This is a genomic window from Stenotrophomonas beteli, from assembly GCF_001431665.1.
Lineage (GTDB): Bacteria > Pseudomonadota > Gammaproteobacteria > Xanthomonadales > Xanthomonadaceae > Stenotrophomonas > Stenotrophomonas beteli.
This window is the reverse complement of record NZ_LLXV01000077.1, coordinates 1-57,671: the sequence shown is the minus strand read 5'-3', so window position 1 is coordinate 57,671 and position 57,671 is coordinate 1. Positions and strand designations below refer to the sequence as shown.

At 67.0% G+C, this 57,671-nt stretch carries 49 protein-coding genes and 1 riboswitch; of the genes, 18 read left to right on the top strand and 31 right to left on the bottom strand.

The annotated features are described in order from the left end of the window. Positions 1–30 precede the first annotated feature (30 nt). Positions 31–849 carry a 16S rRNA (cytidine(1402)-2'-O)-methyltransferase gene (gene rsmI / locus ARC23_RS18080; RefSeq protein WP_057498476.1) on the bottom strand — a complete coding sequence of 273 codons (819 nt, stop codon included), beginning with the start codon at positions 847–849 and terminating at the stop codon, positions 31–33. A gap of 81 nt (positions 850–930) precedes the next feature. Between rsmI and ARC23_RS18075 the strand changes: the two genes are divergently transcribed. From ARC23_RS18075 to ARC23_RS18060, 4 genes are all read left to right on the top strand, one after another. Beyond that, positions 931–2,652 carry a penicillin-binding protein activator gene (locus ARC23_RS18075; protein ID WP_057498527.1) on the top strand — a complete coding sequence of 574 codons (1,722 nt, stop codon included), beginning with the start codon at positions 931–933 and terminating at the stop codon, positions 2,650–2,652. Further along, complete coding sequence (locus ARC23_RS18070) at positions 2,642–3,010, top strand: YraN family protein (RefSeq protein WP_203226377.1); 369 nt, start codon at positions 2,642–2,644, stop codon at positions 3,008–3,010. The genes ARC23_RS18075 and ARC23_RS18070 overlap by 11 nt, the downstream gene beginning before the upstream one ends. 113 nt (positions 3,011–3,123) lie before the next feature. After that, a complete protein-coding gene (locus ARC23_RS18065) occupies positions 3,124–3,705 on the top strand; it encodes a metal-dependent hydrolase (RefSeq protein ID WP_057498474.1) in 582 nt (193 codons plus the stop codon). After that, positions 3,702–5,087, top strand: coding sequence for an FAD-binding oxidoreductase (locus ARC23_RS18060; RefSeq protein ID WP_057498473.1), 1,386 nt, complete (start codon positions 3,702–3,704; stop codon positions 5,085–5,087). The genes ARC23_RS18065 and ARC23_RS18060 overlap by 4 nt, the downstream gene beginning before the upstream one ends. Before the next feature lie 100 nt (positions 5,088–5,187). On the opposite strand, the gene ARC23_RS18055 is transcribed toward ARC23_RS18060, so the two are convergent. Continuing rightward, a complete protein-coding gene (locus tag ARC23_RS18055; RefSeq protein WP_057498472.1) occupies positions 5,188–7,209 on the bottom strand; it encodes an acyltransferase family protein in 2,022 nt (673 codons plus the stop codon). 182 nt (positions 7,210–7,391) lie between these two features. Then, complete coding sequence (locus ARC23_RS18050) at positions 7,392–10,634, bottom strand: autotransporter family protein (RefSeq protein ID WP_057498471.1); 3,243 nt, start codon at positions 10,632–10,634, stop codon at positions 7,392–7,394. 349 nt (positions 10,635–10,983) lie between these two features. On the opposite strand from ARC23_RS18050, the gene ARC23_RS18045 reads away from it, so the two are divergent. The 4 genes from ARC23_RS18045 to ARC23_RS18030 all read left to right on the top strand — a co-directional run bounded on the left by ARC23_RS18045 (position 10,984) and on the right by ARC23_RS18030 (position 15,788). Next, positions 10,984–13,359: an autotransporter family protein gene (locus tag ARC23_RS18045; RefSeq protein ID WP_057498470.1), complete on the top strand. Its 2,376-nt coding sequence runs from the start codon at positions 10,984–10,986 to the stop codon at positions 13,357–13,359. Positions 13,360–14,229: 870 nt separating this feature from the next. Then, positions 14,230–14,643 carry a hypothetical protein gene (locus ARC23_RS20910; protein WP_160321669.1) on the top strand — a complete coding sequence of 138 codons (414 nt, stop codon included), beginning with the start codon at positions 14,230–14,232 and terminating at the stop codon, positions 14,641–14,643. A gap of 63 nt (positions 14,644–14,706) precedes the next feature. Beyond that, positions 14,707–15,153, top strand: coding sequence for a DUF805 domain-containing protein (locus tag ARC23_RS21385; RefSeq protein ID WP_080393110.1), 447 nt, complete (start codon positions 14,707–14,709; stop codon positions 15,151–15,153). Positions 15,154–15,416: 263 nt separating this feature from the next. After that, positions 15,417–15,788, top strand: a complete 372-nt coding sequence (locus tag ARC23_RS18030) for a DUF805 domain-containing protein (protein ID WP_057498467.1) — start codon at positions 15,417–15,419, stop codon at positions 15,786–15,788. A gap of 194 nt (positions 15,789–15,982) precedes the next feature. On the opposite strand, the gene thiL is transcribed toward ARC23_RS18030, so the two are convergent. From thiL to ARC23_RS18005, 5 genes are all read right to left on the bottom strand, one after another. Further along, positions 15,983–16,945, bottom strand: coding sequence for a thiamine-phosphate kinase (gene thiL, locus ARC23_RS18025; protein WP_057498466.1), 963 nt, complete (start codon positions 16,943–16,945; stop codon positions 15,983–15,985). A gap of 125 nt (positions 16,946–17,070) precedes the next feature. Beyond that, the gene (nusB, locus tag ARC23_RS18020) at positions 17,071–17,550 is read right to left on the bottom strand and encodes a transcription antitermination factor NusB (protein ID WP_057498465.1); all 480 of its coding nucleotides are present in this window, start codon (positions 17,548–17,550) and stop codon (positions 17,071–17,073) included. After that, positions 17,547–18,014, bottom strand: coding sequence for a 6,7-dimethyl-8-ribityllumazine synthase (ribH, locus tag ARC23_RS18015; protein ID WP_005415267.1), 468 nt, complete (start codon positions 18,012–18,014; stop codon positions 17,547–17,549). The genes nusB and ribH overlap by 4 nt, the downstream gene beginning before the upstream one ends. A 200-nt stretch (positions 18,015–18,214) precedes the next feature. Further along, positions 18,215–19,315 (bottom strand): 3,4-dihydroxy-2-butanone-4-phosphate synthase, encoded by a 1,101-nt coding sequence (gene ribB, locus ARC23_RS18010; protein WP_057498464.1) that lies wholly within the window; start codon positions 19,313–19,315, stop codon positions 18,215–18,217. After that, positions 19,312–19,938 (bottom strand): riboflavin synthase, encoded by a 627-nt coding sequence (locus ARC23_RS18005; protein ID WP_057498463.1) that lies wholly within the window; start codon positions 19,936–19,938, stop codon positions 19,312–19,314. Before ARC23_RS18005 ends, ribB begins: the two co-directional genes overlap by 4 nt. Positions 19,939–20,015: 77 nt before the next feature. Beyond that, positions 20,016–20,160: riboswitch (FMN riboswitch) on the bottom strand. A 187-nt stretch (positions 20,161–20,347) separates the two neighbouring features. On the opposite strand from ARC23_RS18005, the gene ARC23_RS18000 reads away from it, so the two are divergent. After that, positions 20,348–20,968, top strand: a complete 621-nt coding sequence (locus ARC23_RS18000; RefSeq protein WP_057498462.1) for a hypothetical protein — start codon at positions 20,348–20,350, stop codon at positions 20,966–20,968. A gap of 151 nt (positions 20,969–21,119) precedes the next feature. Then, positions 21,120–22,004: a hypothetical protein gene (locus tag ARC23_RS17995; protein ID WP_057498461.1), complete on the top strand. Its 885-nt coding sequence runs from the start codon at positions 21,120–21,122 to the stop codon at positions 22,002–22,004. Positions 22,005–22,052: 48 nt separating this feature from the next. Here ARC23_RS17995 and ARC23_RS17990 read toward each other — a convergent pair whose 3' ends face one another. Continuing rightward, positions 22,053–23,249 carry a hypothetical protein gene (locus ARC23_RS17990; protein ID WP_238985268.1) on the bottom strand — a complete coding sequence of 399 codons (1,197 nt, stop codon included), beginning with the start codon at positions 23,247–23,249 and terminating at the stop codon, positions 22,053–22,055. Between the two features lie 91 nt (positions 23,250–23,340). Here ARC23_RS17990 and ARC23_RS17985 point away from each other — a divergent pair, with 91 nt between their 5' ends. The 5 genes from ARC23_RS17985 to ARC23_RS21255 all read left to right on the top strand — a co-directional run bounded on the left by ARC23_RS17985 (position 23,341) and on the right by ARC23_RS21255 (position 26,242). Then, on the top strand, positions 23,341–23,988 hold the full coding sequence (locus ARC23_RS17985; RefSeq protein ID WP_057498460.1) for a hypothetical protein: 648 nt from the start codon (positions 23,341–23,343) through the stop codon (positions 23,986–23,988). Between the two features lie 12 nt (positions 23,989–24,000). Continuing rightward, positions 24,001–24,963 carry a hypothetical protein gene (locus ARC23_RS17980; RefSeq protein WP_057498459.1) on the top strand — a complete coding sequence of 321 codons (963 nt, stop codon included), beginning with the start codon at positions 24,001–24,003 and terminating at the stop codon, positions 24,961–24,963. Positions 24,964–25,073: 110 nt separating this feature from the next. Further along, a complete protein-coding gene (locus tag ARC23_RS17975) occupies positions 25,074–25,478 on the top strand; it encodes a hypothetical protein (RefSeq protein ID WP_160321667.1) in 405 nt (134 codons plus the stop codon). After that, positions 25,457–25,747, top strand: a complete 291-nt coding sequence (locus ARC23_RS17970) for a hypothetical protein (RefSeq protein ID WP_057498457.1) — start codon at positions 25,457–25,459, stop codon at positions 25,745–25,747. The genes ARC23_RS17975 and ARC23_RS17970 overlap by 22 nt, the downstream gene beginning before the upstream one ends. A gap of 264 nt (positions 25,748–26,011) precedes the next feature. After that, positions 26,012–26,242, top strand: a complete 231-nt coding sequence (locus tag ARC23_RS21255; RefSeq protein ID WP_238985267.1) for a hypothetical protein — start codon at positions 26,012–26,014, stop codon at positions 26,240–26,242. A 35-nt stretch (positions 26,243–26,277) separates the two neighbouring features. Here ARC23_RS21255 and ribD read toward each other — a convergent pair whose 3' ends face one another. The 6 genes from ribD to ARC23_RS17935 all read right to left on the bottom strand — a co-directional run bounded on the left by ribD (position 26,278) and on the right by ARC23_RS17935 (position 31,048). Then, the gene (ribD, locus tag ARC23_RS17960; protein ID WP_057498524.1) at positions 26,278–27,363 is read right to left on the bottom strand and encodes a bifunctional diaminohydroxyphosphoribosylaminopyrimidine deaminase/5-amino-6-(5-phosphoribosylamino)uracil reductase RibD; all 1,086 of its coding nucleotides are present in this window, start codon (positions 27,361–27,363) and stop codon (positions 26,278–26,280) included. A gap of 78 nt (positions 27,364–27,441) precedes the next feature. Continuing rightward, positions 27,442–27,963: a transcriptional regulator NrdR gene (gene nrdR, locus ARC23_RS17955; RefSeq protein ID WP_057498456.1), complete on the bottom strand. Its 522-nt coding sequence runs from the start codon at positions 27,961–27,963 to the stop codon at positions 27,442–27,444. Between the two features lie 135 nt (positions 27,964–28,098). Continuing rightward, entirely contained in the window at positions 28,099–28,554 is a 456-nt protein-coding gene (locus ARC23_RS17950) for a hypothetical protein (protein WP_057498455.1), read from the bottom strand. 27 nt (positions 28,555–28,581) lie between these two features. Then, positions 28,582–29,001, bottom strand: a complete 420-nt coding sequence (locus ARC23_RS17945) for a hypothetical protein (protein ID WP_057498454.1) — start codon at positions 28,999–29,001, stop codon at positions 28,582–28,584. A 125-nt stretch (positions 29,002–29,126) separates the two neighbouring features. Beyond that, positions 29,127–30,380, bottom strand: coding sequence for a serine hydroxymethyltransferase (gene glyA / locus ARC23_RS17940; RefSeq protein WP_057498453.1), 1,254 nt, complete (start codon positions 30,378–30,380; stop codon positions 29,127–29,129). A gap of 188 nt (positions 30,381–30,568) precedes the next feature. Next, positions 30,569–31,048 (bottom strand): RcnB family protein, encoded by a 480-nt coding sequence (locus ARC23_RS17935; protein WP_057498452.1) that lies wholly within the window; start codon positions 31,046–31,048, stop codon positions 30,569–30,571. 254 nt (positions 31,049–31,302) lie between these two features. Here ARC23_RS17935 and ettA point away from each other — a divergent pair, with 254 nt between their 5' ends. Both ettA and ARC23_RS17925 read left to right on the top strand, forming a co-directional pair. Beyond that, positions 31,303–32,967, top strand: a complete 1,665-nt coding sequence (gene ettA / locus ARC23_RS17930; protein WP_005408049.1) for an energy-dependent translational throttle protein EttA — start codon at positions 31,303–31,305, stop codon at positions 32,965–32,967. An 83-nt stretch (positions 32,968–33,050) separates the two neighbouring features. Beyond that, positions 33,051–34,367, top strand: coding sequence for an NCS2 family permease (locus tag ARC23_RS17925; RefSeq protein WP_057498451.1), 1,317 nt, complete (start codon positions 33,051–33,053; stop codon positions 34,365–34,367). Between the two features lie 61 nt (positions 34,368–34,428). On the opposite strand, the gene bcsZ is transcribed toward ARC23_RS17925, so the two are convergent. From bcsZ to ARC23_RS17860, 13 genes are all read right to left on the bottom strand, one after another. Continuing rightward, complete coding sequence (bcsZ, locus tag ARC23_RS17920; RefSeq protein WP_057498450.1) at positions 34,429–35,568, bottom strand: cellulose synthase complex periplasmic endoglucanase BcsZ; 1,140 nt, start codon at positions 35,566–35,568, stop codon at positions 34,429–34,431. Then, complete coding sequence (gene bcsC / locus ARC23_RS17915) at positions 35,552–39,133, bottom strand: cellulose synthase complex outer membrane protein BcsC (protein ID WP_057498449.1); 3,582 nt, start codon at positions 39,131–39,133, stop codon at positions 35,552–35,554. Before bcsC ends, bcsZ begins: the two co-directional genes overlap by 17 nt. After that, positions 39,133–41,514, bottom strand: coding sequence for a cellulose biosynthesis cyclic di-GMP-binding regulatory protein BcsB (gene bcsB, locus ARC23_RS17910; protein ID WP_057498448.1), 2,382 nt, complete (start codon positions 41,512–41,514; stop codon positions 39,133–39,135). Before bcsB ends, bcsC begins: the two co-directional genes overlap by 1 nt. Further along, positions 41,511–44,135, bottom strand: coding sequence for a UDP-forming cellulose synthase catalytic subunit (gene bcsA / locus ARC23_RS17905; RefSeq protein WP_057498447.1), 2,625 nt, complete (start codon positions 44,133–44,135; stop codon positions 41,511–41,513). The genes bcsB and bcsA overlap by 4 nt, the downstream gene beginning before the upstream one ends. Continuing rightward, complete coding sequence (gene bcsQ / locus ARC23_RS17900) at positions 44,135–44,890, bottom strand: cellulose biosynthesis protein BcsQ (RefSeq protein WP_057498446.1); 756 nt, start codon at positions 44,888–44,890, stop codon at positions 44,135–44,137. Before bcsQ ends, bcsA begins: the two co-directional genes overlap by 1 nt. Continuing rightward, the gene (gene bcsR, locus ARC23_RS17895; protein WP_057498445.1) at positions 44,887–45,066 is read right to left on the bottom strand and encodes a cellulose biosynthesis protein BcsR; all 180 of its coding nucleotides are present in this window, start codon (positions 45,064–45,066) and stop codon (positions 44,887–44,889) included. Before bcsR ends, bcsQ begins: the two co-directional genes overlap by 4 nt. Continuing rightward, entirely contained in the window at positions 45,066–46,694 is a 1,629-nt protein-coding gene (gene bcsG / locus ARC23_RS17890) for a cellulose biosynthesis protein BcsG (protein WP_057498444.1), read from the bottom strand. Before bcsG ends, bcsR begins: the two co-directional genes overlap by 1 nt. After that, positions 46,691–46,870, bottom strand: coding sequence for a cellulose biosynthesis protein BcsF (gene bcsF / locus ARC23_RS17885; protein ID WP_057498443.1), 180 nt, complete (start codon positions 46,868–46,870; stop codon positions 46,691–46,693). Before bcsF ends, bcsG begins: the two co-directional genes overlap by 4 nt. Next, on the bottom strand, positions 46,867–48,405 hold the full coding sequence (gene bcsE, locus ARC23_RS17880; RefSeq protein WP_152985296.1) for a cellulose biosynthesis protein BcsE: 1,539 nt from the start codon (positions 48,403–48,405) through the stop codon (positions 46,867–46,869). Before bcsE ends, bcsF begins: the two co-directional genes overlap by 4 nt. 221 nt (positions 48,406–48,626) lie before the next feature. Further along, the gene (locus tag ARC23_RS17875) at positions 48,627–49,661 is read right to left on the bottom strand and encodes a fimbrial protein (protein WP_057498441.1); all 1,035 of its coding nucleotides are present in this window, start codon (positions 49,659–49,661) and stop codon (positions 48,627–48,629) included. Then, positions 49,652–52,216 (bottom strand): fimbria/pilus outer membrane usher protein, encoded by a 2,565-nt coding sequence (locus ARC23_RS17870; protein WP_057498440.1) that lies wholly within the window; start codon positions 52,214–52,216, stop codon positions 49,652–49,654. The genes ARC23_RS17875 and ARC23_RS17870 overlap by 10 nt, the downstream gene beginning before the upstream one ends. A 92-nt stretch (positions 52,217–52,308) precedes the next feature. Further along, entirely contained in the window at positions 52,309–53,037 is a 729-nt protein-coding gene (locus ARC23_RS17865) for a fimbrial biogenesis chaperone (protein WP_057498439.1), read from the bottom strand. An 85-nt stretch (positions 53,038–53,122) separates the two neighbouring features. Further along, complete coding sequence (locus ARC23_RS17860) at positions 53,123–53,662, bottom strand: fimbrial protein (protein ID WP_005415238.1); 540 nt, start codon at positions 53,660–53,662, stop codon at positions 53,123–53,125. 457 nt (positions 53,663–54,119) lie between these two features. On the opposite strand from ARC23_RS17860, the gene ARC23_RS17855 reads away from it, so the two are divergent. After that, entirely contained in the window at positions 54,120–54,485 is a 366-nt protein-coding gene (locus ARC23_RS17855; RefSeq protein WP_057498438.1) for a hypothetical protein, read from the top strand. A gap of 18 nt (positions 54,486–54,503) precedes the next feature. Here the strand turns inward: ARC23_RS17855 and pncB are convergent, their stop codons facing one another. The 3 genes from pncB to ARC23_RS17840 form a co-directional block, all read right to left on the bottom strand. Then, positions 54,504–55,685 (bottom strand): nicotinate phosphoribosyltransferase, encoded by a 1,182-nt coding sequence (pncB, locus tag ARC23_RS17850; RefSeq protein WP_057498523.1) that lies wholly within the window; start codon positions 55,683–55,685, stop codon positions 54,504–54,506. 106 nt (positions 55,686–55,791) lie between these two features. Continuing rightward, the gene (locus ARC23_RS17845) at positions 55,792–56,631 is read right to left on the bottom strand and encodes a glycosyltransferase family 2 protein (RefSeq protein ID WP_057498437.1); all 840 of its coding nucleotides are present in this window, start codon (positions 56,629–56,631) and stop codon (positions 55,792–55,794) included. Continuing rightward, entirely contained in the window at positions 56,628–57,479 is an 852-nt protein-coding gene (locus ARC23_RS17840) for a glycosyltransferase family 2 protein (RefSeq protein ID WP_057498436.1), read from the bottom strand. The genes ARC23_RS17845 and ARC23_RS17840 overlap by 4 nt, the downstream gene beginning before the upstream one ends. Between the last annotated feature and the right edge of the window lie 192 nt (positions 57,480–57,671).

Genomic DNA, 57,671 nt, shown 5'->3' with positions numbered 1-57,671 from the left:
GTGGGTGCGGACCTTGGTCCGCACGATCCATCAACTACCGTACAACGCCTTGCGCGGCGCACCGGTCAGTTCCGCGGCCAGCTTGGCGGCGGTTGACGGCGGCAGGTGCTCGCTCAGCTTCGCGTAGACGCGGCGGCCGTGTGCCAGCTGCGCTTCCTCATCGTCACCCGCCCCCTGCACCATCACCACGAACTCGCCCTTGCGCTGGTTCTCGTCGGCCTCGACCCTGGCCAGCAGGCCGGCCAGGTCGCCATCAAGGACGGTCTCGAACAGCTTGGTCAGCTCGCGGGCCAGCACCGCCGGGCGTTCGCCGCCGAAGATCGCCGCCATGTCGGCCAGCGACTCGGCGATGCGGTGCGAGGATTCGTAGAACACCATCGTGCGCACTTCACCGGCCAGCGCCTGCAGGCGGTCGCGGCGGCCGCTGGCCTTGGCCGGCAGGAAGCCCTCGAAACTGAAACGATCGCTGGGCAGGCCGGCCACGCTCAGCGCGGCGATGGCGGCGCAGGCACCGGGAACCGGGCTGACCTTGATGCCCGCCGCGCGGGCCGCGCGCACCAGGCGGAACCCGGGATCGCTGACCAGCGGGGTGCCGGCATCGCTGACCAGCGCCAGCGACTCGCCGGCCTGCAGGCGCGACACCAGGCGCTGCGACAGCGCTTCCTCGTTGTGCTCGTGCAGGGCCACCAGCGGCTGCTGGATGCCGAAGTGGGACAGCAGCTGGCCGCTGCGGCGGGTGTCCTCGGCACAGATGGCGGCCACCGAACGCAGCACCTCCTGTGCGCGCGGGCTCAGATCGGCCAGGTTGCCGATCGGGGTGGCGACGACGTACAGGGTTGGGACACTCATTTCAGCGGTACTCACGGGGCAAGGGTAGAATCGTAGCGTGTACCCGGCCAAGGCCGCTGCCCTCATCGCATGGACCTGATCATGAACAAGCCCGCCGCACGGATCTCCGCCCTGTCGTTGTCGCTGATGCTGCTGGCCGGTTGTGCCACCACCAGCCTGACCAGCACCCCCGATTCGCCGGCCCAGAGCCAGGCGCTGGCGCTGATCGAACAGGGCAAGCCGCGCGACGCCGCACTGCAATTGGAAGGCCTGGCCGCCACGCTGCGCGGCGGTGCCCGCAGCAACGCACTGGCCGACGCCGCCTGGGCCTGGAACCTGGCCGGCGACAGCGCCCGCGCACGCAGCCTGCTGGGCCAGCTCAGCGCCCGCCAGCTGTCCGGTGCCAGCCTGCAGCGCTACCAGCTGACCGGTGCCGAGCTGGCGCTGGCCGACAAGCAGCCGGCGCAGGCGCTGGCGCTGTTGAAGGACAGCGGCGACAACGTGCTGCCGGCGCTGCGCACGCGCTGGTACCTGGCCCGCGCCAATGCCCTGCAGGCCACCGGTGATGCCTTTGGTGCAGCTACCGAGCGCGCCCGTGCCCATGCCGGCCTGACCGGCAGCGCCCGCAACGACAACCAGTCCGCCATCGCCGGCCTGCTCGGCACCTTGGACGACGCCACCCTGCGCAGCCGTGCCGCGGCCCTGCCGGCCAACGATCCGCTGTACAACTTCGCCGGCCGCGCACTGATCGCGCGGGGCCTGCCGCTGCCGCGTCCGTTCGACCGCGATGGTGCCGCCCAGTTCGACACCAGCAAGCGCCCGCCGGCACTGAGCGACGGCTACCGGCCGCCGGCCAAGCTGGCGGTGCTGCTGCCGCTCAGCGGCCGCCTGGCCACCGCCGCGCAGCCGGTGCGTGATGGCCTGCTGGCCGCCTACTACGGCGAGACCCGGCGCCGCCCGGACATCAACTTCATCGACACCGCCGGGACCCCGGCCGGCGCACTGGCCGCCTACGACAAGGCCGTCGCCTCCGGGGCCGACTTCGTGGTCGGCCCGCTGGGCCGCGACGAAGTGGACGCGGTGTATGGCCGCCAGCAACTGAAAGTGCCGGTGCTGGCGCTGAACCGCGGCAAGGATGCCCCGCCGGCCGGCAGCGCCGGCTTCTCGCTGGCGCCGGAAGACGACGGCATCGTGGCCGCCGAATACCTGCGCGGCCGCGAACGCAGCAAGGCGCTGGTGATCAACAGCGCCGACGACACCGGCCGCCGTGCCGCTGCCGCCTTCGCCCAGCGCTTCGCCCAGCGCGGTGGCCAGGTGGTGGCCACTGTCGGCGTCAGCGATGCCGTCGGCGATGTCGGCGCGCAGGTGCGCAACGCGGGCCAGGTCGATGCCGTGTTCCTGGCCGTGCGTGCACCGCAGGCGCGCCTGCTGGCGCCGCAGCTGGCGCTGGCCGGTGCCGGTGGCGCGACCCGCGTCGGCACCTCGCAGCTGACCGTCGGCAGCGGCAAGGTGGAAGAAGACGTGGCGCTGGACGGCATTGTCTACCCGAACGAAGCCTGGAACGTGCGCAGCGTGTCCGGCCTGCCATCGGCCAGCCAGGTGGCCAGCACCCTGCCGAGCGCACGCGGTGCGGCCGGCCGCCTGTTCGCCTTCGGCGCCGACGCCTGGAAGATCACCGCCTACCTGGACAAGCTGTCCAATGAGGGCGGCCTGGACGGTGCCACCGGCACCCTGTTCCTGGACAGCAACGGCAACATCCTGCGCCAGCCGGCATGGTCGACCTTCAATGGCGGCCGGCCGATGCCGATCGTCGGTGGTCGCTGAGCGCAGCCAACGGGGCTCGGCGGTGGAAGCGGCCGCCGAGCAGCACCTGCAACAGGCCGGGCTGCGGCCGCGTGCACGCAACGTGCGCTATCGCTGCGGTGAACTGGACCTGGTGATGGACGATGCCGGCACCGTGGTGTTCGTGGAAGTGCGCTACCGCGCGCGATCGGATTTCGGTGGCGGCGCCGCTTCGGTGGATGCGCGCAAATGCCGGCGCCTGGCCCATGCCGCGCAGCTGTACCTGCAGGACCACCCGGCACTGGCCAATGCGCCGTGCCGCTTCGATGTGGTGGACGCCACGGGCGAGCCGCCGCAGCTGCGGTGGCTGCGTGATGCGTTCCGATTGGATGATTGCTGATGGGTACCGTTTGCTTTGGTAGAAGCCGACCCTGGTCGGCGCTTTCTGTGCCAACCAAGGTTGGCACCTACCAGAGCGCACAGTCTGGCCGGCACGACCAGGGTGCGTGACTGATGCCTTCGATCATCACTCATGCCGCCGTGCCACTGGCGCTGTGGTGCGCCGCTGACCGTGGCCGCATCCCACCGCGCCTGCTGGTTGCGGGCGTGGTCGCAGCGATGCTGCCCGATGCCGATGTGCTGGCCTTTGCACTGCACATTCCGTATGCCGATGCCTTCGGCCATCGCGGCGCCAGCCATTCGCTGCTGTTTGCCTGCGTGCTGGCGGCATTGGCTGCGGTGTTGGCGCTCTTGGGTAGTCGCCGACCTTGGTCGGCCGGTGTGCGCCAACCAAGGTTGGCATCTACCGTTCAAGCGGCGGTATTCGTCTTCATCTGCGCCGCCAGCCATCCACTGCTCGATGCAATGACTTCAGGTGGCCTCGGCGTCGCGCTGGCCTGGCCGTGGAATGAACACCGCTTCTTCGCGCCGTGGCGACCGATCCGGGTGTCACCGTTCGCGCCACAGTTCTTCAGCGCGCGCGGCCTGGCCACCCTGCTCTCCGAACTGCGCTGGGTGTGGCTGCCGCTGGCTGGCGCCGTTGTCGCCTGGAAACTGATCCAACCTGCACCTGCCGCCACCCGAGACCTGTCATGAGTCCTGCCCTGCCTGCTGCCCTGGTTGCCGAACTGTCCGCCCTGCTGGGCTCGGAGGGCTGGCGCATGGATGACAGCGCGCTGGAGGCCAACGCGCAGGACAACTCATGGCGCCGCCAGCGCCCGGCAGCCGTGGCGCTGCCAGCCGACATCGAACAGGTTCAAGCTCTGGTGCGCGCCTGCCGCGCGCATGGCGTGGCCTTGGTCGCACGTGGCGCCGGTACCGGCACCACCGGCGCAGCCGTCCCGCAGCCGGGCAGCATCGTACTGTCGTTCACCCGCATGGACCGCATCGTCGAGATCCGCGCCGGTGACCGTTGCGCGGTCGTGCAGCCAGGCGTGCTCAATGGCACCCTGCAGCAGGCACTGGCCCCGCATGGCCTGTTCTGGGCACCGGATCCTTCCAGCGCCGAGATCTGCAGTATCGGCGGCAACCTGGCCTGCAACGCGGGCGGTCCGCGCGCAGTGAAGTACGGCACCAGCCGCGACAACGTGCTGGGCCTGGTGGCGGTGACCGGAACCGGCGAGGTGATCCGATGCGGTGGCGCCTACACCAAGGACGCCACCGGCTACGACCTCACCCATCTGCTGGTGGGCAGCGAAGGCACGCTGGCACTGATCGTGGAAGCCACGCTGAAGCTGACCCCGTTGCCGGTCAGCCAGGCCGGGCTGCGCGTGCTGTACCGCGATGCCGATGCCGCCGCCGCCGCGGTATCGCGATTGATGTCGCAGCCGGTGGTGCCCACCCGCCTGGAGTTCATGGACGCGCGCAGCCTGGAGCTACTGCGGCTCAATGGCGCCGATGTTCCGGAGGCTGGTGCGATGCTGCTGGTGGAAGCCGATGGTGACCACGACACCCTGCCCTATCTGCTGCAGGCACTGGCCAGCGCCGCTGAAGGCGACGGCATGATCCAACTGGACGTGGCGATGGAAGGCCGTGCACGCGACCAGCTGTGGGCCGCACGCAAGGCGCTGTCGCCCGCGCTGCGCAGTGTTGCGCCGGGCAAGATCAATGAAGACGTGGTGGTGCCGGTGTCGCGCATTCCGGAACTGGTGGCCGGCGTGCAGGCCCTGGCACGCGACTACACGCTCACCATCGTCACCTTCGGCCATGCCGGCAACGGCAACCTGCATGTCAACATCCTCTACCACCCGGACGATGCCGACGAGAACGCACGCGCGCATGCCGCGCTGCCGCAGATCTTCGAGTTGACGCTGGCACTGGGTGGCACGCTGTCCGGCGAGCACGGCATTGGCCTGGCCAAGCGCGATTTCATGGCGCAGGCGTTCACCCCGGCGACGCTGGCGACGATGCGCGCAATCAAGGCCGCGCTGGACCCGGATGGCATCCTCAACCCGGGCAAGGTGCTGCCACCGGCATAAACCGCGCGCGCTCCTGTGGAGCCGAGCCATGCTCGGTTCACCGCGCGCAGCGCGGGCTTCCCGCCTGTGGAACGCAGAGCAGCCGAGCGAGGGCTCGGCTCTACACCGGCTTGTCGCTCGCAATATCGATCAGCGTCTGCCGGAAGCTGGGCAACAGCACACGGTTGCCATGCCCGCTCAGATGATCGTTATCGAAGAACAACGGCTCCCCGTCTTCCACCGCCGAGCAGGTCTTCGGCCCGCACAGCAGCGGCAGCGGATCCCACACCGTGAGCGATGGATAGCGCGCTGCCAGCTCGGCCAGCAACGCCATCTGTGGTGCACGCAGCCTCTCCAGATCACCGCGCGGCATGCTCAGGCCTCCCGCGCAGGCCGGATTGTGGCGGTTGAACCAGTCCGAGCAGCGATAGGCCCCGGCCTTGAACAACGGCAGCGGCGCATCCACAACCACGTGCACGCCCAGCTTCTGCAGACGCCCAAGAACACGATCCGCCTCATCACGCGCAGCCTGTGCATGGGCCGGGGTGCGCTCGTCCAGCAGCTGTTGATAGATCTGCTGCGCATCCTGGCGCTGCCAGTCAAACCCACGCAGCTCCGGCATACGCAGGGCCGCCAGCAACACGATGTCGCCCGGACGCGCCTCGTGCTCGATGTTCGTCAGCGCGTCTTCAATGAAGCCTTGGCAATCGGCCGGGCTGGCCCGCAGCAGATTGACGAAGCTGCAGCCGCCACGATCATCCTGGCGCACCTCCATACCGGTCTGGCGCGCGACCATGCTGGTCATCGTGCGGTAGGCCGCCGCATGCGAATCGCCGGCCACGAACAGGCGCCGCCCTTCAAGCGCGGGTGCATCTACCGGCTCCAGCGGGCGCCACGCCGGGTAGCGGCGCGCCTGCCATGCGTAGCCGTCGCGGGTGACGCTAAGCGAGACCTGCTCGTGGTATTCCACGGTAGCCCAGGCACCCGCGCCACACAGCACGACCACCGGCAATGCCATCGCCAGCACCTTGGCCGGTGCCAGCCGCAGCAGCGGCGCCGCACTGCGCAACGGGCGCTCAATGAAGTGATACGACACGGCGGATACCGCCAGCAGCAGCACCGGATACAGCCACAGCGCGGCACCGTGCAGGCCATACGTCCAGCGCAGCAGTACCAGCAGGGGCCAATGCCACAGGTACAGCGAATAGGACAGCCGGCCCAGGTAGGCCAACGGTGCGCAGCCCAGCGCGCGGGCCATGCGCGATGTTCCCGATGCCGACACGCCTGCCAACAGCATCAACGTACCGCCGACGGTGGCCAGCACGCCCGGCACCGGCATCGCCAGCTGAGGGGCGATCACCACGCCTGTACCAAGCAGTGCCAGACCGACCGCTGCAACCGTGCCACCGCTCTGGCCCGGCACGCGCTCACGCATCCACTGGTACAGCAGCGCGCCCGCAGCCAGCTCCCAGAACCGTGCAGGCAGCAGATAGAACGCTGCCGCCGGTGCCGTCTGCGCCTGCCAGCCTGCCCACGCCAGCGACAGCACGGTGAGCACCGGCAACAGCCAGCGCGCCCACGGCCAGCGTTCGCGCCCGCGCAGCCACACGAAGAACAGCAGCGGGAACACCAGGTAGAACTGCTCCTCCACACCCAGCGTCCATGTATGCAGGAAGGGATTGAGTTCCGCGCCGGGTGAGAAGTAATCGTCCTGCTGGCCGGCCAGCACGATGTTGCTGAAGCCGACCAGCGCGGCCCAGCCGGTCTGATCGAACTGTTCATTGCGCCACGCGCGGGGAATGAACAACGCCGACAGCACGAAGGTGGCCATCAACATCACCAGCAGCGCCGGCAGCAGGCGCAGCACGCGGCGCCGGTAGAAGTCGAGCAGCAATGCGCCCAGTGACGCATCGGCACGCGAGGCCAGCGACTGGCTGATCACGAAGCCGGACACCACGAAGAACAGGTCCACGCCGGTGAAGCCGCCGGGCAGCCACGTCGCATTGGTGTGGAAGACCACGACGGCCAGCACCGCCAATGCACGCAGGCCATCGATGGCAGCGTTGTGGGAACGTTCGGGAGATGACATGCGGGCAACCAGCAGAAGACAGGGCGGCAGCATCGCCACCGTTTGCGCAGTCATTCAATGGACAATCGCGACAGACATGGACATGGTTCAGGTCCGGCCCCTTCTCGACGCGGTTGTAGAGCCAAGCCATGCTCGACTGCGATTGGTGCAGACCGCCGGTGCGATCAGTCGAGCATGGCTGGACTCTACAAGAAAGCGCCGGGCATGACCCGGCGCGTCCGCATCTCCATCGCCTCTTACCAGGCCATGCGCAGTCCCAGCTGGCCGCCCACATTGCGGTAGCCGTAATCACCGCGCTGCACGCTCACGCCAGCCCACGCGCCCCAGCGCTGGCCCATCTTCAGCTCGGCACCGGCCTGCACCTCATAGCGGTTGCGCGGCGCGTCCGCGCCCAGCGCGTCACCGTTGAACTGCAACGTGCTGTTGCCGCTGCCACGCAGCCAGTTCACACCCAGGTACGGCTGCACGGTGTTGCCGGCTGCAGTGCCGTGGCCGAACACGCGCACGCCCAGGCGCCCGCTCAGGCCACCGGCATCGGCGTGATCGATCACCGTGCCATTGCTCTCCACGTGGCGATCGGCGCGGAAATCGACATGGCTCAGCTGCAGCTGCGGCTGCACGTACAGCGCGCTGGCGGCACCCTGCCACACATTGAAGGTGTAGCCGGTCTCCAGCGACGCACTGGCCATGCGCGAATCGTAGTGCTCCGGCGCCAGGCCAATACCCTGCACCCGGTTATCGAAACGGCCGTACTGCAGGTTCGCATCCATGTACGCACCCTGCGTGCCGTCAGCCGCCTGCAACCAGGTGCCGTACACACCCATGGCACTGCCACGCACCCGCCCCTTGGCGCTGTAGCCGGTCAGATCGGACACTGCGCTGCTGTCGGCACGACCCGTGCCCATCATCACACCGAACGCTGCATTGCCTCGGCGAATCAGGTCAGTGCCAATCTGCAGCACCGAGGTGTTGCCATCAATCGACAGCTGACCACCGACCGCGCTGAAGTCCGCCTGCTGCCGGCCCACGCGCGCCCACGCGGCACGGCCTTCATCCCGCGAGACGGCACCGATGCGGTCGTTCAGGCGATGGGAAAACATGTTGACGGCAGCCGACTGGTTGGCCAGGTACGCACCGGCTTCCGGGCGCAGTACCGGCGGCGGCAGGATCGGATCGATCGGATCCACCGGATCGACGGGATCCGTCGGGTCGATCGGATCCGGACCCGGATCGACCACGCATCCCGGCGCAGCCGGATTGTCCTTGCAGACATCGAACCATTGCGAACGCAGGTACCAGTTACCATCGGCAGGATCCGCCAGGCCGCCCTGGAACAGGAAGTATTCGTACGATCCGCCCACCGCGCGGCCGCTCAGTGCGTAGCTCGCCAGTGATGCACCGTCGATCTCGATCAGTTGGATGCCATCGACCGTCGGCGCGCCCACGCCACCGATGTTCTTGACTGCAATCAGCGCGTCGCCGGAGGTGTCGCCGCGCACGTGCAGGCGGTCAATCGCGCTGTCATCGCCGGCCAGCGCGCCCTGGAACAGGAATGTCGCGCCCTCGCTGTGCAGGTCGCCATCCACGGTGAGCGTATTGAAGCGGCCGCTTCCGTCGGACAATGCCACGCCACTGTTGAGCACTTGCAGCTCGCCCACCGTGGCATCACCGGTCAGTGTCCACTGGCTGCCGCCTTCAATCGCCATCGTCTGCACCAGACCCGACGATCCCTGCCACAACGATCCATCCGCCAGGCGCACATGCACTTCGGATTGCGGCACCAGACCCGCATCCTCATCCTCCGGGGTGATGACGATGTCGCCCTCCATCTGCGAGCCGCCCTCCAGCACCACGTCGAAGCGTCCAGCCACGGCCGCATCCAGTGCCAAGGCGATGCCATTGCCGCCCGATACCAACGCGCCATTGGATAGGGTCAGGCCTGGGTCTCGGCTGCTGCGCACCCACACACCGCCATGCTGGGCGCTTACCAGCGAACCACCGTCGATGCGCATCCGACCGTTGTCATTGATCACCGCCGCCCACGCGCCCTCGCCCTCGGTGCGTACATGGGTCCCGGCCAGGTCCAGGGTGCCACTGCCGCCGGCCAGTACCCCGTGTGCGCCCTCACCGGTGGTCAGCACCTGGCTCTGTGCAAGCGAGAGCGAGCCTCCTGCACGCGTCAGGGCGCCGAAGGCACTGGCACCGGATGTCTCGATGCGCGACAGCGTCGCGTTGATCTGCGGGCGGCTGCCAAAGCCTCGAAATTCGGAGTAAAGGCCGTGGCTTGACGCACCGTGGGTCAGGATGTCGACCTCCTGCAGCGTCACGGTTCCAGCCCGGTTGTCGATGCCCACCGAGCGATCACCATCGGTGCGGATCACGCTTCCGCGCATGTCCAGGGTGGACGCCTGATAAACCTGTACTGCGGCGGCGTTATCGCCCGTGCTGTGCAGGCTGGAGCCCTGCACGTTGGCAACGTTGCCCATGCCATTGATGTCCAACGCGACCCCGCTGGATGTCACCGTGCTTCCGACCAGATCCAGCAGGCTCCGCTCGTGCAGGAGGATGCCGTTGGTTCCCTGCACCTGCACGTTCTCCACGCGCGCCTGTCCCTCGTTGAGGCTCACTGCCGTGCTGGCCACACCCAGCGCAGTGATCGATCCACCGGTCATGACAATCTCACCACCGCCGGACAGGCCGAATGACGTACCGCCCTGCATCTGGATGTGCACATCCTCCAGCGTGGCCTTGCTTCCGGCTTGGGCGACCACACCAAAGCCATTGCTTTCATGGACCACGTGGCTGTCGCGCAGCTCCAGCGCCCCGCCCAGCGTTGCCAGCGCGGTGGTCGTACCGGCGGCGCGGCTGGTCAGGGTTGTTGACTCCATATGCACTACGCTGCCGGCACCACTGGCCAGGGCGGCATGTGCATTAGCCCCTTCGGCGATAACGCTTCCTCCCAGGAAGTTGATGAAGCCGCCAGCACTGGCGACCAGTCCATGCGCGCCCCGACCACGGGTGGTGATCTCGCCCACACTCACGCCCGCCGAGGCAGCGTTGGCCTCGATGCCATGGCTGTTCACCCCTTGCGTGTCGATGCGCACATTCTCGGCACGCAGTTGCGCGCGATCCTGCGCGGACATACCGGCAGCCCCGTCGCCCAGCGTTATGATCTCGGCAACTTCCATCAGATCGATGGTTGTGCCGCTCCCCTCCAGCCGGACAGCGGCGGCGCCCGCGCCCTCGGAGCGCAATACAATCGCGTCCGTCGTTTCGATGCGACCATTATTGAGCGCGTAGAACACGTAGCCCGCCGGGTCTCCGGGCAGCACCGGCTCGGTGGTGCGGTACTCGCCCGCAGGAGGTTCTTGGAGAGTACCGTCGGCCACGACCTGCTGGGCGCGGGCGGAGGGAGCAAGAACAAGTGCAGCAGCCAGGGCAGCGGCCAAAGGGTGGCGAAGAGGGAGCGCAATAGGCATGGGGTATCTCCAGACGGGCGCACAGCCTGCCGTCATGCCCCCTGCGCCTCCATCGAAATGATTGCAATGCGGGCTGCGCCAGAATGTCGCACCTGGCCGCAATGCCGGCGCAGCTGCCTTAACGTCACCCGTCCCTGGCGGATATGGCAAGCCGCCTTTGCAACAAATTGCATGGGAACGATGGCGATGCGATCGGACACTGGCAGCCGTTCCCGACACGCTTGTTCGCATCTTCCGGATTGCCTCACAGAATTTTCACAAGTCGCAGTCGTATACGTCACCCCGCTGAACAGGGGTTTCCGGTTGTCGTGCAGTGTCCCGCTCGCTTCTCCATGCAAAGGACAACACCATGAACCTTCATCCCGTCCATCTCCTGTCGCTTCGGCCGCTTGCACGCGGCCTGCTGCTGGCACTCTCGGCGGTGTCCACCGGCGCCGCATTGGCAGGCGACCTGGATGACCAGACCGCAGAGGTTGTTGCGGGCGATGCAGTGGAAGCCTGGACCTTGAAGAATGGCTCGACGCTGACCGTTACCGGTGCGCAGACCGATTCGATCACCAGCACCGACTCCACCGTCTCCCTCACCAACGCAACCATTGCGTCGGCCACTACCGGTGGTCGTGCGCTGGTGCGGATGGAGGGAAACTCGGCGTTGAACATGACCGGATCGACCGTCCGCGACGGTACGGTCAGCGTCTACGACACGGCCTCCGCCCATATCGTGGGCAGCCGGATCAACAGCTCAAGCTTCATTGGCATCGATCTGACCCACGGCACTGTCATCAACGGCACCACCGCCTCGGCCATCGTCGATTCCAGCTTCGTCCGTGCCGAATTGCCCGCTGGTGCCACCGAACTGAACAATGGTCATGGCGTACGCATGTTCTTCGGCGACATGACCATTCAGAACGGGTCCCGCGTCGAGGGTGGCAACACGGCAGCCTACCTTGCAGGTCGAAGCGATCTGCCCGGTTTCACCGGCGGTCTTTCGCTGCGGGTCGACAACTCGGTGCTGAAGTCCGATACCGGTGCCGCCATTCGCGTGGCTCCGTTCTCGCTGACTCCCAACGCGCAGTACGACATCATCGTAGCCAACGGCTCGCAGCTGATCGCCGGTGATGGCAACCTGCTGCTGCTCCGCACCCGCAATCCTGCAGCAGGTGCCGGCGAAGGCACGGTCAACTTCACCGTGGATGACGCGCGGTTGATCGGCAACGTCAACTTCGATACCGCCACCACGCTCGGGGCACTGAACGTGTCTCTGCGCAACAAGGCACAGATCGATGGCCGCTTCATCAATGTCACCTCGGCCAGCATCGACAGCGACAGCACCTGGCTGATGACCGGCGACAGCAACATCGGCCACCTGGCGCTGGGCAGCACCGGCACTGTGGCGCTGGGCAATGGCAGCACCTTCAACACGCTCAGCGTGGATACCTTCGATGGCGCCGGGGGCACCCTGCTGTTCAACACCCAGCTGGGTGACGACAGCTCGGCCACCGACAAGTTGATCATCAAGGGCGACTCGAATGGCCAGGCCAATGTGCGCGTGCTCAATGCCGGCGGTGCAGGCGCCAAGACCGACAAGGGCATCGAGCTGATCCGCGTGGGCGGTGCCTCCAATGCGCAGTTCGATCTGCAGGGCCGCGCAGTGGGCGGGCAGTACGAGTACTTCCTGTTCAAGGACGCGACCAACGGTGGCTGGTACCTGCGCTCGGAGCTGGCCGGCACGCCGGACCCGTGCGTGGTGGATCCCACGCTGCCGGAGTGCACGCCGATCGATCCGGTGGACCCGGTCGACCCCACGCCGGTGCTGCGCCCGGAGGCCGGCGCCTACCTGGCCAACCAGTTCGCGATGGACCAGCTGCTGCGCCACGGCTGGCGCGACCGCCAGGGCGGCAGCACCTCCGCCGTTGATGGCGTGCGCGGCTGGGCCCGCGTGGATGCCACCCAGAGCACGCTGTCGGCGGTGGAAGACCAGCTGGACCTGCGCGTGGACCGCTCGCGCCTGCAGCTGGGTGCGGACATCGGCGTGTTCGACAACGGCCAGGGACGCGTGGGCGTGATGGGCACGCTGGCCAGGTCCGACGCCAGCTCGCGTTCGCAGCTGACCGGCTACAGCGCACGCGGCAAGGTCAACGGCGGCGCGCTGGGCGTGTACGGCAACTGGAGCAACGATGCGTTGTATGTGGATGCCAGCGTGCAGCGGGGCCAGTTCCGCAACCGCGTGCAGGGCGAAGGCCTGGCCGAGGAACGCTACGACTCGGACATCTGGCAGTCGTCGCTGGAAGCGGGTTACCGCATTGGTATCGGCCAGATCGGCCGCACCGCGCTGAGCCTGCAGCCGGAACTGCAGCTGGTCTACACCGACGGCAACACCGACCGCCACGAGGAAACCAACGGCACGGTGGTGCGCAGCCTGGGCGACAGTGGCCTGTCCGGCCGCGCGGGCCTGCGCCTGCAGGGCGAGGGCCGCAGCGCAGCCGGCGCGTCGGTCAGCCCGTATGTGGCGGCCAACTGGTACCGCGACGGGGCCAGCAACGGCATGGCGTTCGACGATGAGGCGCTGAAGGCCAGCGTGCCGCGCAACCGCTACGAGCTGAATGCCGGTGCGCGCGTGGACTTCCGTTCCGGGCTGAGCGCCTGGGGTGGCTTCGGCGTGATGCGTGGTGATCATGGGTACCGCGAAGCCACCGCCAATCTGAGCATGTCGTACAAGTGGTGAGGGAGAACTGAAACGGCGCCGGGGCAATCCGGCGCCGTTCTGCTTTCTGCTTTCTGTAGAGTCGAGCCATGCTCGACTGGCTCTTCTCGACCGCGGCCAAAAACAGTCGAGCATGGCTCGACTGCAGGGAACCATCAATGTCGGCGCGGCTGGGGCGTACATCATGCATTCTTCTGGCAATCACGCGTGGCAAGTCGCCTTCAACGAACGACCTCGCATGTCGTTCGAGCCAGTCCGTCGTCTGAGATCGTGAGCTCATCGACCAGATCCGGGCGCAGAAACGCGTGAGTGGTGCGGCCACCATCGATGCACACATCCTGGACGCTCCCGACAGACCCTGCCACTCGCAAGCGCGGGCCATCGACCTGACCACGCGTCGTCAGAATGACAAGCTGCATGCGCTCAAGCGGCCACTGGTAAGACCCGACGACAGTCTCGCAGGTTGCCCGCCCATGACGATGGCATCGCTCGCGGGTCGCCGACTACCGCACGCACCTCGTAGCGAGCTTGCCTGATCAATGAAGGAGGCCATAACTGCTGGATCACTGCCAAGGAATACCTACGACTTAACCGCTACAACACCCCGTGGTCGCTTTTGACCTTGAGCGTCGTACATCCATGCTCCTAGACTCACGGACCACTGGATGCCCGATCTCCGGGTCGAGCATCGCAGCACCTTGTGGTCCACCTGACCACGACAGGCTTAAGCCATCCTCCTAGCCATTGGCACCTCACATGAAATGCGCGACCCGTCTTCTCTTGCTCCTGTCTCTTGGCCTTCTTACGGCATGTGATCCACTCCCACATACGCGCGGGTACGTCTATCCGAATGACCGCTATCTGGAGGAAAACGTAGCGAAGTGGAACAGCTTGGTCGACACGGTCAATACGTGGAACGGCGGACCATGGGCAGATGAATTCTATGGCGCAATCGATAACGGGGATGACCTCTCCAAGTTCCGGTATCGGCTACAGGTGGCGCACAAGAATGCCGTCGAGCGGCGAACAGCTGCAGAACGCATGACACATCGCTCCGAGGCAGCTGATCTTCACCAGCATCTACTGACATCATTACAAAGCGCCGAAGACATGTTCTCTGTCATGGTGACCCTGGCAGAGCTTCCAGAAGGCTACACCACTGAGCAATCCGCATCGATTCTAGCCCGTTTGGAGCCTGCCATCGAGCGCATGGATAGAGACCTCCAGCGGCTGAGTGACGCCCAGGACGCCTTTGCAAAATCAGAGAAGATCCAGCTCACGACAAGAGATCCCACCAATCGATAGACCTGATTCATCAATAGACGCGACGGCGCTGAAGACGGGGCGATCTGCAACTTTTTGTATCGCATGCTCCAGACAGGGTCGATACGCTCGGCGACCCGCCCATCATCCAACTTCAACATGATCAGTCTTGCACTACGTCCCTTTCGCCTTTTCGCCTGCTTCAAAGGTCGATCATCAAGACGGGAGTTCTGGCTGTTCTTCCTTCTTCAGCTCATGGTGAGCGTGTCGATCATTGGTATCGCCGCATACACCTCCCGCCGACTTCCGCCTGGCGCCCTGGGCGGAGGCATGCGATTGAGCGATCTGTTTGCGTACATTTGGTTTGGCTACATCATGCTCAGCCTCGTCCCGTTCCATGCACTCGTCGCGCGTAGATTTCGAGATCTGGGACAATCTGGGTGGATGTGCCTTACGTTCATGATCCCCGCGCTTGGACCTGCCTTTGTACTGCTGCAAATGCTTCGCCCCGGCCAGGAGGGCGAAAACCGCTATGGACCCGCGCCACGCTAGTTCCGATTTCGCATTTTGTGGGGCCGAGCTAACGCCATGCTCTACAGAGACTGTCGCGATCTGCACGCGCTGACAGCTTTCGCCACATCGCTGCAAGCACTCCTGTTTCTCCAGTTTCCAATAATTGCGGCGTAGGCATCCAACAAGGAGAAGTGCAGGGTAGCGCTCAGTTCAGTCGCACGCTGGGCGCAATTGCAACGATTCCGATGGCTCATCATCACAGGATCACCAATAGTGCGCACTTCTTTTCGAGGGGTGCCCAGATGCACAAGATGATGATTCCGCTTACCCGCTACGCACAGTTCAGCGGGCGCGCCAGTCGCAGCGAGTTCTGGTGGTTCCAGCTGTTCGTCGTGATCGTATTGATACCGTCGAATGTGCTGGGCTTCATTGCTGGCTACACCGGCTCAAGCACGCTGGCACTGATATCGACGGGCGTGGGCGCGTTGGTGTGGCTGGCGATCATCGTGCCGATGATTGCAGCGACCGTGCGCCGCCTGCATGACACCGACCGTTCCGGCTGGTGGTACCTGCTGATGCTGGTGCCGATTGCGGGCCTGGTGGTGCTGGTGCTCATGCTGCTGCCGAGCACCCCGGGCGACAACCGCTTCGGTGCGCCGGTTCCGCACGTGTAATCGCCACGCGTTGGTAGGTGTTGGCCATGGTCGGCAAGGTGTTGGCACGGACGGCTGACACATTCGTGCCAACCAAGGTTGGCACCTACCCGAGCAATGCCGAGATGCTTCACTTGGGGTCAGAGCCCTTTGCGGCGCAAAGGGATCTGACCCCACCCCGAAGGTTGGCACCTACCAGGGCAGTCCCGTTGCGGCTACGCGAAGTGCTGGTAACCGCCGTCGGCGGCTTCGCCGTCCACGTGCACGCCCTGCCCTTCGGCAATACGACCGATGCGGGTGAGCGGCACGTCCAGCGATTCGGCCAGGTAATGCAGTGCGTCGCGCTGGTCGGCGGCAGCGGTGAAGCACAGCTCGTAATCATCGCCACCGCGCAGCGCGCAGTCGCGTGCAGCCTCACGACCGAGCAGTTCACGCAGCGCGTGCGAGATCGGCAGCGAATCGGCATCCACATGCGCGGCCACGTTGCTGCGCGTGGCGATGTGGCCCAGATCGGCCAGCAGGCCGTCGGACACATCCACCGCCGCATGCGCGAAGGCACGCAGGCGCAGGCCAAGCGTTACCCGCGGCGTCGGCCGCAGCAGACGCAGGCGAAGGCTTTCGTAGTCGGCCAGCAGCGTGGCGGTGGCGATGCTCAACGCACCTTGTTGCCACAGGCGCAGCGCGCCGGCGGCATCGCCCAGCGTGCCACTGATCCAGACATCATCACCCACCTGCGCGCGGTCGCGGCGCAGGGCCTGGCCACGCCCGACCTGGCCCATCGCGGTCACCGACAGCGACAGCGGGCCGCGCGTGGTATCGCCACCGATCAGCGCGATGTCGTGCTGGTCGGCCAGGGCGAAGAAGCCATCGGCAAAGGCCTCGATCCAGTCTTCAGAGGCGTCCGGCAGCGACAACGCCAGCGTGCACCACGCCGGGCGCGCGCCCATCGCGGCGAGGTCCGACAGGTTGACCGCCAGGGTCTTCCAGCCAATGTCGAAGGCCGGGGTTTCCACCGGGAAGTGCACGCCGCTGTTGAGCGTATCGGCAGTGACCACCAGCTGTTCGTTGGCACGCGGCTGCAGCAGCGCGGCGTCGTCACCGATGCCGAGCAGGATGTCGTCGCGCTCGAGGGTGCGGGCGCGGATGCGGTCGATGAGGGCGAATTCGGCCAGGGACATGGGGCGTTCTGCTTTTTTGTAGAGCCGAGCCATGCTCGGCTGCAGTTCGATCACGCGCCGCATTGCCGAACGCAACCGTGCGCTGCACGGTGAGCCGAGCATGGCTCGGCTCTACAGAAATCGGGTCAGTGACCCGATTCGACCTTGCGCCATTCCACGGCAGCGCGATCCAGCACGCCGTTGACGTAGGTGTGGCCGTGCTCGGAACCGAAGCGCTTGGCCGACTCGATGGCTTCGTTGATCACCACGCGGTACGGCACATCCAGGCGGTAGCGCAGCTCGTAGGCGGCCAGGCGCAGCACCGCGCGTTCGATCGCGTCCACTTCTTCAATGCCGCGGTCCAGGTACGGGCCGAGCGCTTCGTCGATGTCGCGTCGGTTGTCGAGCACGCCACGCACCAGCGCTTCGAAGTACGCCAGATCGGCGATTTCGCGGGCCTGCTCGTGGGCAAACTGGGCGATCAGCGACTGGGCGTTGCCGCCGGAGATCTGCCAAGCGTAGATGGCCTGCACGGCACGACGGCGCGCGCGCGATCGCAGCACCGGATCGACGCCATCGCGGCGGACGGGTTTACCGGAGGGCTTGCCCTGGGTGTTCTTGTTCATGGCAGTTGCTCCAGCAGATTGACCATTTCCAGTGCGGCGAGTGCGACTTCCTCGCCCTTGTTGCCGTGGCTGCCGCCTGCGCGGGCCTCGGCGTCTTCCACGCGTTCCACCGCCAGCACGCCGTTCAGCACCGGCACGCCGAAATCCAGCTGCACGCGCATCAGGCCTTCGGCGCAGCGGTCGGCCACGTGTTCGTAGTGGCGGGTGTCGCCACGGATCACGCAGCCCAGGGTAAGGATGGCGGCGTGTTCATGGGCGGCGGCCAGGCGCGCGGCCACCAGTGGCAGTTCCCAGGCACCCGGCACGCGGATCACGTCGATGTTGGCTTCGGTGATGCCGTTGCCGGCCAGGCTCAGGCGGGCGCCTGCGACCAGCGCGTCGGTGATGCGGGCGTTCCAGCGGCTGGCCAGGATGGCGAAGCGCGCCGATTCGGGAGTGCGAAGATCGCCTTCGTAGTGGCTCATATGCGGCTTGGGGACTCGATAAGGGGGTAATTCTAGCGTGGATGGGCCCCGGCCGTGGCTGGCGGGGGCCTCCAAGGGGCCTTCTGTAGAGCCGAGCCATGCTCGGCTGCTCTCTGCCGCCGGACTGGACACCCCCGCGCTGCGCGCGTAAGCCGAGCATGGCTCGGCTCTACAAGGGTGTCATGGCCGGGGCGCGGGCCTCAGCAGCCCACCGTCTCCACCACTTCCAGGCCGTACCCGGCCAGGCCGACCTGGCGGCGCGGGGTGCCCAGCACGCGCAGCTTGCCCAGCCCCAGGTCGGACAGGATCTGCGCGCCAGCACCGTTGCGGCGCCACTGGCCCACGTCCTTATCCTTGCCCGGCACCACCGGCGCCGGCTGCTGGCGCAGGCGGGCCAGCAGGGCCTCGCCGTCACGCGGGGCCGACAGCACCACCATCACGCCCGCGCCTTCGGCATCGATCGCACGCAGGGCATCGGTAGCGGCCACGCCGAAGTCGTCGCGGCGCCAGTGCAGCAGGTCGGCCAGCGGGTTTTCCACCTGCACGCGCACCAGGGTCGGCGTTTCCGCATCCGGCGCACCACGCACCAGCGCGAAATGCAGGTCGTGGGCAATGCGGTCGCGGTAGGTCACCAGCTTGAACGGGCCGAACTCGGTGTCGATCTCACGCTCGTCCACGCGCTCGACGGTCTTTTCGGTGGCCAGGCGGTAGGCGATCAGGTCGGCGATGGAGCCCATCTTCAGGCCATGTTCGCGGGCGAACACTTCCAGCTCCGGGCGGCGCGCCATGCTGCCATCCGGGTTCAGGATCTCCACCAGCACGCCGGCCGGTTCCAGCCCGGCCAGCATGGCCAGGTCGACGCCGGCTTCGGTATGGCCGGCACGGGTCAGCACGCCGCCCGGCTGGGCGATCAGCGGGAAGATGTGGCCCGGCTGGTGCAGGTCCGACGGCTTGGCATTGGGCTTTACCGCCGTGCGGATGGTGTGTGCGCGGTCGTGTGCGGAGATGCCGGTGGTAACGCCCTCGGCAGCCTCGATGCTGACCGTGAAGTTGGTCTGGAACTGCGCGGTATTGGCCTGCACCATCGGTGCCAGGCCGAGGTCGGCGGCGCGGGTGCGGGTCAGCGGCAGGCACACCAGGCCACGGCCGTAGGTGACCATGAAGTTGATGTCCGACGGCTTGACCAGCTCGGCGGCCATGATCAGGTCGCCTTCGTTCTCGCGGTCTTCGTCATCGACGATGACCACCATGCGGCCCAGGCGGATCTCTTCCAGGATTTCCGGAATCGGAGCGAAATTCATGCTGCATCTCCGTGCGGGTGCTGACCGTTGGCCGGCACGCTGATCAGGCGCTCCACATAGCGGGCGACCAGATCGATTTCCAGATTGACCGCGCTACCCACGCCGGTGGCGGAGAAGGCGGTGTTGGCCACGGTGTGCGGGATCAGGGCGACTTCAAAACCTTCGTCGTCCACTTCGTTGACGGTGAGGCTGACGCCGTCCACGCAGATCGAGCCCTTCCTGGCGATGTAGCGGCGCAGCGAGGCCGGCGCGGCGAAGCGCCAGCGCTGCGCGCGCGCGTCGTCGTGGATGGACAGCACCTGGCCGAGGCCGTCGACGTGGCCGCTGACCAGATGGCCGCCCAGGCGGTCGGTCGGGCGCATGGCGCGCTCCAGGTTGATGACTGCCCCTTCGCCCAGCTGGCCCAGCGTGGTCAGGCCCAGGGTCTCGGTGGAGGCATCGGCCTGGAAGCTGCTGGCGTCGAATGCGATGACGGTGAGGCAGACGCCGTTGATGGCAATGCTCTCGCCCATCTGCACGTGGTCGAACGGCAGATTCCCGACGTTGAAGGTGAAGCGGACATCGCCGCCGATGGGTTCGCGTGCGGCCAGACGGCCGACGCCTTCGATGATTCCAGTAAACAAGAAACGTTCTCCGCGAAAAGTGAGCGAAAAACGCCGCAAGGCAAACAGGCGGGCGCAGGGCCGCGAAGGCCCTGTGGCACCGTCTTCTTTCATCCGGACTATACCGTCGGCTCCGGCATTGGACCGGATCTGCTGACCCCCGGCCGTGGGCCGGGGCGCTCGCGGGCTCGTGCTTGCGCACCTACCGCCGGTGGGGAATTGCACCCCGCCCTGAAGACGTTTGTGTACCGGCGAACCGGCGTGACTAGTGTACCAGCCCGGGCTGAACGGGGTCGGATGCCCCAGCTGTGACGGCCGTCGCTCGCAATTTGTAAAACTTTCATTAAAATTACACCCCGGACGACATGAGGTCGCCACGGGCGGCCCGCTGGGCAGGCCCGCCAAAGGACTGAAATTCACAGGAATTCCCATGCGCAAGATGCTGATCGTGGCCGCCCTGCTGGCCGCCGCCCCGCTCTCGGCCTCGGCCGACGCCCTGAGCTACACCTACGTCGAAGGCGGTTGGACGCAGGTCCAGGTTGACGACAACCTGCTGGACGACCCGAAGGTCGACGGCGGCTACCTGCGCGGCTCGGTGGCCATCGCCGAACAGGTCTACGTGTTCGGTGGCTGGTCGCGCACGAGCAAGACCAATCACTACGGCGATGATTCGCTGAAGCTGGAACTGAACCAGCCGGAGCTGGGCATCGGCTACCACATGCCGTGGACCGACCGCATGGACTTCACCGCCGATGCCGCATGGGTACGCCAGAACGCCGAAGCCACCGTCCGCTACGACGGCCTGCGCTTGGCCCAGAAGGATCACACCAACCTGGGCCGCGTCACCATGGGCATTCGTGGCAAGCCGTCGCCGATGACCGAAGGTTGGGTCAAGGCCGGCTACATGGATGGCGGCAACCACTTCAAGGGCACCTGGGTCGGCACCGTCGGCGGCCAGATCAACTTCACCCGGACCTGGGGTCTGGTGGGCGAGATCTCGGGGTACCGCGACGTCACCCAGTACTCGGCCGGCGTCCGCGCCAGCTTCTGATCCAACGATCGCTCCTCGTCGTGCGATCGAACGGGCCCCGCAAGGGGCCCGTTTTTTATCCGCTGCACACGGTCACCTGGCTGCATCGCGCCATCGAAAGTGTGGGCAGATGCGCTAGGCTTGCGCGCCTCTGGAACAGGAAAACACCGTCATGAAGACCCCCACCCGTACCCTTCTGGCCAGCGTGCTGCTGTGCGCCCCGCTGATTGCCAGCGCGGCACCGGCCCAACTGACGCCCGATCAGGCCTTCGACCTGTATGCACGCGTGCTGCTGGAAGACGACACTGCTGCTACCCGCACGCTCAACGATGCGCTGAAACCCGCCTTTGAAGGCCAGGATGCGGTAACCCCGAACCCGGGTGCGCTGGCCAAGGCCTTGGCCGAACCCTGGCAGACGGTACTGGCCAGCACCGGCGCCAAGGTCGACGCTGCGGCCACCGAAGCGCTGTATGCCAAGGCGCTGCGTGATTCGAAGTGCCGCGCGACCAAGAGCGTGATCGAAGACAACGAATACGTTGAAGACCAGAAGCTGGCACGCATCACCTACAGCTGCCAGCTGCCCGACCTGGGCAAGGTGCGCCCGTTGTTCGCTGCCAGCCTGGCCGACGATGCCAGCCCAGCCGCGCGCAAGCAGTTCACCGACGCCTACACCCAGGCGCTGCAGAGCGGTGCGCGCCTGCCGGTCAGCGGCACCTTCACCCTGTACCCGGCCAAGGACAACGGCTACTGGTACAGCGGCAACTTCGATGACCTGGTGGGCACCGTAGCCGGCGCGCTGGCACCGTTCGAGGACTGGATGCAGGACGCGCAGGCGGCCAGCGCACCGAAGGTGACCGGCGTACCGGGCTGCGACCTGCTGCTGCAGCAGCACCGCGCCTGCGTGGCGAAGACCGCACCCGACCAGATCAGCGGTGTGGATGCGATGGCCGAGGAACTGAAGGCAAAGGCGCAGGTGAAGTCGGCCGATGAGATGACGCAGGAGTGCAAGGCACTGCGCCCGATCGCCGAGATGATGTGGACCGACGAGTGCGCGTGAGCCGGTAAGCGGTAGCGCCGGGCCATGCCCGGCGACACCACGCCGCAGTCATCCCTCGTCATCATCGTCCGGATGTTCACCGAACTCCGGGCGATTCTGCTGGTACTCGCAGCCGTGCAGGGTCTTGCCGGGCGCCCACGCACGCACGATGCGCGCGCGATCTTCCAGCCAGCCGTCGGCCGCCGTGTCGGTATCGTAGAAGCCTACGAAAGCAGCGTCGCTCCAGCCATCGTAGGGTGGCAGAAGCCAATCTTCGGCCAGCGTTTCGGCGATATCCCCGTCCAGCTCTGCGTACAAGGTCTGACCCACCTTGACCAAGCGTGAAGCGGGCCTGCCGGCGATCATGATCGGTGCCGGCGGCACCCACCAGCGATTGCCCTCTTCATCTTCTCCATCCTTCCAGCCTTTGAAACGCGCATCAGTGGTGTGTGCCGACATGGTCACCGCCCAATCGGCCGTGTAATTGCGCAGTGCATCGGCATTGCAGCTCAGCACGTCATCGAGCTCAGTGGCGATATCCACACCCGGCGCGAACACCACGTCAGGTTCCTTGCCGCGCCTGCGCAACTGCTCCATCCGCGTGTCGTAGCGCTCCTCGCACCCCACCAGCACAGAGCCGGGGTGGGTAGAGACGCGCGACGCCGTAAGTGAACGAACCGAAAAACCGATTTCGCTGACATTGCGCAAGGACAGGTTCCGCACATGGATGTGAGGGGCGGCGGTTGCATGTAACGGCCTCATCTCCAGCTGCTTGGATATCGTCTCAAAGGAGACATCATCAAGGATGGCCATCATCCCATCCGACAGCACTGCGATGCGCTGGGTCGGGTAGCCGAATACAGTGATCGGACTGGGCAGCTCGACCTCATGCAGATACGAATTGGGTTGTTTGACAACGATCCACGCATCGAATGGCGGCTTTGCACGCTTGCCATCACCCAGCACGACATCCCACACATTTCGCGACAGCGGCTCGCGTACCGAGGTGGGAGCCCGGCACTCGATGACGGCGGCCAGGTCCTGCAACGCCTGCGCGCTTGTGATGGCACGCACGGCAGCAGGATCATCGCCATCTGCGAAGGCGCCAGGCGAAACAACCATCCCAAGCGCAAGGAGCGCTGGAAGCAGACGGATCCGGAAGGACTGCGCCACGATGATCACCGCTCTGGGAAACCAAGCACTGTGCATTCGCGTCACGAAGGCGGCTATGAAGAAAGCTTCAAATTTCTCCGAGGTTGTTGCCACGAAAGCAATCCGTAACTTTCAGACAAGTTGCATGGACCAATGCATGGAGCGCCCCTGATCCTCAGGGACTTCCCCCGCTTCCGTCCACGTCATGTTGAGACTTCTTTTCGCCCTGCTGCTGTGCGCGCCGCTGGCCGCAGATGCTGCAGTTCTTTCAATGGAAGAGACCTTCGCTGCCTATGCGCACGTCATCACCCAGAATGACGAGGATGCCAAGACGGCGCTGCGTAGCAGCCTGCGCACGGCAGACCCGGACAACTATCCCGACATCGGAGACGTCGTTGACGCACTCTACGCATTCGAGAATCTTGCCACTGGTTTCGAAGAGCCCGCGGCCAGTGCGATCAACGCGCGCCGGGAAACCATTCACTGCCGTGTGGTCAGGATCGAGGAGGACAGCTCCTCCCATCGCGGCGTTGTGGACTACCAGTGCGCGCTTCCCGATGTTTCTGGCGCCTTTGACGCCTATCGGGAGAATCTGGCGCGCTCACGTGCCGGGGACCCTGATGGCGATGCTCTCAGAACGTTCCTTGGCATCTATGCGGCAACCCTGCGCGACGCGCCTGACACCACGTACACAGCGAGGGCGGAGTTCTCGCGCGTCGGCGACAATGGTCCATGGAGCAGTGCAGACATGCTGTTCCTCGGCTTGAATCTACTGAAGGAGCTGATGCCGTTTTCCGCTTGGGACGAGCGCATTGAAGCAGAGAAAGACACTCATCGAGTCCGGACAGACTAAGAGGCTTTCCAGATGCTCACCCACTTCCGCAGTCTCGTACGCGCGGCTCTGCTTCTCCTGCAGGCCTTGCTGCTCGCAGGTTGCTCACAGGCGTCACAGCCGTCAATGGCCGTGCCCGGCTCCGTCGTCAGCCTGTCGCCACCACCCGGGTTCGCCCCCGCCCCCAACTTCTCCGGGTTTGTCAGTGATGACGGCCGTGCCAGCATCCTGGTCGCCGAGCTGCCCGCCGAGGCCAGCAGCACAGTCAGTGGACTATTCGTGGATGAGCCCGCTGCGCGTAGCCGCTTCGCCAGCCAGGGCGTACAGGTCGATCGCCTGGAGTCGCTCAGCGTCGAGGGGCGGACGATCCCGGTGGTCATCGGCAGCCAGGTCGCGCACGGTTACACCTTCGAGAAGTGGATGGCGCTTTTCAGCGGCTCCCCCACCGTCATGATCACGGTTCAAGCCCCGCGTGATCATGCACTGACGCACAGGCAGGCGATGCAGGCCTTGGCGACCGTAACACTGCGTCCGCAGGCCACGCTTGAGCAGAAGATCGCCGCGATGCCTTTCAGCGTTGAGCCTGCGTCCCCTTTCCGCCTGCTGGACACCCTGTCCGGGTCAGCCGTGGCACTTACGGCCGGTGAACTGGATACTGATCCCGATGGTCTGCAGCCCCTGGTAATTGTCGCGTCGCAGCTTTCTCTCCCCTTTGCCTCTGACGATCCAGAGAAGGTGTCCGATCAGTTGATTGCGGGGACCGTCAGGATTCAGGGCGGAGCGATCACCTCAAGGGAGATCGTGCCGTTCGGTGGTATCGCCGGGCACCGGGTTGATGGAGTAACACCCGACGGACGCCACTACCGCCACTATCTCGCCCTGTGGCCGGGTGAGCGCTTCGTCCGTTTGGTTGCCATCCTGCCGGCAGACAGTTCCAAAGAAGTGGAAGACGCGGTTGACGCCACGGCCTCCTCGGTCCGGTTCCGCGAGCCATGACACCGATGATGCGGACCGACAGATTCGCGTGAGCCTATGCCACCGGGTCAGGCGCGCGCCTTTCCCAACGCCATACATTTTCAGACAAGTTGCATGGACCCCTGCATGAGATGCCCCTGATCCTCAGGGCCCTCCCGGATCGCCCGTGTGCCGCCATGCTGAAATCCATCGCCACCCTGCTGCTGGGAGCGCCGCTCACCGCTACCGCATCGCCCCCTGCAGCGCTCTCGCTGGAAGAGACTTTCGAGACCTATGTGCAGGTCATCGTTCACGGCGACACGCCGTCGAAAGAGAAGCTGCGGCACCATCTGCGTGCATTTGCGAAAAGCGACAGCGTTGATGTAACCGTCAATGCCATCGATGCGCTTCAGCTGCCCAAGGTCGCCTTCAACGATACGGCAATGGAACCGGTTGCCAGTGCTCTGGAGATGCGGCAGAAGGCCATGTCCTGCACCATCACCGACATCACCCGGGAGACGGTGCATTCACGCCGGTGCCGGCCGACATCGAACTGAAGGTCGAGGGCCGCGCCTTCCAGAACCTGGCGGAGGTACACGGCGAGGCGATTGCCGACGCCCTGCAGGTACGCCGGAAGACCATTCACTGCCAGGCAACCGGCAGCGATGTTGAAGAGATTGGAACACTCAGCGTTGGCACCGTGACCTATCGGTGTGTGCTGCCAGACATGTCCGGGCACTTCGAGGCCTATCGTGGTAGCCGAGAACGAATGAGGAACGGAGAGGGCGATCTGATGGATGATGCGTCCTTCGTCATCCACGCTTGATCCATCGTTGCCCGTGTCAGGGGCGATGGCACTTTCAGAACCGTTGCATGGCCCTGCACGGCCTGCATGGTCAATGCTGTTGCCCTCTTCCACCGGGGCAACCGCATGAAACACCGTATGACGTCGACCGCGCTCATGTTTCTGGCGTTGATGGCGTGCTGGCAGGCCGACGCGTCCAGGTTCAAAGCCACGAAGATCATCGTCGTCCGACCCTCGGTCGCCTTCGAGTCGACCCAGCTGAGCGACAGGCACCTGGATGCGTGGATGAGTGAAGACGACCAATGCCGCGACTTCCTGATGTACCACGATCAATGTGCCGTGCTGGTGCTGCCGGATGAGTACGACGACGGTTTCACCCGCCACCAGCTTCGGTTGAAGGCCAAGCAGCTGCCGGGCGAGGCACTGGGCGCGTACTGCCGCGACCTGCATGTGCTGTGGAAGCAGCAATGGAAGGGCCAGTGCCCCGTCGGCGAAGACGACGAGGAAGCATCCTGACACCGAGGGCGTAGCCCCTGCTCTGCGTTAGTCCTTCATGGGCGCAGCAGCAGCCTGATGTCCTCGCCGACCTGGCGCTGGTCAACCACGCGCAGGCGACGCTGCTGGTCCATGGCATCGATGCCGAGACCGGCCAGCAGCGGGCGTCCGTTGTCGCCCAGCAGCGTGGGCGCCTGGTACAGCAGCAGTTCGTCCACCCAGCCACCGCGCAGCAGCGCACCGGCCAGGGTCGCGCCGGCTTCGGTGTGCACTTCGTTGATGCCACGCTCGGCCAGCAGCGCCAGCACCGCGCCCAGATCCAACCGTCCCGCTGCGCTGGGCACGCTGGCAAATTCTGCGTCAGCCGCATCCGGCGCACTCACCGCCGCATCGTGCAGATACAGCGTCGGCGCCCCACCCTCACGCACACGGCCGCATTCGAGCGAACGCAGGCGCGAATCGAGCACCACCCGCAGTGGCGGCATCACCTCGGTGCCGGCCAGGCGCACGGTCAGCATCGGATCGTCGGCCAGCACCGTGTCGGCGCCGGTCAGGATCGCACCTGCACGCGCGCGCCAATGCTGCACGTCTTCGCGCGCGGCTGGCCCGGTGATCCACTTGGAACTGCCATCGGCCATCGCGGTGCGGCCATCGAGGCTCGCCGCCAGCTTCACCCGCAGCCACGGTCGATTGCGCTCCACGCGTGACAGGAAACCCTTGTTGATCTCACGCGCCTGCGCCGCCATCAGTCCTTCGGCGACCTCGATGCCGGCATTGCGCAGCAGATCAAAGCCACCGCCATCGACTTTCGGGAACGGATCGCGCATTGCGGCAACCACGCGCGACACGCCGGCTTCGATCAGCGCCAGTGCGCACGGCGGCGTGCGCCCGTAATGCGCGCACGGTTCCAGGGTGACGTAGGCGGTAGCACCACGGGCCTCGCTGCCGGCCTCGCGCAGCGCGAACACTTCGGCGTGCGGTCCACCGGCGCGCTGGTGCCAGCCCTGCCCGACCACGCGTTCGCCATGGGCGATCACGCAGCCGACCATTGGATTGGGACGGGTGGTGTAGGCAGCACGCTCGGCCAGGCGCAGTGCGTTGGCCATGTGCAGGTGGTCGAGGACGGAGAACGGGGTGGTCATGCGGCCATGGTAACGCTGCCGGTGTGGATCCACGTCATCAGTGCCAGCCCAGGTTGGCACCCACCAAGGGAGAGGCCGTCAGCCCTTCTTCTTCTTGGTCAGGGCGATCACATCGCCCAGCAGCTGCAGCTGTTCGGTACTGGCCGGCAGGTCGCGCTCGAGCTTCTCGATCTCCTCGCGGAAATCGGCCACGTCCTCGAAGCTGCGGTAGACCGACGCGAAGCGCACATAGCCGACATGATCGAGCTTGCGCAGTTCGTTCATGACGAACTCGCCGACCTTGATCGAGGGCACTTCGCGCTCGCCGCTGATGCGCAGCTGGTGCACCACGGCGCGCACCGCCGCTTCGATCTTGTCTTCGGCCACCGCACGCTTCTGCAGCGCGCGGTCAAAGCCAGCACGCACCTTTCGCTGGTCGAACGCCTCGCGGGTGCCATCGCTCTTGACGATGGCCGGCAGCTTCAGCTCGACCGTTTCCATGGTGCTGAAGCGCTCGCCGCAGGCTTCGCATTCCCGCCGACGACGGATCGTCGCGCCGTCTTCAGAGACGCGCGAGTCGATGACCCGGGTATCGGCATGTTGGCAGAAGGGGCAATGCATGGAACGCCTGGCTCAGGGAAGTACCTATTGCCACAGTCATGGCAGCGTCGCAAAGGTACCTGAGAAAGGGCCCCGCAGCAAATGCTGCCTGCGCGGAAGTGCCTGCATTTCGGCCGAACAGAGCCTCCAGCGCGGTCAGCGCTGCGCGTTCAACCGGGTGCCGACGCCGCGCGCGCCCCAACGCAACCACGCCAGGTGCCCGGCCATCAGCAGCAGCGGCGGGCCAAAGCCGAGGAAGGCCAATGTAGAGATTTCCCCGTGCTTGAAGGTGAAGTACAGCGTGGCGGCAACGACGCCCAACGCGGCCAGCGCTCCCACCCCCAGCCCTGCCCAGGCGACAACCGGTGATTGGCGCAGGCCGGCAACACCGCGCCACAGGAACAGGCCGCTCAGCCACAACCACGACAGCAGGCCGATGATTCCAGCCGACGACCACAGCAGCAACCACGTGTGCTCGTCGCCCGTCAGGTACTTGCCGTCCCATACCACCATCAGCCCCAGCACGGCCCCCGTGCCGCCTGCCGCCACGGTCGGCAGGCCCGCCAGCAGGCCGGCAACCGCCATCCAGCGCTTGTGCAGGCGCTCATCCATGCGTTCGATGTCCTTCCATGGGCCGCGTCATGCGCGGCGTTTGATCCATACCAGCATCGCAGCCGGCACCAGCATTGACGGGCCCAACAGCAGCAGGGCGATGCCTTCGGCGTGCACGGCGATACCCCACCACAGCGCCAGCCCCAGCGGGGGCAAGGCGGCCAAACCACCCGCCAACAGCATCCACCACCAGAGGCGGTGCGCGTGCAGCCCGGTACGCCCCTGCAGCAGAAACCCCGCGCTCAGCCACAACCAGGCCAGGCAGCCGGCAATGCCGGCCAGGCCCCACAGCGGCATCACGGTCACCGAGGCCAGCGTGCCATGGCCAAACTGGCCCAGCCCCATCAGCAGCAGCATTGTCGCCGCCGCGCCCCCCATCACCAGGCTGGGCAGGCCGAACAGCACCGCCAGCGCGATGTACAGGTACTTGAGGCGGCGCTCATCCATGCGCGGGATTCCTGGGTGACGGGGTCAGAGCCCTTCCCTGCGGGAAGGGATCCGACCCCTGCGTCGATTGGGTAGCGGGGCCGGATCCCTTTCCTGCGGGACGGGGATCCGACCCCACTGCCCGATCAGCCGTAGACCGGGTACTTGCGGCACTGCGCGCTGACCGCATCGCGCACGCGGGCGATGACGGCGTCGTCGTTCGGCGCGTCGAGCACGTCGGCGATCCAGTTGGCCAGGTCCACGCAGTCCTGTTCGACGTAGCCACGGGTGGTCACCGCCGGAGTGCCCAGGCGCAGGCCCGAGGTCACGAACGGCGAACGCGGGTCGTTCGGCACCGAGTTCTTGTTGACGGTGATGTGGGCCTTGCCCAGCGCCGCCTCCGCGTCCTTGCCGGACACGTCCTTGCCGATCATGTCCACCAGCATCAGGTGGTTCTGGGTGCCGCCGGAAACGATCTTGTAGCCGCGCGCGATGAGCGTGCTGGCCATCGCCTGGGCGTTCTTCACCACCTGCTGCTGGTAGGCCTTGAAGCCCGGTTCCAGCGCTTCCTTGAAGGCCACGGCCTTGCCGGCGATGACGTGCATCAGCGGGCCGCCCTGGATGCCCGGGAACACGATCGACTGCAGCTTCTTGACCAGGTCTTCGTCGGCGCCCTTGGCGACGATGATGCCGCCGCGCGGGCCGCGCAGGGTCTTGTGGGTGGTCGAGGTGACCACGTGGGCGTGGTCCAGCGGGCTCGGGTACACACCGGCGGCGACCAGGCCGGCGACGTGGGCCATGTCCACGAACAGGTAGGCACCGACCTTGTCGGCGATGGCGCGGAAGCGCGCCCAGTCGATCACCTGCGAGTAGGCCGAGAAACCGGCCACGACCATCTTCGGCTTGTGTTCCAGGGCCAGGCGCTCGACTTCGTCGTAATCGATCAGGCCCTGGTCGTTGACACCGTACTGCACGGCGTTGAACAGCTTGCCCGAGGCATTCACCTTGGCACCGTGGGTGAGGTGGCCGCCGTGGGCCAGGCTCATGCCAAGAATGGTGTCGCCCGGCTGCAGCAGGGCGAAATAAACCGCCTGGTTGGCCTGCGAGCCGCTGTGCGGCTGCACGTTGGCGTAGTCGGCGCCAAACAGCTGCTTGAGGCGGTCGATGGCCAGCTGCTCGGCGATGTCCACGTATTCGCAGCCACCGTAGTAGCGCTTGCCCGGGTAGCCTTCGGCGTACTTGTTGGTCAGCTGGCTGCCCTGGGCTTCCATCACCGCCGGGCTGGTGTAGTTCTCGCTGGCGATCAGCTCGACGTGGTCTTCCTGGCGCTGGGTCTCAGCGGCGATGGCCTTGGCCAGTTCGGGATCGTAGGATTCGATGCGGACGTCACGCGGGAACATCGGGTACTCCAGCAGGCAGGGAAAAGGGGTACGGCTCAGCCCTTGATTGTAGCCCCGCACCGGCCCGCTGGGGCCGAAACCGACGGGGCCGGCATCCCCGAAGGAATCCGGCCCCGTATGGTTTCGATCGACAGTTGTGGGGTCAGAGCCCTTTCCGTTGGAAAGGGACCCGACCCCGGCCGCGATCCTCAGCGGCTGTTGATGATGTAGTCGGCGATGATGCCGGTCGCCACGGCCACCAGCAGCATGTTGCCGCGGTCATCGCGGATCCAGTGATGCCCATACGGCGGGCGGCGCAGGTGGTAGCGCGGGTAGTCGTTCACCACGTAGATGGGGCCGCGGTAGTAATCGCGGTAGCGGTGGCCGACCTTCCAGCCATAACCCGGGCCGTAGGCCGGGCGGTAGACCACGCGCGGCGGCGGCGGGGCCGGACGGTAGTAGCGGTCGTGGTCGCGGTGCCAGTCGCGGCGGTCGCGTTCCCAGTCGCGCCGGGCCTCGCGGCGGTCGCGCTCCCAGTCGCGGCGGTCCTGGCGCCACTCACGGCGATCCTCCCGCCACTCACGGCGGTCGTGGTCGCGGCGATGGTCGTTGTCGGCGAAGGCCGGGGCCACGGCGCCCAGCGCCAGCACAGAGGCCACGGCACTGGCCATTACTCGATTGATGCGCATGTCAAACCTCTGCTTGGGTGGGTGGTGAGCCCATATTGCGCAACCGATCTGAACCGTTTCCGGCTGGAAACGCTTCCCGCTGCGGGACTGTGACGCAGTATTCAGGCCGCAGCCAGTCCGGCGGGGGGCCCCCGGGCGCGGCGCAGCAGCGGTTCCGGCTATAATTGGCGGTATTCCATTCCAGTCTGTGCCCGCTGCCGCAACGGGATGTTCCCGTGACGGGTCGGGCGCAGGGCCGCGCCTACGGAGACCGCATGTCCTCGCAATACATCTACACCATGAACCGCGTGTCCAAGGTGGTCCCGCCCAAGCGGCAGATCATCAAGGACATCTCGCTGTCCTTCTTCCCGGGCGCGAAGATCGGCCTGCTGGGCCTGAACGGCGCCGGCAAGTCCACCGTGCTGAAGATCATGGCCGGCGTGGACACCGATTTCGAGGGCGAAGCCCGCCCGCAGCCGGGCATCAAGGTCGGCTACCTGGCCCAGGAACCGGAACTGGACCCGACCAAGACCGTGCGTGAAGCGGTCGAGGAAGGCGTGGGCGAAGTGCTGCAGGCGCAGGCCGCGCTGGAAGCGGTGTACGCCGCCTACGCCGAGGAAGGCGCCGACTTCGACGCGCTGGCCAAGGAACAGGAGCGCCTGGAAGCGATCCTGGCCGCCGGCGACGCGCACACCCTGGAAAACCAGCTGGACGTGGCCGCCGATGCACTGCGCCTGCCGCCGTGGGATGCCATCGTGGGCAAGCTGTCCGGTGGTGAAAAGCGCCGCGTGGCGCTGTGCCGCCTGCTGCTGCAGAAGCCGGACATGCTGCTGCTCGACGAACCGACCAACCACCTCGATGCCGAGTCGGTGGAATGGCTGGAACAGTTCCTGGCGCGCTACACCGGCACCGTGGTGGCCGTCACCCACGATCGCTACTTCCTGGACAACGCCGCCGAGTGGATCCTGGAACTGGACCGCGGCCGCGGCATTCCGTGGAAGGGCAACTACACCGACTGGCTGACCCAGAAGGATGAGCGCCTGAAGCAGGAAGACAACCAGGAAAAGGCTCGCCAGAAGGCGATCCAGAAGGAACTGGAGTGGTCGCGCCAGAACGCCAAGGGTGGCCGTACCAAGGGCAAGGCCCGTCTGGCCCGCCTGGAAGAGCTGCAGTCGGTCGATTACCAGAAGCGCAACGAGACCAATGAAATCTTCATCCCGCCGGGCGAGCGCCTGGGCAATGCGGTGATGGAGTTCAAGAACGTCTCCAAGAAGTTCGGCGACCGCCTGCTGTTCGACAACCTCAGCTTCCTGGTGCCGGCCGGCGCCATCGTCGGCATCATCGGCCCCAACGGTGCCGGTAAGTCGACCCTGTTCAAGATGATCACCGGCCAGGAAAAGCCGGATACCGGCGAGATCGTGGTCGGCCCGACCGTGAAGCTGTCCTATGTGGACCAGAGCCGCGATGCGCTGGAAGGCAACCACAACGTCTTCCAGGAAATCGCCGGTGGCCTGGACATCCTCAACATCAACGGCATCGAGATCCAGTCGCGCGCGTACATCGGCCGCTTCAACTTCAAGGGCCAGGACCAGCAGAAGATGGTCGGTTCGCTGTCCGGTGGTGAGCGTGGCCGCCTGCACATGGCCAAGACCCTGCTGCAGGGTGGCAACGTGCTGCTGCTCGACGAACCGTCCAACGACCTGGACATCGAAACCCTGCGTGCGCTGGAAGATGCGCTGCTGGAGTTCCCGGGCAACACCTTCGTCATCTCGCATGACCGCTGGTTCCTGGACCGCATCGCCACGCACATCCTGGCGTTCGAAGGCGATTCGCACGTCGAGTTCTTCCAGGGCAACTACCGCGAGTACGAAGAAGACAAGCGCCGCCGCATGGGCGACGACGCTGCGCCGAAGCGCCTGCGCTTCAAGGCGCTGAAATAAGGCAACCGGAAAGGCCGCGCTCGCGCGGCCTTTCTCCTTCTGTGGGTCGCCCGCTTGCTGGCGACACCTTCGCGAGAAGCCCCATGTCCCTGTTCGAGCGCCTGTTCCAGCTGCAGCAGCACGGCACCACCGTGCGTACCGAGCTGCTGGCCGGTGTCACCACCTTCCTGACGATGTCCTACATCGTCTTCGTGAACCCCGAGATCCTCGGCACCACCGGCATGGATGCCGGTGCGGTGTTCGTGGCCACCTGCCTGGCCGCTGCGCTGGGTTCGGCGGTGATGGCGCTGGCCGCCAACTTCCCGGTCGGCATGGCACCGGGCATGGGCTTGAACGCGTTCTTCGCCTTCACCGTGGTCGGTGCCGCTGGCCTGCCGTGGCAGCAGGCGCTGGGTGCGGTGTTCATCTCCGGCCTGGTGTTCCTGGTGCTGTCGCTGACCGGCGTGCGCGCATGGCTGGTGTCCGGCATCCCCTCGTCGCTGCGCTCGGCGATCGTGGCCGGCATCGGCCTGTTCCTGGCGATCATCGCGCTGCAGAAGTCCGGCGTGATCGTCGGCAATGAAGACACGCTGGTGGCGCTGGGCCCGCTGAACACCGCACCGCCGCTGCTGGCACTGGCCGGCTTCCTGCTGATCGCGGTGCTGGAAGCGCGCCGCATCCGGGGCGCGATCCTGATCGGCATCCTGGCCGTGACCGGCGCCGGCTGGGCGTTGGGCGATGTGCAGTACCAGGGCCTGGTCTCGCTGCCGCCGAGCCTGGCACCAACCTTCCTGCAGCTGGACCTGCCGGGCCTGCTGCACCATGACGGTGGCGCACCCATCGCAGTACTGCTGCAGGTGGTGCTGGTGTTCGTGCTGGTGGAGGTGTTCGATGCCACCGGCACGCTGTACGGCGTGGTCGGTCGTGCCGGCCTGCTGAAGCTGCCGGGCGCGCAGAAGCGCTTCGGGCGTGCGCTGCTGGCCGACAGCACCGCGATTGTTGCAGGCTCGATGCTTGGAACCAGCAGCACCACCGCCTTCGCCGAAAGCGCCTCGGGCGTGCAGGTGGGCGGGCGCACCGGCCTGACCGCGCTGGTGGTGTCGGCACTGTTCCTGGCCGCGCTGCTGTTCTCGCCGCTGGCGGCGATGGTACCCAGCTATGCCACCGCACCGGCGCTGCTGTTCGTGGCTGGCCTGATGCTGCGCGAACTGGTGGAAGTGGACTGGAGCGACCTCACCGAATCAGTGCCGGCCGCGCTGTGTGCACTGGCGATGCCCTTCACCTACTCGATTGCCAATGGCCTGGCGTTCGGTTTCATCGCATACGCCGCGCTGAAGGCCGGTACCGGCCGCTGGCGCGAAGTGCATCCGGCAGTGTGGCTGGTGGCGGTGCTGTTCACCCTGCGCTTCGCGTTGGAATGAGGCCTGGCGGAGGGTCAGAGCCCATTGCTGCGCAACGGGCACTGACCCGGCAGCACTGTAGTTACCCGCGCGGCTGCAGACGCCCGTCGGCGGCGAAGCGCCAGCGCCCTTCGGCCCAGCCACGACCAAACAGGGTCAGCATCTGCGAGTAATAGGCCGGCTCGTCAGCACGCTGCTGCTCCGCGCTGGGCAGGCTGGCCAGCAATGCATCGGCACGCTTGGTTTCGCCTTGGGCGATCAGGTACGGCAGCAATGCCGCGCGGAATCCGTAGTTGCCTTCGCCCTGCCCCTGGCCACTGCGGGTGTCGATCTTTTCCCACATCGGTGCCCCACTGCGCAGGCGCTGCAGCGGCCCGGACAGGGCCGCCAGCTGCGCGCGGAACAACGGATCGCGCGATGCGGTCATGCCGGCCCAGGTGTAGCAGCGGATGGCGTCGTAGCCGCCGACCGCACCGCGCACCGGATCGACGACGAAGCGACCGCTTTTCCACGCCGCCCAGTCCGGTGCGAATCCGTGCGGGCTGCTCTGCTGCAACAGCTGCACGCTGTTGCGCGCCAGCGCCTGCCACGGCCCGCTGCGATCTTCCGCCGCAAAGCGGCGCAGCAGCGGCAGGGGCAGATAGCTGGGGTTGACCCGCGTGGCGTCCCCTTCGATGAACCCCTGTGGGCCCGGCAACAGCATCGGGCCGAGCCCGGGCAGGTCCACGATCTCGCGCGCCCGCACCTGCGCCAGCATGCCCTCGGCGATGGCCTTCAGGGCGGGACGGCGCCACAGCCGCGCGCCCTCCAGCAGCGCATAGGCCAGCCACAGATCGGAGTCCGAGGCCGGGTTGTCATCCAGTACCCGCCAGGCTTCGGCGTCATCGCGCCCCCACAGCCAGGCCGGCAGGCGCGTGCCCATGTCGCCACCGGCGAGGTTGTCCTGGGTCCAGCCGAGGATGCGGTCGAACAATCCCTGATCGTTGTCCACCAGCGCGAAGAACAAGGCGTACGACTGCCCTTCCGAGGTGCTGCGCTGGTCCTGCTGGCTGCGGTCGATCATGCGCCCGTCGCGGCTCAGGCTGCTGTCGACCAGCACCTTCCAGGCCGGCCAACGCGGCGCCGGCTGCGCCAGCGCCTGTGCGCGCGACCAGCCCAGCACCGGCAGCACAGCGGCCACCTGCAACAGGCGACGGCGGCGCAGATCAGCGGAATTCGCCATAGGGCACCAGCGGAGACACGGGCAGCGGCAGGTTGCCCTGCCAGGGCTTGAAGGTATAGCGCAGGTAGAGCTGGAACGAATTCGGCGAGAAATCGCGGCTGCGCTGCAGGGTTCCGGCAGCGCCCAGCACGAAGTGATCGCCGAGGCGGCGTTCGACCGCGCCGTACAGGCGGTAGCCGGTGCCGGTGCTGCTGCTGTCGCCGGTGTACAGGCCGGCCTGGTCCAGTGTCAGCGGGCCGTACTGCGGTTCCAGCTGTGCGATCACGCGGTCGATCAACGCCTGGTCAGGGAAACGGCTGATCGATGAGGTGCGCGCACTGGACACACTGACCGAGCCATCCAGGCGCACCGACCACACATCATTGCGCCAGGCGAAGCTCACCGGCAGGCTCAGCGAGGCATAGCGCTGCGGGCTGTAGTAGCCGCCCTGGCCCAGCGAGTAGCCGCCCAGATCCTTCTGGTAGCGCCAGTACATGGCGGTGGTGCCCACATCCAGGCGCATGTCGGCGCGCTGGATCAGCTTGTGGTACCAGCCCACCATCGCGCGTGCACGGGTGTTGTCGACCACGTTGCGGCCAGTCAGGCGATGCCAGCTCCAGTTCGACCACACACCATTGCGCCCGCCTTGGTCGTAGCCGAGGCTGAAGGTGGCGCCGTTGGCGGTGACCCCGCCCCAGGCGATGCCACTGCGCGGATCGACAGCGCCGGCCTGCGAGAGCAGCGAATTGGTCATCGGCCGCCGCGACACGGTGGCGCCCCAGCCGAACCGGCCGAGATCGCCATTGAGGGTGACGCCCCCCAGCCAGTTGCCGGCTACGTAGTTGGACGGCGTGTGGCCGATGTCGAGGTTCCAGCGGTCGTCCAGCGTGCGCCAGCCTACCGCGAAACCTGCACCGGAGCTGCGTCGCTGGTGCACGAAGCGGGTGCAGCCCGGTGCGCGCAGGCCACTGCCGTCGGCGCGCAGCAGATCGAGGTCGCAACTGCCGAAATCCTCGTCGTAGGCCCCGTTCCCATCGGTCTGGAAGCGACCGGCATCGAAGTCCACCTGCTCGATGCGCGCCCAGCCCAGCCCACCGGCGAACGGCGCGTCGAGATGCGCGATGCGGGTATCACGCGACAGCCGCGAAATGCCCGGCGTCCCATCGCTGCGGCGACCGGTATCCTGCATCACCGTCAGGGTGGGATTCTCCTGCTGGTACAAGGTCTCCACGTCGCTGCGCAGGCTGCGCCGCAGCCAGTCATCGCCGGCGGTCTCGCGGCTGGCCAGGGTCAGCGCGCGATTGTCGCGCGGCGTAGCCTGGCCGGGAGCCAACAGGCCGTTATCGGCCATGGCCTGCGCGTACATGTCCAGCGCCTGCTGCGGATCATCGCGGCGCACCAGCCGTGCCGCATCACGCCAGGACTGTGCATCCGGCCCGGTCCTGCGCGCCAGCAACGCGCGCAGGATCGCCAGCGCCTTGCTGTCTTCGCGCAGGTCGGTCCAGATAGTGGCGAGCTGGCGCTGCTGGCCGATCTCGGCCGCGTCCACCACCGGCGGTGCATCCTGCATCTGGCGGCGTGCGCTGGCCAGATCGCCGCTGCCGATCCAGGCCTGTACCTGGCCCAGCTGCGCATCCACATTGTCCGGCTGCGCGGCAAGCACGCGCTGGTAGTAGTGCAGCGCCTGCACGTGGTCACCGCGCAGGCGCGCCCATTCGGCCATCAGCAGATCGTTGTCGGTGCTGGGCGGCTGCTGCTGCAGCAGCGCGATGGCCTCGGCCTCACGTCCCTGCGCACGCAGCTCCCACAGCTGATCGACCAGCTGCTGGCGCTTCAGGCGCGCGGACAGCGCACGGATATCATCGTCCCACCGCGCCTGCGGCAGCGCGTCGAGCACCGCCAGTGCCTGCGCCAGGCGATCAGAGCCGGACAGGTACAACGCCTGTGCATAGCGTGCCTCGGCACTGTCATTGCGGGCCGCCATGTCGGCCACCACTGCATCGGCCTCGTCCTGCCGGCCCGCCCCGCGAAGCTCGTTGCCGAGCGCGAAGGCCAGCCAGGCGTCGGCCGGCAGCTCGCTGCGCAGTTGCTGCCCCAGCACGATGGCGGTGGCGGCATCACCGCTGGCCAAGGCCTGTTCGCGCCGCTCGCGCAGGCGGCTGATCTGCAGCTGGCGCAGGTCTTCGGCATACAGCCTGCGCTGTGCCGCAGGCAGGGCATGGATGAACGCTTCCAGCCGTTGCGGATCGGTGCGGCCATACAGCTGCACCAGCTTGCGGATCACGTTGGCATCGTTGGGCGCCATCCGCCGTGCCAGCTGCAGCTGGCGTTCTGCGGCCGCGTCATCGCCGCGGGCCACGGCCACGTCGACCAGGCCCAGCGCCGCATTGACGTCGCGCGGTTGCTGGCGGCGAGCCTGCGCGTAGAGCCGCTCGGCCTCATCCAGCCGGCCCGCGGCCAACGCGGCATCGGCCTGGTCCAGCTGCAGCCAGTAACGCGTGCTGGCAATCAGATCACTCCACTTGTCGCTGCTGTCACCAGCCGGTGTGGCCTGCACCGCGCGTTGGAAGTAGCCGATGGCCTGCTCGCGCCGTCCTTGCCGCATCAGCGCCATGCCCAGCCCACCCAGCAGATCGGCCTCGCGCGGATAGCCACGCAAGGCCTGCAGGAAGGCACGTTCGGCTTCGGCGTTGCGACCGGCATCCAGCAGCTGTTGGCCCCGCAGGCCCGCACGCCATGCCGGGTCGCTCACCCGCCTGTGCTGGTCGGCATAGCGTTCGCGCACCAGCGCCAGGTCGTTGAACGCCGGGTTGCGGGTGATGAAATCCTGCAGGCGGCGCACGCTGCGTTCGTCGGCCGGCTGCTCCTTCAGGTATCCCCACTCGGCATCGGCGGCCATGCCACGCGCTTCTGGGTTGCGCCCCATCCGTTGCAGTGCGGCCAGCGCTTCGTTGTCGCGGCCGGCGGCGAACAGCAGCTGCGACAGCGTCTGCAGCAGCGTCACATTGCCCGGGTAGCTGCGATCCAGCTCGCTCAGCCCCCGGATGGCCAGGGCGCGTCCATCGGCCTGGCTGCCACGCAGGCGCCAGTACTCCAGGCCCAGCTGCAGGCCAGGCGGATCGTCATTGAACAGGCGACGGTAGATCGCCAGCGCTTCGGCACTGCGGCCGCCGGCGGCAAACAGGCGGGCCTGCTGCAACGCCTGCTGCAGGTCGCCGCGGTAGGCGCGCCAGAGGCGTTCACCGGCCGCCAGTTCGCGGCTGCCGGCACCGAGCTGGCGCAGCCGCTTCAACGTGGCCTCGGCATCGTCCAGCTTCTGCTGCGACAGCTGCACCTCCAGGATCGCCACCAACGTAGCCCGATCATCCGGGGCCAGCATCCGCAAGCGGGCCAATGCGTCCTCGATCAGGCTCTGGCGGCCGGTGGCCTCGCCGATCCGCACCTGCTGCAGCAGCCATTGCCGTTGCTCGGCCACGGTGCCGCCGGGGGTGTCCGGCAGCGCCTGCGCCGCGCATGGGGCGGCACCGGCCAGGCCAAGCAGGACCAGGCCGGATGCGGTGACCAGCGGGTGCCGCCTGCGTGCCATCAGTGCCCCGGATCCAGGCGCTTGGCCGCCACCCAGCGCAGCGCGCGCCACAGCAGGAAGGCCACCATCAGCACCACCACCGTGGCCAGCACCGCCAGCAGCGCAGGGTGGTCGGCCAGGTGGTACCACAGCAGCAGCCACCACGGCAGTGCGCCCACGTAGTAGTGCTCGCCGACGAACTGGCTGTGGATACCCGAACTGCGCAGGATCGCCACCGATCCGGCGATGGCCTCACGCTTGCCGGTATCACTGAGCGCGTCGTCCAGCAGGCCATAGTCGGCGGCGTCGCTGGCCGCCAATGAAACGATACTGCGCTGCGCGTGGTGCGGCGATTGCATGCCGATGATCGCGGCGAACGGGGCCTGCGCGGTCACTGCCACTTCGGTCACCGCCGGATCGCCGGCACGGCTGCCGCGCCGCGCCTGCTCCATCGCCGCCTGCGGCGAAGGCGATTGGCCATTGAGCAGGCGCGTGCGCTGGTCGTCGATCAGCAGCGACAGCTGCTGGCTGCCGCGCAGCTCGGCCGGCAGCGTGCCCAGCATCAACAGGTCCGCATCCAGCGCACTGGCCTGCTTCCAGTCATCGGACAGGCGCAGGCCGTAGGCCGGGTAGCCACTCTGCACGCCCAGGCCGCCGACCAGGTTCAACAGCAGGCTCACCTGCGCTTGGCTGGAAACAGACGGCACCAGCACCACGGTCTCGGACAGGTCGGCCATGCGGGTGAACGGGAAGCCGCTGAGTGCGAACGCCGACAGGTCCGGCAACCCCATGTAGTGATGGAAGCCGGAGAAGTCGATGGTCGAGTCCTCCTCGATGGCCGCCTGCAGGTTCGGCGGCAGCACCGTCTGGCAATGGTCGCGCTGGGCGCTGCCCATCACGCTGGCGAAGTTGAAGTCGAAGCGCAGCTGGTTGCGGTCACCCAGCTTCAGGGCCGGAATCAGCAGGCGCCCGGCATCGGCACCGGCATCACCGGCCAGCACCGGCAGGCGGATTTCCTCCAGGCCCTGCTTGCCGTTGCGCCGCACCAGCGGGAAGCTGGAGATGAACTGGTCGTTGATCGCCACCCCCAACCGCGATTCATCGCTGCCGAACGGCGGCGTGTAGCGGTAGCGCAGGTTCAGCGGAATGCCCTGGTTGCGCCAGATGAACAGATCCGGCGGCAGGTTGAGGTTGACCGTGATCGGCTGCGGCGACACGCCATTGGCATGCAACTGCTGCGGGTAGTCCAGCAGCTCGGCCAGGCGCACGGCGCGGTCGGTGCGCACCCAGTTCGGGGCATCGTAGGGCTTGCGCGGAGCCAGGGGCTTGATCTCGTCGATGCTGACCTGGCGGCCACGGAACAACACATTGCCGGCCGCCATCGCGGCCACCGCCTTCTGCAGGTCGTCATCGTTGCGGCCGAGCACCAGCAGCAGCTTGCGCTGCGGATCTTCCGGCAGCGCCATCAGTTCGATCACCGGACCCTTCACGGGTGCATGGTTGGCGATCACCGGCGGGAACCTGCCGTTGACCGCCAGCACTACCGCATGGCCGCTGTCGGGCAGCGCGCCGAAGCTCACCGGGAAGCGCGCCTGCCGCCACCAGCCGGACAGGCTGCCGAAATAGGAGGCCATCACCGCCGCGGCACGCTGCTGGGCAAGACTGGGTGCGGCAGCGAACACCACTGGCAGTTCCAGACGCGCGGTATCGCGGGGGTCGAAGAAGGGCAGCGGGAAATTGGCCAGGTCGTCCTGCATCGCCAGCGGCTGGCCGCCCAGGCGCAGCGTGCTGTTGCTGGACAGGTTGACCCACAACGAACTGTGGGTCGGCTCCTCGCAGATATCGGTGTAGTGGCCGACGAACTCCAGCCGCACCTGGTTGAAGTCGGCGATCAGCCGCGCATCCAGCGGCAGTTTGGCCTGCACCGGACGGCCCAGCTGATCGTTGCTGATCGGCACCACGCCCATCATCGCGTCGTTGAGATAGACCCGAAGATGCGACAGGGTCGGCAGCAACGACGGTGAGGGCGTGAAGCTCAGGTCCAGTTCGGCGTCGCGCACCAAGCGGTCACGGCGCACCTGGAACTCGAACGTGGTGGCATTGCGCACGCCGGACAGCAGCGTGTCCTGGCGCCGCCCGAGCTGGGCAAAGGTGTTCTGCCGCTGCCATGGCCACGCACTGCCGGCCCAGGTCTGCGCCAGCGCCGGTTCACTGCCTGCGGCGGGTGCCGCGGGCACGGCCGCCGTCTCGGCCGGCGGCGACGCCGCCGGCGGTGCGGCTGCCGCAGTGCGCGCGGCAGGCATTCCGGCGGGGACAGCCGGCGCCGGGGCACTGTTGCCTGAAGCCACGGGCAGGGCCAGCAAGGGCAGCAGCAGCCAGCGCATAGAAAGAGGAGTGCTCATGGACGAAGCCCTGGATCAGCGGCTGGGTCAGCCGGGTGGGAAGGAAGCGGACGTTGCGGGGCGAAGCTGGCCATCCATCGCAGCAGGCGACGGCTCCAATGCTTGGGACGATCAAGATCGAACGGCGTGAAGTCACCCATCCGCCGGTAACCTCGCCAGCCCAGCACCAGCACGCTCCACAGGCTGCGCGGCAGGCTCTTGGGCTGGTATCCGGCATGCCAGTCCAGCCAGGCATCGGCGCGGGCGAAGGTGCACTGGGCAAACTCCACGCGCTGGCGCTCGCTCTCGAACAGCAGCAACAGGCCCAGGCGATGGCCGACGGTGCGCTGCACGCGGGCCGGGAACGCGAACTCGCGGCGGCCACGCCCCAACAGCACCTGCACGCGCTCGCCTTCGGCCAGCCGGGCATCCTCGCCCAGCTCGATGCCGACGCCATCATTGGAGTAGTCCTGCAGCACGCCACGCAGGCGGCGGCCATCGGGAATCTGCAGCGCCATCGGCAGGCGCGTGGTGACCCGGTGCGTGCGCCGCACCTGCTGCACTTCGGCAGCCACGGCCAGCGCGCCGCCAATGATGAGCAGGTTGTAGAGCACCCACAGCGAGCTGACCACGACCGTGCCACGCTCGTCGGCCGGCCCGTGCATGAAGCGCCATACGGCCAGGCACAGCCCCAGCACGTTGAGCAGCGCCAGCACCAGGTACGGCCGCGCCACGCGCCAGTCGAAGCGATCACCGGCCTGTGTCCCGCCCTTGTCGGTCACGTTGAACTTGCCTCGCCCCGGGCTGAACAGTGCCACCGTGGTCGGCCGCGCGATGTACCAGGCCAGCACCGTTTCATACACCTCGCCCCAGAACGGGCGCCGGTACTTGCCCTGGATACGCGCATTGGTGAGGCTGGCGTGCGCCATGTGCGGCACCACGAACAGCAGGATGGCCAGCGCCGGCGCGTAGATGATGTAGACGTGCAGCAGCAGGAACGCCAGCGGCGCGGTCAGGAACACCAGCCGCGGGATGCCGGCCAGGAAGTGCAGCATGGCGTTGGCGTAGCAGAAGCGCTGGAACAGGCTCAGGCCTTTGCCCAGCAGCGGGTTGTCGATGCGGAAGATCTGCACCATGCCACGCGCCCAGCGGATGCGCTGGTTGACGTGCGCACCCAGGCTGTCGGTGGCCAGGCCCGCCGCCTGCGGGATGCGCAGGTAGGCCGAGTTCCAGCCACCACGATGCAGGCGCAGCGCGGTGTGCGCATCCTCGGTGACGGTTTCGGTGGCGAAGCCGCCGATCGCATCGATGGCCTCGCGCCGCAGCACCGCGCACGAGCCGCAGAAGAAAGCCGCATTCCACAGGTCGTTGCCGTCCTGCACCAGCCCGTAGAACAGCTCGCCTTCATTGGGGTCGCTGCGGAACACCTGCAGGTTGCGTTCGAACGGGTCGGCCGAGAAGAAATGATGCGGGGTCTGCACCAGCGCCAGTTTTGGATCACGCAGGAACCAGCCGCAGGTGACCTGCAGGAAGGAGCGCACCGGCAGGTGGTCGCTGTCGAAGATCGCCACCAGCTCGCCATCGATCAGCGTCAGCGCGTGGTTCAGATTGCCGGCCTTGGCGTGGCGGTTGTCGCTGCGGGTGATGTAGTTGACCCCGGTCTGTGCGGCGAATGCGCGGAACTCCTCGCGCTTCCCGTCGTCCAGGATGTGGATGCGCAGCTTGTCGGCCGGCCAGTCCAGGCCCATCGCCGCGTACACGGTGTGCCGCACCAGCGCGAGGTCTTCGTTGTAGGTGGGGATCAGCACATCCACCGTCGGCCACTGCCGGATGTCCTGCGGCAGCGCCGCCGGGCGCCGGCGCAGCGGCCAGGCCACCTGCACATAGCCCAGCATCAGCACCAGCCAGGAATAGGTCTCGGCCGCCAGCAGCACCACGCCGCAGACCAGGTCGAAGGTGCTGTTCCAGTTCAGCGTGGCGGTGTAGCGCCACCACAGGTAGCGGCAGGACACGGTGATCGACAGCACCACCAGCACCAGCGTGGCGTACCGGCCCTGCATGCGCCGCACCAGCAGCGCGATGGCCCATAGCAGCAGCACGAACACGAACTGCGCGACATAGGTGAACGGCTGGGTGATGCACAGCACGGCCAGCCCCAGCGTGGCCAGCCCGATCAGCAGCGTCAGCAGCTGCCGCGACCGCGGCGACATCACGCGCGCCCGTTGCACGAACCAGTGTGCCAGGCGGCTGTTCCGGAATTCGCTCGGCGCATCGCGCATCGCGCGCAGGTAACGCAGGTGGCCGCGCCCGGCCGCACCGCGCAGCTCGGCAATGCGCTGGCGGCGGGCTTCGGCCAGGCGCAGCCGGCGCCTTGAAGCCTTCGGTACCAGCCGCACCACCGACAGCCAGATGGCCTGGATCAGCAGGCGCAGCGGATCACCCAGCCGCCAGCGCCGGTCACCCTGCACCTGCGGAAACGCCGTGCGCAGGCGCGGCGCCAGTGCCTGCCAGGCCGGGCCCTCCAGGCGCAGCAGCGCCCAGCCCAGCAGCTGCAGCAGCCATAGCAGGGCGCGCGTCGGCCACGCGGCATGGACGCGCTCGCGCATGCGGCTCCAGCCCAGGTAGTAGACGCGGCTGCTCATCAGCGCTCCCCTGCCCTGCCCTGCCGGCGCGCGGCTTCGGCCAGGCACCACAACACCAGCCCGTCGACGTCGGCGGCGGCCAGCGAGTTGGCGGCATGGCGCCGCAGCGGCTGCTTGCTGGCCAGCGCCGCCGGCACCTGGGCATCTTCATGCAGCGGCTGCGGCACCAGCCGACGCGCGTGCGAATGCAGCCACAGCTGCATGAGATCACGCTGCACGGTGATTGCCGGGTCGTAGCGGTTGGCCAGCAACAGGCGATCATCGTCGCGCTCGCGCTGCAGGAACACATGGCTGGCCGGATCGACGCAGGCCAGCCGAAGCGGCAAGGTGCAGCACGCGTGCTGGTTGATCGCGGCCGCATGGGCCGGCAGCCGCTGCGGCAGATCGAACAACAGCCAGTCGAACTGGGCGGCCAGCTGCGGCAGTCGATCGGCCCAGAGCGTGGGCGTGTCGCGCAGATGACGTTCCACCTGCATCGCCCCCTCGGCATCAACCCGCCCATACGGCAGCACGGCCAGGCCAGGCGCGCAGGCGAAGGCGGCATCGCGCCAGTCGCTACCCTCCAGCAGCGCGCGCGCCCATCCACCCTCCACGTCGGCCGCCAGCCCCAGGTGCAGGCCGAGCATCTGATCGGGACTGCACTCGACCAGCAGCACGCGCACGCCCTGGGCGTGCAGGCCCTGCCCCAGCGCCGCCAGCACCGTGGTCACCCCGGTGCCACCGTGGATACCCTGCAGCGACAGCACGGTGCTCATCGACGCGGCTCCAGTTCGGCCAGCAACGGCCAGCGTGCCAGCGCCTGCGCACGCTCGTGCTGGGCCGAGAAATCCACGTATGGCAGCTCGGGCATGTCCAGGCTGCGGCGCAGCAGGTCGATGTCATCCTCTTCCACGGACAGCGTGGCGGGCACGGCAAGAATGTCGGCGGCCATCAGCGCGCGTCCTCCGGATAGGGGCTCCAGGTCTGGCTGCCCTGCAACTGCAGCCACGGCTTGCCGTCGTAGTCGATGACCTTGGCGCCTTCATTCTCGGACACCGAAGGGGTCTGCGGCAGGCCCTTCAGCAGGGTGTCCCAGTTGCGTTCGCTCGGCGGCGACTGCGCGTTGAGCGCATACACGCGCGACACCAGTTCGGACAGCGCCAGATAGCTGCTCGGCTCGGGCACGTGGCGCGGCCCGCCGGCGGCCGGCGCGCCCATGCCCACCAGCTTGACGCCCACCGGCACGTGGGTGATCGACGGGCTGGGAATCTCGCGCATGCCCGGAATCTGCATGCGGTCGCCATGCAGGGCCGCACCGTGCTCGGGCACCACCACGATCATCGCGCGGCGCCCGCTCTTTTCCACCGCGTCGACGAAACCGGCCATGTCACCGAGCACCATTTCCGCACGCGCCTTGTAGTCGGCGGCGTTGGAGCGACCGTCGGCACCGACGATGCGGTTGCCGTCGTGCAGCGAGATCGTGTTGTAGAACAGCGCCACCTGCTGCGACGCCTCGGCCTGGCGCTGCTTCCACCAGGCCATCAGCACGTCGCCATCGCGCCGCAGCGGCGACTTGTCAAAGGCCACCAGCGCCTTGGGGAACGCATTGATGTCCATGGGCTGCGCCTGCAGGCCGCCGTACTGGTGCAGTTCGCCGATGAAGTCGTCGAAGTGGCCGTCATGGTTCATCGCCAGCTCGCTCTGGAAACCCAGACGCTGCAGGTTGGAGAACAGCTGGCACTCGGCCGGCACCGGATCGAACAACGCGGTATGCGAGGTCTGGCCACAGCTGGCGCGCAGCAGGCGGATCGCCGCCGGGCCGCTGTAGGCGGTGGCCGAGTTGAAGTCGTCGAACACCACGTCCATGTGATCGAGCAGGTTGTTCTGGCGCAGCCCCACTTCATCCAGGTCGCTCCAGGCCAGCGAGCAGATGTTGAGGATGATGACGTCGAACGGTGCGCCGCTGGCCGGCGCCGGGAAGTTCGTCTTCAGCCCCGCCTGCTGCTGGTAGAAGCTGGCCAGCCAGGCGTTGAGGGTTTCGTTGTTGGCCGGTGGCAGGCTGCCACCGGCGCCGCTGCCGGTACCCGCCGAGGCGGTGGCGGCGCCCTGCACCCAGCCCAGGCCGGCCGGCATCGGCATGGCCAGCACGGCCATGCCGAGCATGCCGAGCACGCTCAGGGTGGTGATGCGCAGCCAGGGCTTGAGCAGGTAGTACGCCACCAGCAGTACCGCCAGCACCGCCACCATCTGCCAGTTGATGAAGCGCTGCGCCAGTTCGAGCCAGTAGTCGGCCGAGAAGTCCAGCACGCCCGGTTGCACCAGCAGCCGCTTGAACGGTGGCCACCAGGTGTCCTGGTAATACAGCGCCACGCCCACCGGCAGCGCCACCACGGTGCGCACGATGCGCGCCCAGCGCCAGCGCAGCGGCACCAGCAGCGCACCGAGGAACAGCAGGTTGGGCAGGATCTTCAGATCCAGGGCGCCCATCCAGGCCAGCACCACCTTGGACAGGAAGTACAGATTCCAGCCGCGCAGGTCGGCCCACGCGAACGGCGATGCGGGAACGGCCTGCGGACTCATGCAGCGCCCCGCGGCGCACGCCGGCGCACGCCGCTCCGGCGCAGGTGGCGGGGTGGCAGCGCGCGCGCCACGCTGCGGCGCAGTGCACGCCACAGGCTGCCCAGCATCACGCCAAAAGGAATCATCACCAGTGCACAGGCGACGATCAGAGTCCACAGCTGCTGGTCGGTGGTCATGCGGAATCTCCCAGCCGCAGCGGCGTTGGAGCGGTGAAGGATGGCCCTTCCACGGCCACGGCCACCACCGGCAGGGCCGTCGGGGGGGGCGGCAGCACATCGGCGTCAGGATCGCTGCCACTGGCATTCATGGCTGCGATGTCATATTCGGCCAAGCGCTGGTAGCCATCGAACAGCTCGCGCCAGGGCAGGCGGAACAGGTTGCCCAGCGCCTGCTCGACGGCATCGCGGCGGCAACCAAACAGGAACAGGCGCACCTGCCCGCGGTAGATGCAGGCCAGATCACCCTGGCGGCGGATGCGCAGCTGCTGCAGGGTCTGCTCGGCGCGCAGCCCGGCGACCGGTTGCAGCGCCAGCACGGCGCTTTCCACCGCACTGCCATCCTGGTCGATGCGCTCGCCGGCAATCTGGCGGAAGCGCGCCACATTGACCAGGCCACTGAGTGCTGGAGGGCGGTGGGCACGGATCAGCGGTTCCGGGTCGTCGGCAAGCTGGCCCTGCCAGCGCTGCCGCTGCACGGTTTCAAGCAGGGTCAACAGGCGCGGCAACGGCGTATCGGCGGGCACCACCAGGCTGCCACCACACTGCATGAGCAGGCGCTCATCGGCATAACGAAGGCAGGGTTGCAGCTCGCGCACGACCAGTTTCAACGCGCTGCCACGCTCGCGGCGCAGGCGATGCAGCAGCCGCGCCAGCGCATCGACCTGGGCATTTTCGGTAATGGCCAGCACCACGGTCGCTTCACGCGCCTGCAGTGCCGCCGGCAACAGGCCGCCCCAGCCGTCGAACAGGCGCCATGCGGCCGACAGCGGTGGCGCCCCCTCCAGCACCTCGGCCTGGGCCAGGAACACATCGCGGTCGCTGCCGCTTGCATCGTGGGCGGGCGTGGCGACGGCATCGTCACTGCGCCGGTGGTGCAGCGTGTTGCCCTCCTGGACCACGCCGAAGGATTGCTGCGCGACCACGCCGTGGCTGTTGGACCAGTAGTGCAGCAGCAGCTGCAGCGCGCCCCGGTGCGGATGCAGCTGGGCCACCCCCGCGCAGGTGCGGTTCAATGCCAGCAGCCGCGGGGCCAGGGTGGCCACTTCGCCGTGGCACAACAACAGCAGCACCTGGTGCGCCTGCTCGGCCCAGGCCTGCAGCTGCGCGCACCAGCGCGCCAAGCGCGCGTCATCCCAGCCATCCAGCGCTGCCACCGGAAACTGCACCAGGCTCAGCCGTGTCTGTGCGGACGCGGTGCGCGGCAAATCGCCGGCCAACCCGCGCAGCGCCTGCTGCATGCCATGGTGCGAACGCCGGAACAGGCGCAGCTGCGCCGGCCCCTGTGCGGCCGGCAACAGCGCCAGCATCGGTTCGGCACCGCGCCCCAGCGTGATCAGTACGGCATCGTGCAGTGCATCGGCAGCGGCCAGCACGCCGGCACCGAGCAGGTCGGTCGGCGCGCTGCCGGCGGCGACCACCCAGTACAGGCCGCCGCTGCGCATCTCAACGTATTCAGCGGGTAGTCCGGCAATGGCAAGGTGGGTCGCTGTCACGCCGGGTCCTTTCAGCGGCTCTCAGCCGGGCGAAGTACCCGGAGCCAGCGCTGTGGTGAAGGGGAGCTCGATTTCACGACGTACATCACATTCATGTTGCTGTACGGTCATGATAGCTCCGATCTTCACGCTTGCGGGATCAAGACGCAGTCAACGCCGCCTGCAGCAGGCGGCGTTGGGGGTGCGACGCAGCGGTGGCAGGGAGGCAGCCGCCGGCCGCGTCATTCGTACTGGATGGTGAACGTGGCCTGCCCGTTTGCGACTCCGGCGCCGACGGTACCGGCCTGTGTCTGGATGTAGCGCGCGCGCAGCGGCAGCGCCATGACGCTGGTCCCCGGCGCGGTGGTGCCGACGTTGATGGTCTGGCCGAAGCGCACTTCGCGTTCGGTGGTGCCGTCGCGCTGGACCATCTGGATGCCGATGCGCGTGGCGCTGTTGCTGGCCGCGCTGAGTTTCAGCACGCCCGCCATGTTGGAGCTGTCCTGGTCGGCGTCCAGGCGGATGCCGATCTTGCTCTGGTAGGCCGCCACGTTGCTGCCCTGGCAGTTCAGGCGGATCTCGAAATCGCGGTTGACCGCCTTGGAACCGACGCCAGTGAAGGTGGTGTTGGGCACGCTGCCGAAGTCCACGGCGATGTTGCGGCTGCCAGCCTGCACTTCGCAGGTGGGGCTGACCACGGTGGTGCCCGAGCCCTTGAAGGTGGAGGTCAGCACGGGCCGCCCCGCACCGTCGCCATCGAAGTAATAGGTGGTGAAGCGACCGTTCGGTGCGATCACGCCCGAGCCGGTCTGCGCAGCGGTCTTGATCAGCTGGATGCGGAAGGTGCCCCCCACCAGCGAGATGGTGCTGTTGCTGCCGAAATTGATGGTGTGCGGGTAGTAGGTCTGGATCGCGCCGGAGTCGCGGTACAGCCGGATGCCCACGCCCGCCACGTCGGTTTCATAGACGTTCGAGAATCCGGCCACCGGGCGCTTCTGTGCGGCATTGACGTACTCGCCGATCGAGCGCCCCCCGGACCAGTCGCAGCGCGCCACGCTGTTCTGCTGGTTGATCGGCTCGCTGATCTCCTTGATCACGCCACCGACCGGGGTGCTGGGCAGGATCACGATCTGGCCCATGTCCATGGTCACGTCCTGGGCCACGAACCAGCTGCTCTGGATGCGGCAGGCGGCACTGGCCTGCTGCGCCAGCAGCACGCCGCCAAGCATCGACAGCGCAGCCAGCGCCTTGCGGCCACGGAAAGAAATCAACGGCATGCTGCCTCCAGCGGAATGAAACCGGTCTTGGACGCGTCGGCGCCCGCCGGAACCTGGTAGTCGATGGTGCAGCGCTGGTCGGCACCGGCGCCCCACTCCACCTGCAGGCGGCCCTGGTTGTGCTCGCTGCGCACGTACAGGCGCCCGCCCTGGCTGACCATGCCCACCGGCTGGCCCTGCTCGTCCTTGACCTGCGCACCGAACGGCATGGTGCGGCCATCGGAGTTGCGCACCTGGATCAGCAGTGCGTTGCCCTTGCGGGTGTCGAAGCGCAGGTAGCTGATGGCACCGGCGAACGGCGCCACCGACTGGCTGGTGCTTTCCAGTTCGACGTCGTGGGCCATGCCCTGCGGGTCGAGAGTGACGGTGTTGAGGCGGTACGGCGACACGTACGGCACCACCGCGTAGCCACGGCCATCCACGCGCAGGCCCGGCGCATTGCTGACCATGGCATCGCGTGCGCCCGGTGCCTCGACCAGCACCATGGTGTCGCCACGCTGCGGGGTGAAGGTGAAGCCGCCCGGATGCACCACCACGCTGCCGTTGGCGCCGACCGACGCCTGGCGGAAGTCGCGCGAGTGGCTGTAGGTGGCGTTCAACGCGGAGTAACGGCTGCGGTATTCGACGTTGCCGACAGCGGTGGTGCCGCCCTCGCGCGAGTCGGACAGCGCCGCGCCATAGCTGAAGTTGTTGTCCACGCCGGCCGAACCGGTGATGCCGACACGGCTGTTGTCATAGCCACCACGGTCGCGCGCGCCGAGGTCGGCGCTGAACGACACCGGGTGGGTACCGCGACCCAGCGGCACGCTCATCGAGAACAGGTACTGGGTGTCGGAGCGGCCCAGCACGCCCTCTTCGGTGCGCAGCGCCGAGAAACCGTAATTCACCGAACGCCAGGCATTGTTGTAACCCACCTGGTACTGCTTGGAGGTGCCGCTGCGGTCATAGAAGTCGCGGACCGAGCCGGTCACGTACAGGGCACCGCCGCGGCGGCCCAGCGGCTGGTTCAGGGTCAGCTGGAACTGGCTGCGCTGGCGGCCACGAGTGGTCGGATCGATGCCGCGGGTGTCCGCGTCGCGACCATACAGGGCATCCTGCAGGCTGTAGAAGCCCTCAGTGGAGTAGCGGTAGGCAGCCAGGGTCAGGTTGGTCCCTGTCTCGCCGATCATGTTGCTGTAACTCAAGCGCACGCTGGCACCGGTGTGGTCACCGTAGTGGTCGAACGAGGTGCGCGCGTGGGTGACATCGGCGGCGAACGCGCCGATGCGCGTGGACAGTCCGACGCCGTACAGCAGCGACAGGTAGCCTTCGCTCAGTGCGCTGCCGCCGTACACGGTCAGCTGGTTGCCGATGCCGCGCTGGTAGGTGCCCTGCACCAGCCAGGGTTCGTCGGCCAGCAGCTTGTTGCGCACCTGGCCAGCGGTCAGCGCGTAGCGCGACACGCCTTCGCGCAGCATCTGCGGCACCGAACCGAACGGCACCTTGAACTCGCGGCGGCGGCCGTCGGCCTCGATCACGCTCACTTCCAGATCGCCGCCGTAGCCGGTCGGGTACAGGTCGTCGATGACGAAGCTGCCCGGCGAGACCGTGGAGGAATAGATCAGCTGCTGGTTCTGCCGCACTTCCACGCGTGCGTTGGTCTCGGCGATGCCACGCACGACCGGCGCGTAGCCACGCAGCGAATCGGGCAGCATGCGGTCGTCGCTGGCCAGGCTGGCACCGCGGTAGCCGATCGAGTCGAACAGCTCGCCGGTGGTATAGGCCTCACCGATGGTGAGCATGCCGCGCACCTGCGGAATGCCGCGCTGGGCGTAGGTGGCGATGCTCTGCCAATGACGGCCGTCGCCATCGCTCCAGGTCAGGTTGGAATCATGGCGGAACTGCCAGCCGCCCAGGTTCAGGCCCGCGTTGAGGCCCAGGTAGGCACTGCGGTTGCGCTGGCCACCTTCCACGCGGCTGTCGCTGTCGATGGCGTTGAAGCTGTAGCCGACGAAGCCGGCATTGATGCCACGGTCCCACAGCGCCGGATTGACGTAGCCGCGCGCCTCGCGGCGCAGGAACACCTGCGGGATGCTGAGGTCGTAGCGCAGGTTGCCGCTGTCGTAGGCACCGTAGGCGTTGGCCATGCGCTGCTGCACCGGCACGCAGCTGGTCGTGTCGGCCGGCAGCGCCGGGTCCTGCTGCAGCAGCACGGCCTCGCTGTCCACGCCCATTTCCTCCAGCATCGGCAGCGGCAGGCAGGCGTCAACCCGCCCCTGCGCATCGGCCTTGAACTGCAGGTCACGACGGCCCTGCCAGGCGCCGTTGACGTAGACGTCGACACGGTAGCTGCCGGCCACCATCGGGTTGCCGTTGCTGAAAGCCGCCAGGTCGACCTGCTTGGCCTGGCCGGACAGGAAGCTGGAATTGAACTGGGCCGACTCCGGCGCACGCGCGGTGGCCGCACCACTCTGCGCCATCAGCGCCTGTTCGCCGAGATTGGCCGGTGCGGCCAGCGCCCATCCTGGGCAGGCCACGCCGGCAGCCAACAGGCAGATCGCCTGATGGATCGACAATGTCAATCTGTTTCCGATCACACTGACATTCCTTCAATTCGCCGCACGGCGGCGGTGGCGGGATGCGCGGGCCCACGGCCGGCGCGGCGCGTTCAGCCCCCGGTGCTGCCGAGGCGGATCGTGTGTTCCACCCGGCCGCCGTAATCGTTGATGGTGATGAAGCGCACCTGGTCGGTGCCCGCCGGTGCGGCGAACTCCAGGCTCTGATTCGGCGCGACCATCGCGCCCTTGTCCTCAACCGCCTTTTCACTGTTGCCGGTCAGCGCATGCACTTCAGCCAGCGTGACGTGGAAGGGGCTGGGGTTTTCCACCCGCAGGCGGTCGCCGGTGCGGGACCAGCGCAGCGCTGCCGGTGCGTCGTTGGCGACGCCCTTCAGGCCCTGCGGCCGGTAGAACAGCTTCAGCCGCGAACGGAACGCGACCTGCAGGTAATTCTGGTCGCCGTTGTCGGCGTTGTCCGGCGACGGCGGCACATCCAGCACGTTGAGCCAGAACACCGTTTCACGGTCGGTCGGTAGCTGGGCACCGGAGAAGATCACGCGCAGCGCCTGGCTGCGGCCCGGCTCGACGCGCGCGATCGGCGGCGTCAGCACGAACGGTGCATCGCTGGTATCGGCGGTCTGGTTGGCATCGCCACTGTCGATCCAGGCCTGGACCAGGGCCGGCGAGTCGCCCACGTTGTCGACCTGCACGGTGACTTCGCGCGCCTGCGCCGGATAGATCACGCGGGTGCCATTGACCACCACGCCGGCCAGAGCGTTCTGGCAGAAGGGCAGCGTGAACGCTGCCAGCAGCAGCGCCCGGGGAAAGAGTGCTTTCATCGGAAGAACTACGCTCGAGGGGTGTGGCCAGAGGCCGCGGAGCACGGGCCGGCGCGTACGCCGGCCAATGCGGGTACGGCGACGATCAGTTGTAGATGATCGTGTACTTGACGCTGCTGGTGACGTCACCCGGGGTGGCGGCGGCAGTGGCGTAGTACTCAGCGTAGTAGTTCAGGTCGGCCGAGCCGTCGGTGCCGACGGTGACCCACTGCGAGTTGGTCTGGGCCAGGCCAGCGCCGGCAGCCTTGATCGGCAGGAACTGGTTGTTCGAGCCCAGCAGCTGCAGCTGCACGTTGGTGGCAGCGTTGGCCGAGGCCTGGTTGACCAGGCGGCCGCTGTTGAAGTCGACGGTCGAACCCGGCTCGAAGTAGGTGGCGACGTTGCCGGCGCTGCACTTGGTCAGGTTGATGGCGAACGGAGTACGACCGGCCACGGCACCGGCGGTGGCCAGGGTGTTCTTGGACACGGTCGGCAGGGTCACGGCGAAATCCTTGCCGCCCGGGGTCGAGATGGTGCAGGTCTTGTCGGTCACCTTGCCGTTGAAGGTGATGGTGCCGTCGGCGGCGTTGGCGGCCAGCGGAGCGGCGGCCAGCATCAGAGCGGCAATGAGGTTGATCTTGTGCATTCGCTTTTACCTAACCCTACTGAAGAGATGAAAAGTAGAGGAGGAAGCAAGGAGCACTGCCGGGCTAACAAGACCCATCCTTGCGTCTCACCTGTGGCCGGATCCGGATGTACCTGCCTTGGATCCGTGACGAAAGTATATGCACAAGTGTGATGAAAGTCACATTATTTTTCTGAACGTCAATTCATTGACGCTCAATGTGTGACGTGCTACCCGAATTGAGCCTGCGCGGGCGCTTGACGATTGACGGGGGCGCCGTCGAGCGGAAAGCGGCGCTTTCTGACGCAGCTAGTGAGGCCCGCAGCACCCGCGCAAACCGGAAGTTTTCAAGGGAAAGACGACTTATTTGATGCGCATCACTCTTTGTTGGTGATGGCCCTAGCAGATTCGGACTCGTCCTATTAAAGGTGGGTCGAAGCTGTCGCTAACTAGGACACACCGAACCAGAGAACGTGTCATGAGGAACTCCCTTCTGCTGTGCGTGGCCCTGATGTCGCTCAGTGCCCTGGCCCAGGCCAGCAGCGGCAGCGTCCGCTTCAGTGGCCGCATCGCCGAACCGGGCTGCACGATGAACCTGTCCCAGGGCGAGCTGAGCCTGGCGGCCTGCCCGCCGTCGGCCAAGGGTTCGACGGTGGCGGTGACGGCGCTGGCTGACGGCCAGGCGGCCACGCTGCGCGACGGCAAGCGCCAGGGCCAGACGCTGTCGGTGTCGGCCAGCGCATTGCGCGCCGGCGATATCGCCTTCTCCGAGCGCTACCGGGTGGAAGCCGCCCGGCAGCAGCCGCTGCAGGGCGCTTACCTGGTGGTGGTCGATTACCTGTAAAGCGCCTGGGCGACGCCCCTACTCGGGCTGAGGCAGCTCGAAGACCTGGCGCAGGTAGGCCAGGTAGCCGGGGTCGTCGCACATGCTCTTGCCCGGCGAATCGCTGAGCTTGGCCACCGGCTGGCCATTGCAGCGGACCATCTTGATGACGATGTTGAGCGGGGTCGGGCCCAGATCATTGGTCAGGTGGGTGCCGACCCCGAACGCGACCTGGCAACGGCCGCGGAAGTAGTCGTACAGCCGCATCACCTTGGCGATGTCCAGCCCATCACTGAACACCAGCACCTTGCTGCGCGGATCGACCCGGCGCTGCTGGAAATGCGCGAGCATGCGGTCACCCCAGTCGAACGGATCGCCCGAATCGTGGCGGACGCCGTCGAACAGTTTGCAGAAGTACATGTCGAAGTCACGCAGGAACGCGTCCAGGCCAACCACGTCGGACAGCGCGATGCCCAGGTCGCCACGGTATTCGCGCGCCCACGATTCCAGCGCCGCCACCTGCGAATCGCGCAGGCGCGGGCCCAGTGCCTGGAACGCCTGCAGGTACTCATGGGCCATCGTGCCATGCGGCGTCATGCCGTACAGGCGCGCGAAGTGCACGTTGCTGGTGCCCACCAGTTGCGGCCCCAGTGCATCGCGCAGCAACGGCAGCAGGCGCGCGTGCCAGTCGCGGGAGTAGCGCCGGCGGCTGCCGTAGTCGGCGATGCGGCACTGCTCGAAGCCCGGCGTATCACGCAGCAGCGCGGCCTTGGCCTGCAAACGGCGCTCACCCTCGGCGAAGTCGGCGGTGGTGGTGTTGCGGAACCAGACTTCGTTGATGATCGCCAGCAGCGGCACTTCGAACAGGATGGTGTGCAGCCACGGCCCGGTGATGTCCAGCTCGATCTCGCCGGGCACGGTCTTCGACGCACGCAGCTGGATGTACTTGCGATCGAGATGGAACAGGCCGAGGAAGTCGGCGAAGTCCGGCTTCACGAAACGCAGGCCACGCATGTAATCCAGCTCGGCATCGCTGAAGCGCAGCGCACACAGGTGGCCGATTTCTTCGTCGATCTGGTCGATGTAGCGGGCCAGGTCGATGCCGGGGGTGCGGCACTTGAACCGGTACTGCACCTGGGCGCCGGGATGCTGGTGCAGCACCGCCTGCATCATGGTGAACTTGTACAGGTCGGTATCGAGCAGGGACTGGATGATAGGCATGGTGCGGATTATGCGCCCGGCCAAGTGAACCGTGGGCGCGCCTGCCTTCCGTAGAGCCGAGCCACGCTCAGCTGGAGGGTTGCCTGAGCCGAGCGTGGGCTCGGCGCTACAACGACCGGCGCAGCAACCTCGGCACCAGCATCAGCGCGTGGGCCCAGATTGCCGCAAATACCGCCACCCGCACCGGCATCGAGCGTTGCCCGGCCTCGAACTTCTGGAAGTAGCGCCACAGGCCCTTGTGCTTGTGCCATTCAACGAAGAACGGACGCGAGCGGCTGGAGACACCGCGCACGTGGGTGACCTGAAGGTCGTTGGCGATGGCCACCACCGCCCCCGCCGCGCGCGCGCGCCGGCACAGGTCCAGGTCTTCGGCATGCAGGCGATAGCCCGCGTCCCAGCCACCGATGCGGTCGAACAAGGTGCGCGGCATCATCAGCAGAGCGCCGGACAGCGCCGGCACCCGCTGCAATGCCTGCGACGGGTCGCGCGGAATCGCCAGCTTCGAGCCCTTGCCCGGTGACCGCAGCATCATCAGGAAGTCCGGGTCGCGTCGCCGCACCGCCTCATCGGCATGGCCCTGCTCATCCACCTGTTCGACGCCCAGCAGGCAGTCGCCCAGCGTATCGGCACGGGCGCGCAGCGCCGCCAGGGTCTCCGGCTCGACCATCAGGTCCGGGTTGATGAAGGCCAGCCACGGGCTGCGCGAATCGGCCACGCCCTGGTTGTTGGCCGCAGCGAAGCCCGGGTTGTCCGGGTTGCCGACGAAGCGCACGCGCGGGTCATGGCTGGCATGGCGCTGCACGATCTCAAGCGTGCCATCCAGCGAACCGTTGTCGATCACCCGGATCTCGGCTACATCCTGCGCCCGGCGCAGGCGCGAGAGGCAGGCATCGATGGTGCTGCCGCTCTGGAAGGTGACGACAACGGCGGCAATGGCAGCATTCAAACGGGAGGCTCCGGCACGGACGGGACGAACAGGTCGCCCTGTTCCCTCGGCATTATCGCCTGCCGCATGCGTTGCTGCAGATCGGCCCGCAGCCCGTGCAACGGGTCATGCATCAGGAAATCGGCCAGGCGCGGCACCCAACCCGGCCAGCGCGCGGCCAGCGCTTCCAGATCGCCGTCGCGGCTGACCGCCTCGCCGGCCCGGCTGACGAAGGCGGTCTCGCACAATACGTTGCGCCAGCCCAGCCCGGCCATGCGCAGGCTCAGGTCGACCAGCGCCGCGTTCCAGCCGATGTAGCTGTCCACGTCCAGGCCGCCGGCGCGACGGCGGGCGTTGCCGCGCACCAGCACCGCATGGGTGACCGCCGAGGGCAGTTCGGGGTGCAGCGCCGGCAGCGCGGCGCAGGTCTGCGCCAGCAATGCCGGGTCCCGCGGTTCGGGATTGATCTCGCCCAGCCGAGGCCACGCGGCGGTTTCGCCGGCATTGCACCACGGGGTTGCCGTTGCGATGGCGGCGTCGCGGGCGAAGGCGTCCTGCAACTGCTGCAACCAGCCCGGTGCCGGCACGCTGTCCGGCGCCAGCACGGCCACGTCCAGGCCATCGCAGGCGCGCAGCATTTCATCCAGATGCGCCACCTCGCCCAGTGGCCGCGCGCGGCGCGTGTATTCGGCCTGCAATGGCGTGTGCGCCAGCCAGTGCTCGACCACGGCCTGCGCGCGCGGGCCGGTCTGCGCGTCGTCGGCCAGCCAGACCGCGGTACCCGGCGCTGTGCCGGCATCCAGCGCCGCCAGGCACCGGTCCAGCGCGGCGTCGTCCACGCACAGCGGCAACAACACGATCGCCCCCATCCCGCCTCCGTGGTTGTCGGTGGCCACAGCCTAGCACTGGGAGAGTATCGGCCGGGTTGCACCCGGCACCTGCTTCAGGCCAAGGCAACAGCAACAGCCGAAGCAGAAGCTGGGTTCCTGGGTTTGGCGGGGTGGGTCCGGTTGCGGGGGACGCCGTAAATACGTCCCTGTAGGCTTGGCCGCGGCATCCAT

Coding starts and splice junctions, on each gene's coding strand:
- rsmI (WP_057498476.1), bottom strand. CDS start 849: ATGAGTGTCCCAACCCTGTACGTCGTCGCCACCCCGATCGGCAACCTG.
- ARC23_RS18075 (WP_057498527.1), top strand. CDS start 931: ATGAACAAGCCCGCCGCACGGATCTCCGCCCTGTCGTTGTCGCTGATG.
- ARC23_RS18065 (WP_057498474.1), top strand. CDS start 3,124: ATGCCTTCGATCATCACTCATGCCGCCGTGCCACTGGCGCTGTGGTGC.
- ARC23_RS18060 (WP_057498473.1), top strand. CDS start 3,702: ATGAGTCCTGCCCTGCCTGCTGCCCTGGTTGCCGAACTGTCCGCCCTG.
- ARC23_RS18055 (WP_057498472.1), bottom strand. CDS start 7,209: ATGACTGCGCAAACGGTGGCGATGCTGCCGCCCTGTCTTCTGCTGGTT.
- ARC23_RS18050 (WP_057498471.1), bottom strand. CDS start 10,634: ATGCCTATTGCGCTCCCTCTTCGCCACCCTTTGGCCGCTGCCCTGGCT.
- ARC23_RS18045 (WP_057498470.1), top strand. CDS start 10,984: ATGAACCTTCATCCCGTCCATCTCCTGTCGCTTCGGCCGCTTGCACGC.
- ARC23_RS21385 (WP_080393110.1), top strand. CDS start 14,707: ATGCTCCAGACAGGGTCGATACGCTCGGCGACCCGCCCATCATCCAAC.
- ARC23_RS18030 (WP_057498467.1), top strand. CDS start 15,417: ATGCACAAGATGATGATTCCGCTTACCCGCTACGCACAGTTCAGCGGG.
- thiL (WP_057498466.1), bottom strand. CDS start 16,945: ATGTCCCTGGCCGAATTCGCCCTCATCGACCGCATCCGCGCCCGCACC.
- nusB (WP_057498465.1), bottom strand. CDS start 17,550: ATGAACAAGAACACCCAGGGCAAGCCCTCCGGTAAACCCGTCCGCCGC.
- ribH (WP_005415267.1), bottom strand. CDS start 18,014: ATGAGCCACTACGAAGGCGATCTTCGCACTCCCGAATCGGCGCGCTTC.
- ribB (WP_057498464.1), bottom strand. CDS start 19,315: ATGAATTTCGCTCCGATTCCGGAAATCCTGGAAGAGATCCGCCTGGGC.
- ARC23_RS18000 (WP_057498462.1), top strand. CDS start 20,348: ATGCGCAAGATGCTGATCGTGGCCGCCCTGCTGGCCGCCGCCCCGCTC.
- ARC23_RS17995 (WP_057498461.1), top strand. CDS start 21,120: ATGAAGACCCCCACCCGTACCCTTCTGGCCAGCGTGCTGCTGTGCGCC.
- ARC23_RS17985 (WP_057498460.1), top strand. CDS start 23,341: ATGTTGAGACTTCTTTTCGCCCTGCTGCTGTGCGCGCCGCTGGCCGCA.
- ARC23_RS17980 (WP_057498459.1), top strand. CDS start 24,001: ATGCTCACCCACTTCCGCAGTCTCGTACGCGCGGCTCTGCTTCTCCTG.
- ARC23_RS17975 (WP_160321667.1), top strand. CDS start 25,074: ATGCCCCTGATCCTCAGGGCCCTCCCGGATCGCCCGTGTGCCGCCATG.
- ARC23_RS21255 (WP_238985267.1), top strand. CDS start 26,012: ATGAGTGAAGACGACCAATGCCGCGACTTCCTGATGTACCACGATCAA.
- ribD (WP_057498524.1), bottom strand. CDS start 27,363: ATGACCACCCCGTTCTCCGTCCTCGACCACCTGCACATGGCCAACGCA.
- nrdR (WP_057498456.1), bottom strand. CDS start 27,963: ATGCATTGCCCCTTCTGCCAACATGCCGATACCCGGGTCATCGACTCG.
- ARC23_RS17950 (WP_057498455.1), bottom strand. CDS start 28,554: ATGGATGAGCGCCTGCACAAGCGCTGGATGGCGGTTGCCGGCCTGCTG.
- ARC23_RS17945 (WP_057498454.1), bottom strand. CDS start 29,001: ATGGATGAGCGCCGCCTCAAGTACCTGTACATCGCGCTGGCGGTGCTG.
- glyA (WP_057498453.1), bottom strand. CDS start 30,380: ATGTTCCCGCGTGACGTCCGCATCGAATCCTACGATCCCGAACTGGCC.
- ARC23_RS17935 (WP_057498452.1), bottom strand. CDS start 31,048: ATGCGCATCAATCGAGTAATGGCCAGTGCCGTGGCCTCTGTGCTGGCG.
- ettA (WP_005408049.1), top strand. CDS start 31,303: ATGTCCTCGCAATACATCTACACCATGAACCGCGTGTCCAAGGTGGTC.
- ARC23_RS17925 (WP_057498451.1), top strand. CDS start 33,051: ATGTCCCTGTTCGAGCGCCTGTTCCAGCTGCAGCAGCACGGCACCACC.
- bcsZ (WP_057498450.1), bottom strand. CDS start 35,568: ATGGCGAATTCCGCTGATCTGCGCCGCCGTCGCCTGTTGCAGGTGGCC.
- bcsC (WP_057498449.1), bottom strand. CDS start 39,133: ATGGCACGCAGGCGGCACCCGCTGGTCACCGCATCCGGCCTGGTCCTG.
- bcsB (WP_057498448.1), bottom strand. CDS start 41,514: ATGAGCACTCCTCTTTCTATGCGCTGGCTGCTGCTGCCCTTGCTGGCC.
- bcsA (WP_057498447.1), bottom strand. CDS start 44,135: ATGAGCAGCCGCGTCTACTACCTGGGCTGGAGCCGCATGCGCGAGCGC.
- bcsQ (WP_057498446.1), bottom strand. CDS start 44,890: ATGAGCACCGTGCTGTCGCTGCAGGGTATCCACGGTGGCACCGGGGTG.
- bcsR (WP_057498445.1), bottom strand. CDS start 45,066: ATGGCCGCCGACATTCTTGCCGTGCCCGCCACGCTGTCCGTGGAAGAG.
- bcsG (WP_057498444.1), bottom strand. CDS start 46,694: ATGAGTCCGCAGGCCGTTCCCGCATCGCCGTTCGCGTGGGCCGACCTG.
- bcsF (WP_057498443.1), bottom strand. CDS start 46,870: ATGACCACCGACCAGCAGCTGTGGACTCTGATCGTCGCCTGTGCACTG.
- ARC23_RS17875 (WP_057498441.1), bottom strand. CDS start 49,661: ATGCCGTTGATTTCTTTCCGTGGCCGCAAGGCGCTGGCTGCGCTGTCG.
- ARC23_RS17865 (WP_057498439.1), bottom strand. CDS start 53,037: ATGAAAGCACTCTTTCCCCGGGCGCTGCTGCTGGCAGCGTTCACGCTG.
- ARC23_RS17860 (WP_005415238.1), bottom strand. CDS start 53,662: ATGCACAAGATCAACCTCATTGCCGCTCTGATGCTGGCCGCCGCTCCG.
- ARC23_RS17855 (WP_057498438.1), top strand. CDS start 54,120: ATGAGGAACTCCCTTCTGCTGTGCGTGGCCCTGATGTCGCTCAGTGCC.
- pncB (WP_057498523.1), bottom strand. CDS start 55,685: ATGCCTATCATCCAGTCCCTGCTCGATACCGACCTGTACAAGTTCACC.
- ARC23_RS17840 (WP_057498436.1), bottom strand. CDS start 57,479: ATGGGGGCGATCGTGTTGTTGCCGCTGTGCGTGGACGACGCCGCGCTG.